The sequence below is a fragment of the Streptomyces sp. Root1304 genome (genome assembly GCF_001426405.1).
In the GTDB taxonomy this organism is placed as follows: domain Bacteria; phylum Actinomycetota; class Actinomycetes; order Streptomycetales; family Streptomycetaceae; genus Streptomyces.
This window is the reverse complement of sequence record NZ_LMEP01000022.1, coordinates 568,376-625,560: the sequence shown is the minus strand read 5'-3', so window position 1 is coordinate 625,560 and position 57,185 is coordinate 568,376. Positions and strand designations below refer to the sequence as shown.

The 57,185-nt window shown below is 72.5% G+C and carries 46 protein-coding genes and 1 pseudogene (2 of these 47 running past the window's edge); 28 read left to right on the top strand and 19 right to left on the bottom strand.

Annotated features, from left to right (window positions below):
- The 3 genes and pseudogenes from ASD33_RS36970 to ASD33_RS35850 form a co-directional block, all read left to right on the top strand.
- Window positions 1-281, top strand: partial view of an ATP-binding protein gene (locus ASD33_RS36970; RefSeq protein ID WP_347232300.1) — the 3' portion only. The gene continues 235 nt to the left of window position 1, outside the view; 281 of the gene's 516 nt are visible here — the last part of the coding sequence; the start codon falls outside the window, past its left edge; the stop codon is at window positions 279-281.
- A pseudogene (locus tag ASD33_RS34410) lies at window positions 191-837 on the top strand (dihydropyrimidinase); the annotation flags it as partial. The gene ASD33_RS36970 and the pseudogene ASD33_RS34410, both read left to right, overlap by 91 nt.
- Window positions 835-1,452, top strand: a complete 618-nt coding sequence (locus tag ASD33_RS35850) for a response regulator transcription factor (protein ID WP_056563267.1) — start codon at window positions 835-837, stop codon at window positions 1,450-1,452. The pseudogene ASD33_RS34410 and the gene ASD33_RS35850, both read left to right, overlap by 3 nt.
- Before the next feature lie 202 nt (window positions 1,453-1,654).
- Here ASD33_RS35850 and ASD33_RS22200 read toward each other — a convergent pair whose 3' ends face one another.
- Window positions 1,655-2,089 (bottom strand): hypothetical protein, encoded by a 435-nt coding sequence (locus ASD33_RS22200; RefSeq protein WP_056563031.1) that lies wholly within the window; start codon window positions 2,087-2,089, stop codon window positions 1,655-1,657.
- Between the two features lie 239 nt (window positions 2,090-2,328).
- Window positions 2,329-3,258: a LysR substrate-binding domain-containing protein gene (locus ASD33_RS22195; RefSeq protein ID WP_079044929.1), complete on the bottom strand. Its 930-nt coding sequence runs from the start codon at window positions 3,256-3,258 to the stop codon at window positions 2,329-2,331.
- Window positions 3,259-3,337: 79 nt separating this feature from the next.
- Here ASD33_RS22195 and ASD33_RS22190 point away from each other — a divergent pair, with 79 nt between their 5' ends.
- The 5 genes from ASD33_RS22190 to ASD33_RS22175 all read left to right on the top strand — a co-directional run bounded on the left by ASD33_RS22190 (window position 3,338) and on the right by ASD33_RS22175 (window position 6,344).
- Window positions 3,338-4,075, top strand: coding sequence for a hypothetical protein (locus ASD33_RS22190; RefSeq protein ID WP_056563025.1), 738 nt, complete (start codon window positions 3,338-3,340; stop codon window positions 4,073-4,075).
- Window positions 4,076-4,126: 51 nt separating this feature from the next.
- Window positions 4,127-4,729, top strand: coding sequence for a gamma carbonic anhydrase family protein (locus tag ASD33_RS22185; protein ID WP_056563024.1), 603 nt, complete (start codon window positions 4,127-4,129; stop codon window positions 4,727-4,729).
- A gap of 91 nt (window positions 4,730-4,820) precedes the next feature.
- Window positions 4,821-4,988: a hypothetical protein gene (locus ASD33_RS35545; protein WP_157870068.1), complete on the top strand. Its 168-nt coding sequence runs from the start codon at window positions 4,821-4,823 to the stop codon at window positions 4,986-4,988.
- A gap of 89 nt (window positions 4,989-5,077) precedes the next feature.
- Window positions 5,078-5,566, top strand: a complete 489-nt coding sequence (locus ASD33_RS35120; protein ID WP_242427154.1) for a hypothetical protein — start codon at window positions 5,078-5,080, stop codon at window positions 5,564-5,566.
- Window positions 5,567-5,648: 82 nt separating this feature from the next.
- Window positions 5,649-6,344 (top strand): DUF6766 family protein, encoded by a 696-nt coding sequence (locus tag ASD33_RS22175; protein ID WP_056563021.1) that lies wholly within the window; start codon window positions 5,649-5,651, stop codon window positions 6,342-6,344.
- A 16-nt stretch (window positions 6,345-6,360) separates the two neighbouring features.
- On the opposite strand, the gene ASD33_RS22170 is transcribed toward ASD33_RS22175, so the two are convergent.
- Window positions 6,361-8,709 (bottom strand): nitrate reductase, encoded by a 2,349-nt coding sequence (locus ASD33_RS22170; RefSeq protein ID WP_056563018.1) that lies wholly within the window; start codon window positions 8,707-8,709, stop codon window positions 6,361-6,363.
- Between the two features lie 157 nt (window positions 8,710-8,866).
- Between ASD33_RS22170 and ASD33_RS22165 the strand changes: the two genes are divergently transcribed.
- Window positions 8,867-9,412, top strand: a complete 546-nt coding sequence (locus ASD33_RS22165; RefSeq protein WP_056563016.1) for an isochorismatase family cysteine hydrolase — start codon at window positions 8,867-8,869, stop codon at window positions 9,410-9,412.
- Between the two features lie 142 nt (window positions 9,413-9,554).
- Entirely contained in the window at window positions 9,555-11,984 is a 2,430-nt protein-coding gene (locus ASD33_RS22160; RefSeq protein WP_056563014.1) for a SpoIIE family protein phosphatase, read from the top strand.
- Between the two features lie 94 nt (window positions 11,985-12,078).
- Here ASD33_RS22160 and ASD33_RS22155 read toward each other — a convergent pair whose 3' ends face one another.
- The 5 genes from ASD33_RS22155 to ASD33_RS22135 all read right to left on the bottom strand — a co-directional run bounded on the left by ASD33_RS22155 (window position 12,079) and on the right by ASD33_RS22135 (window position 15,834).
- Window positions 12,079-12,342 carry a metal-sensitive transcriptional regulator gene (locus ASD33_RS22155; protein ID WP_056563011.1) on the bottom strand — a complete coding sequence of 88 codons (264 nt, stop codon included), beginning with the start codon at window positions 12,340-12,342 and terminating at the stop codon, window positions 12,079-12,081.
- The gene (locus tag ASD33_RS22150; RefSeq protein WP_056563008.1) at window positions 12,333-13,217 is read right to left on the bottom strand and encodes a sulfite exporter TauE/SafE family protein; all 885 of its coding nucleotides are present in this window, start codon (window positions 13,215-13,217) and stop codon (window positions 12,333-12,335) included. The genes ASD33_RS22155 and ASD33_RS22150 overlap by 10 nt, the downstream gene beginning before the upstream one ends.
- On the bottom strand, window positions 13,214-13,795 hold the full coding sequence (locus ASD33_RS22145; protein WP_056563004.1) for a rhodanese-like domain-containing protein: 582 nt from the start codon (window positions 13,793-13,795) through the stop codon (window positions 13,214-13,216). The genes ASD33_RS22150 and ASD33_RS22145 overlap by 4 nt, the downstream gene beginning before the upstream one ends.
- A 240-nt stretch (window positions 13,796-14,035) precedes the next feature.
- Window positions 14,036-15,424: an MBL fold metallo-hydrolase gene (locus tag ASD33_RS22140; RefSeq protein ID WP_056563261.1), complete on the bottom strand. Its 1,389-nt coding sequence runs from the start codon at window positions 15,422-15,424 to the stop codon at window positions 14,036-14,038.
- Between the two features lie 86 nt (window positions 15,425-15,510).
- Complete coding sequence (locus tag ASD33_RS22135; RefSeq protein ID WP_056563002.1) at window positions 15,511-15,834, bottom strand: rhodanese-like domain-containing protein; 324 nt, start codon at window positions 15,832-15,834, stop codon at window positions 15,511-15,513.
- A gap of 189 nt (window positions 15,835-16,023) precedes the next feature.
- On the opposite strand from ASD33_RS22135, the gene ASD33_RS22130 reads away from it, so the two are divergent.
- A complete protein-coding gene (locus ASD33_RS22130) occupies window positions 16,024-17,295 on the top strand; it encodes an MFS transporter (RefSeq protein WP_056563258.1) in 1,272 nt (423 codons plus the stop codon).
- A gap of 86 nt (window positions 17,296-17,381) precedes the next feature.
- Here ASD33_RS22130 and ASD33_RS22125 read toward each other — a convergent pair whose 3' ends face one another.
- Window positions 17,382-25,538, bottom strand: coding sequence for a SpvB/TcaC N-terminal domain-containing protein (locus tag ASD33_RS22125; RefSeq protein WP_242427153.1), 8,157 nt, complete (start codon window positions 25,536-25,538; stop codon window positions 17,382-17,384).
- A gap of 274 nt (window positions 25,539-25,812) precedes the next feature.
- Entirely contained in the window at window positions 25,813-26,673 is an 861-nt protein-coding gene (locus ASD33_RS22120) for a haloalkane dehalogenase (RefSeq protein ID WP_056562999.1), read from the bottom strand.
- 122 nt (window positions 26,674-26,795) lie between these two features.
- Between ASD33_RS22120 and ASD33_RS22115 the strand changes: the two genes are divergently transcribed.
- On the top strand, window positions 26,796-27,398 hold the full coding sequence (locus ASD33_RS22115; protein ID WP_056562995.1) for a hypothetical protein: 603 nt from the start codon (window positions 26,796-26,798) through the stop codon (window positions 27,396-27,398).
- A 38-nt stretch (window positions 27,399-27,436) separates the two neighbouring features.
- On the opposite strand, the gene ASD33_RS22110 is transcribed toward ASD33_RS22115, so the two are convergent.
- Together ASD33_RS22110 and ASD33_RS22105 are read right to left on the bottom strand one after the other, a co-directional pair.
- The gene (locus ASD33_RS22110) at window positions 27,437-28,441 is read right to left on the bottom strand and encodes a hypothetical protein (protein ID WP_056562992.1); all 1,005 of its coding nucleotides are present in this window, start codon (window positions 28,439-28,441) and stop codon (window positions 27,437-27,439) included.
- A gap of 8 nt (window positions 28,442-28,449) precedes the next feature.
- The gene (locus ASD33_RS22105; RefSeq protein ID WP_056562989.1) at window positions 28,450-33,273 is read right to left on the bottom strand and encodes a DUF6531 domain-containing protein; all 4,824 of its coding nucleotides are present in this window, start codon (window positions 33,271-33,273) and stop codon (window positions 28,450-28,452) included.
- Between the two features lie 285 nt (window positions 33,274-33,558).
- Here ASD33_RS22105 and ASD33_RS22100 point away from each other — a divergent pair, with 285 nt between their 5' ends.
- Window positions 33,559-35,097 carry an NCS1 family nucleobase:cation symporter-1 gene (locus tag ASD33_RS22100; RefSeq protein WP_056562986.1) on the top strand — a complete coding sequence of 513 codons (1,539 nt, stop codon included), beginning with the start codon at window positions 33,559-33,561 and terminating at the stop codon, window positions 35,095-35,097.
- Here ASD33_RS22100 and ASD33_RS22095 read toward each other — a convergent pair.
- The 3 genes from ASD33_RS22095 to ASD33_RS22085 all read right to left on the bottom strand — a co-directional run bounded on the left by ASD33_RS22095 (window position 35,054) and on the right by ASD33_RS22085 (window position 38,133).
- Window positions 35,054-35,842: a serine protease gene (locus tag ASD33_RS22095; RefSeq protein WP_056562983.1), complete on the bottom strand. Its 789-nt coding sequence runs from the start codon at window positions 35,840-35,842 to the stop codon at window positions 35,054-35,056. The genes ASD33_RS22100 and ASD33_RS22095 overlap by 44 nt on opposite strands.
- A gap of 180 nt (window positions 35,843-36,022) precedes the next feature.
- Window positions 36,023-36,907 carry a hypothetical protein gene (locus ASD33_RS22090; protein ID WP_056562980.1) on the bottom strand — a complete coding sequence of 295 codons (885 nt, stop codon included), beginning with the start codon at window positions 36,905-36,907 and terminating at the stop codon, window positions 36,023-36,025.
- Window positions 36,908-37,050: 143 nt separating this feature from the next.
- On the bottom strand, window positions 37,051-38,133 hold the full coding sequence (locus tag ASD33_RS22085; protein ID WP_056563254.1) for a biotin/lipoate A/B protein ligase family protein: 1,083 nt from the start codon (window positions 38,131-38,133) through the stop codon (window positions 37,051-37,053).
- Between the two features lie 96 nt (window positions 38,134-38,229).
- Here ASD33_RS22085 and ASD33_RS22080 point away from each other — a divergent pair, with 96 nt between their 5' ends.
- The 8 genes from ASD33_RS22080 (at window position 38,230) to ASD33_RS22045 (ending at window position 45,270) form a co-directional block, all read left to right on the top strand.
- The gene (locus ASD33_RS22080; RefSeq protein WP_056562977.1) at window positions 38,230-39,090 is read left to right on the top strand and encodes an inositol monophosphatase family protein; all 861 of its coding nucleotides are present in this window, start codon (window positions 38,230-38,232) and stop codon (window positions 39,088-39,090) included.
- A gap of 97 nt (window positions 39,091-39,187) precedes the next feature.
- Window positions 39,188-40,600, top strand: a complete 1,413-nt coding sequence (locus ASD33_RS22075; RefSeq protein ID WP_056563250.1) for an NAD(P)/FAD-dependent oxidoreductase — start codon at window positions 39,188-39,190, stop codon at window positions 40,598-40,600.
- A 9-nt stretch (window positions 40,601-40,609) separates the two neighbouring features.
- Window positions 40,610-41,230 (top strand): L-threonylcarbamoyladenylate synthase, encoded by a 621-nt coding sequence (locus ASD33_RS22070; protein WP_056562974.1) that lies wholly within the window; start codon window positions 40,610-40,612, stop codon window positions 41,228-41,230.
- Between the two features lie 103 nt (window positions 41,231-41,333).
- Window positions 41,334-42,056 (top strand): DUF4232 domain-containing protein, encoded by a 723-nt coding sequence (locus ASD33_RS22065; protein WP_157870067.1) that lies wholly within the window; start codon window positions 41,334-41,336, stop codon window positions 42,054-42,056.
- A gap of 114 nt (window positions 42,057-42,170) precedes the next feature.
- Window positions 42,171-42,968, top strand: a complete 798-nt coding sequence (locus ASD33_RS22060; RefSeq protein ID WP_056563246.1) for a metallophosphoesterase — start codon at window positions 42,171-42,173, stop codon at window positions 42,966-42,968.
- A gap of 76 nt (window positions 42,969-43,044) precedes the next feature.
- A complete protein-coding gene (locus tag ASD33_RS22055) occupies window positions 43,045-44,535 on the top strand; it encodes a DNA-3-methyladenine glycosylase 2 (RefSeq protein WP_056562969.1) in 1,491 nt (496 codons plus the stop codon).
- Window positions 44,536-44,541: 6 nt separating this feature from the next.
- Window positions 44,542-45,045: a methylated-DNA--[protein]-cysteine S-methyltransferase gene (locus tag ASD33_RS22050; protein ID WP_056562965.1), complete on the top strand. Its 504-nt coding sequence runs from the start codon at window positions 44,542-44,544 to the stop codon at window positions 45,043-45,045.
- Between the two features lie 21 nt (window positions 45,046-45,066).
- Window positions 45,067-45,270, top strand: a complete 204-nt coding sequence (locus ASD33_RS22045; protein ID WP_056562962.1) for a type II toxin-antitoxin system VapB family antitoxin — start codon at window positions 45,067-45,069, stop codon at window positions 45,268-45,270.
- Window positions 45,271-45,303: 33 nt separating this feature from the next.
- Here ASD33_RS22045 and ASD33_RS22040 read toward each other — a convergent pair whose 3' ends face one another.
- Window positions 45,304-46,371 (bottom strand): ADP-ribosylglycohydrolase family protein, encoded by a 1,068-nt coding sequence (locus ASD33_RS22040; protein ID WP_056562958.1) that lies wholly within the window; start codon window positions 46,369-46,371, stop codon window positions 45,304-45,306.
- Window positions 46,372-46,429: 58 nt separating this feature from the next.
- Window positions 46,430-48,121 carry a BCCT family transporter gene (locus ASD33_RS22035; RefSeq protein ID WP_056562955.1) on the bottom strand — a complete coding sequence of 564 codons (1,692 nt, stop codon included), beginning with the start codon at window positions 48,119-48,121 and terminating at the stop codon, window positions 46,430-46,432.
- 112 nt (window positions 48,122-48,233) lie between these two features.
- Here ASD33_RS22035 and ASD33_RS22030 point away from each other — a divergent pair, with 112 nt between their 5' ends.
- Entirely contained in the window at window positions 48,234-49,385 is a 1,152-nt protein-coding gene (locus ASD33_RS22030) for a glycerate kinase (protein WP_056562953.1), read from the top strand.
- A gap of 177 nt (window positions 49,386-49,562) precedes the next feature.
- On the opposite strand, the gene ASD33_RS22025 is transcribed toward ASD33_RS22030, so the two are convergent.
- Window positions 49,563-50,762, bottom strand: a complete 1,200-nt coding sequence (locus tag ASD33_RS22025) for a helix-turn-helix domain-containing protein (protein ID WP_056562949.1) — start codon at window positions 50,760-50,762, stop codon at window positions 49,563-49,565.
- Between the two features lie 195 nt (window positions 50,763-50,957).
- On the opposite strand from ASD33_RS22025, the gene ASD33_RS22020 reads away from it, so the two are divergent.
- The 5 genes from ASD33_RS22020 to ASD33_RS22000 all read left to right on the top strand — a co-directional run bounded on the left by ASD33_RS22020 (window position 50,958) and on the right by ASD33_RS22000 (window position 56,007).
- Window positions 50,958-51,776 (top strand): ABC transporter ATP-binding protein, encoded by an 819-nt coding sequence (locus tag ASD33_RS22020; RefSeq protein WP_056562946.1) that lies wholly within the window; start codon window positions 50,958-50,960, stop codon window positions 51,774-51,776.
- A 137-nt stretch (window positions 51,777-51,913) separates the two neighbouring features.
- Window positions 51,914-52,684: an ABC transporter ATP-binding protein gene (locus ASD33_RS22015; RefSeq protein ID WP_056563241.1), complete on the top strand. Its 771-nt coding sequence runs from the start codon at window positions 51,914-51,916 to the stop codon at window positions 52,682-52,684.
- Window positions 52,681-53,571, top strand: coding sequence for a branched-chain amino acid ABC transporter permease (locus ASD33_RS22010; protein ID WP_056562943.1), 891 nt, complete (start codon window positions 52,681-52,683; stop codon window positions 53,569-53,571). Before ASD33_RS22015 ends, ASD33_RS22010 begins: the two co-directional genes overlap by 4 nt.
- 19 nt (window positions 53,572-53,590) lie before the next feature.
- Window positions 53,591-54,745, top strand: a complete 1,155-nt coding sequence (locus tag ASD33_RS22005; protein WP_079044944.1) for a branched-chain amino acid ABC transporter permease — start codon at window positions 53,591-53,593, stop codon at window positions 54,743-54,745.
- Window positions 54,742-56,007, top strand: a complete 1,266-nt coding sequence (locus ASD33_RS22000; RefSeq protein WP_056562940.1) for an ABC transporter substrate-binding protein — start codon at window positions 54,742-54,744, stop codon at window positions 56,005-56,007. The genes ASD33_RS22005 and ASD33_RS22000 overlap by 4 nt, the downstream gene beginning before the upstream one ends.
- Here ASD33_RS22000 and ASD33_RS21995 read toward each other — a convergent pair.
- Entirely contained in the window at window positions 55,995-56,864 is an 870-nt protein-coding gene (locus ASD33_RS21995; protein ID WP_056562936.1) for an NAD(P)-dependent oxidoreductase, read from the bottom strand. The two genes, ASD33_RS22000 and ASD33_RS21995, sit on opposite strands and share 13 nt — an antisense overlap.
- Before the next feature lie 58 nt (window positions 56,865-56,922).
- Here ASD33_RS21995 and ASD33_RS36965 point away from each other — a divergent pair, with 58 nt between their 5' ends.
- Window positions 56,923-57,185 carry the start of a GNAT family N-acetyltransferase gene (locus ASD33_RS36965; protein ID WP_079044924.1) on the top strand. Its footprint extends 736 nt past the window's final position, so 263 of the gene's 999 nt are visible here — the first part of the coding sequence; its start codon is at window positions 56,923-56,925; the stop codon falls past the right edge of the window.

Below are 57,185 nucleotides of genomic sequence, written 5' to 3'. Positions count from 1 at the left end.
CCCACGTCCACGGCGGGGAGGCGACGGCGGCACCCTGCGAGGGTGGCGGACCGACGGTGACGGTCACTCTTCCCGTCCACCGCGGGCCGATCGCCGGTTCGGGCAGGCAGATGTCCCACCTTGCGCGCTTGGATGCCGCACCCCCTTCCTCGGACGGTTACGCGACGTCCAGGGGGTTTTCAGGGAAACCAAGCTCTTCATGGCCTACCCGGGCGTCTTCTACAGCGACGACGGTCGCATCCTGCGGGCGATGCAGCGCTCCGCCGAGAACGGCGGGCTGATCATGATGCACGCCGAGAACGGCATCGCCATTGACGTCCTCGTCGAACAGGCCCTCGCCCGGGGCGAGACGGATCCCCGCTACCACGGGGAGGTCCGCAAGGCCCTCCTGGAGGCGGAGGCCACCCACCGCGCCATCCAGCTCGCCCGGGTGGCGGGGGCTCCCCGGTACGTCGTGCACGTCTCGGCCGAGGAGGCGGTCGCCGAGATCGCCGCCGCCCGGGACAAGGGCCTCCCGGTCTTCGGCGAGACCTGTCCGCAGTACCTCTTCCTGTCGACGGACAACCTCGCGGAGCCGGGTTTCGAGGGGGCGAAGTACGTGTGCTCCACCCGTTGCGTCCGCGCGAGCCCCCGGCGGCACTGTGGCGCGGCCTGCGGACCAATGACCTCCAGGTGGTGTCGACGGACCACGACCTCGGCCGAGGCGACTTCTCGAAGATCCCCAACGGTCTGCCGGGGGTGGAGAACCGCATGGACCTCCTCCACCAGGCCGTCGTGGACGGGCACATCTCGTGCCGTCGGTGGATCGAGATCGCCTGCGCGTCCCCGGCCCGGATGCGCACCGGTCTGTCGATGATCCTTGACGCGCAGCCCGAGATCGAGGTCGCCGGCCAGGCCGCCGACGGCCACGCCGCCGTCGAGCTGGCGCATCGGCTCCGCCCCGACGTGTGCCTGGTCGACATCCAGATGCCCGGGCTCGACGGCATCGAGGTGACCAGGCACACGTCGGGGCGGGGCGTCCCGGACCCGATCGCGGTAGTGGTGATCACGACATTCGACCTCGACGAGTACGTCCACGGCGCGCTCCGGGCCGGCGCCCGGGGCTTTCTGCTCAAGGACGCCGGGCCGGCGCTGCTCGTCCAGGCCGTCCATGCCGCCGCCGTCGGCGATGCCCTGATCGCGCCGAACATCACCCGGCTGCTGCTGGCCACCCTCGCCGCCAGGGAACCGTCGAGCCGACGGACCCAACCGATCGAGCCGCTCACCGAACGCGAGGAGGAGGTGCTGACGCTGGTCGCCCGTGGCCGCACCAACGCCGAGATCGCCGCCGAGCTGTTCATCGGCTTGACGACCGCCAAGACCCACGTCGCCAGCCTGCTGACCAAGATCGGCGCCCGAAACAGGGTGGAGATCGCGATGTGGGCGTACGACACCGGCCGGGTGGGGGCCTGAACCGGGCCGACCTCGGTGAGGACTTCTCCGGCCCGGCGCGTACACGCACTCTGAGTTTGCGGCCCCCGGGGCGGTCCGTGTCCGGAGGTTCCGGTGCCGTTCCGGGGGCGGGGTGTTGTCGCAGGGGCTCAGAGTGCGTGGGTCACCGGGGTGGCGGCGAGTCGCTCTTGGTGCGCGCTCGGGAGCCGGGTGGAGCCTCTGGTCAGCAGGACACCACGGCCGAGACCGTCGCGGTCGACGGGGGCCAGCCCCACTGGTTCACGGAGAAGTTGCCGTTGACCGTCGAACCGCACGGCGCGGTGGTGACGATGCTGCCGACCGAGGTCGTGCCTGCCTGTACGAGCACGGTCGGGTTGATGGGCGCGATCGGGGCGCTGCCGACGACGGTGCCGGAGACCGTGAAGCCGACCTGCTGGGGCTGCCACCCGGAGTTGGTCGTGGCTGCGACCCCGTAGAAGCGGACCTGGTTGCCGGTCACCTCGACACAGGCTCTGGTCAGGAGGATCCCGGGCGCACCGGGGGTGCCGCAGGTGACGACGGCGCCGACCGGACCGGTCGGCGCGGCGACGGCTTCCTGGCCGGTGGCCAGGGTGGCCAGGGTCGCGGCGGCGACTGCGGCAGTGGCAAGACTCTTCATGGGGTCCCTCCCTCTTCCATTGCCCTCATCCGAGAGCAATGTGAAATGTCACATACCTTGCGGTGGATCATGGCAGTGCATCGAGGTGGGCCGCGCCGGATTCCGGAGGGAAAGGTGTTCTTCTGCTGGTTCCGGCCATCGAATGGCCTGAATGCCGTGTCAGCGGCCGCGCGAGAAGCTTCCGTACTCGCACCGACCGGAGTGCCGGGCCCTGGTCGCCCGCTGCTCTCGTCCTGACTTCAGGCCGGCGGGAGGTGCGTGGTGCGGTCCTGTCGTGCTGCTGTGCGGAGCGCCGCGACGACGGCCGCGGTCGTCGGGTTGGTCGTTTCGGTGTGGCGGGTCGCGGCGAACAGGAGGCGCTGGATCGGGTGGTCCTCGATGGGGGCCGTGCGGATGCCTGGTGTGGCCGGGTCGATGGCCGTCCGGGGGACGAGCGCGGTGGCGAGGCCGGACCGGGCGAGGGTGATCTGGGCGGCTGTGTCAGCGGTGACGTAGCGCGTCGCGGGGGTGAAGCCTGCCTGCCGGCAGGCGTGCAGGATGGCCTGTCCGCAGTCCGTGGTCGCCGGTGGGACGACGAGGTTGTGGGTGGCCAGTTCGCGCAGGCCGACGGGCCGTCCGTCGGATCCGCCGGCGGCTCCGTCGTCGGCGGTGACGACGAGCAGCGGGTCGTCGAGCAGCGGCGAGACCGCGATGCCCTTGGGTGTGGTCTCCGGCAGGTGGCGATAGTGCTGCCCCAGCACCACGTCGACGGTGCCGAGCGTGAGTTCGCGCAGTTGCGCCTGGTCGGTGACGAGACAGGTCACGGCGAGCTGCGGATGGTCCACGCCCAGCGCGGTGAGCGCAGGGGCCACGATCCTGGCGACGGTCGACGGCAGCGCGGCGAGCGTGGCGGCGGCGCCGACCGTGCCCTTGACCGCCGCGACGGCGCACTCGGCTTCCTCCATGGCGGCGAGGATCCGGTCGGCGTGTTCGAGGAGGACGCGCCCCGCCTCCGTGAGCGCGACGGTTCGCCCGTCGGGACGCAGGAGATCAACCCCGACGTCGCTTCTCAGCGCGGCGAGCTGCTGGGACACGGCACCGGCGGAGAGCGCCAGGGACTGGGCGGCCGCGGTGATGGAGCCACGGGCGGCGACGGTCTTGAGCATGTGCAGACGGCGGATATCCAGCATGACCCGATAGATTACCTAAAGGGTTCCCCTAGAAAACATCCCCTTGACCTGCCGAGTCGAGGTGAGCGACCTTCAGCGCATGGAAATCTTCGACTGCATCGCCGCCGTGGCCAGGCCGGTCCACGACTTCGGCGACGAGTTCATGTCCGACGAGGCCACCGCCGCCATCGGCCTACGCGCCGGGTTCGCCCCGGGGCGCGGCTTCTACTGCCGCGGCCGGTTCGGGGTGCTCGGCGAGGCGCCCGCCTCGGTGGTCCAGGCGGTACAGGGCTTCCTCGGCCCCGACCTCGTCGCCACCGGCTGGCGGGCCGGCCGGCCCGTGATGCCGGCGCAGGTGGCCGCCGCCTGCTACGCGGAGGCCGTCCGGACATGGGGGCGCGCACACGTCCCCGCCGACGCCGACGTGGAGCACTTCAACCACCTGGCACAACAGCTGATCGACGCCGCCGACGCCGACGCGCTGCCCCTGTTCGCAGGCTGGCGCGCCCAGGCCGTGCCCGGCGACGACCCGGTCGGGGCGGCGATGCAGCGCATCCACGTCCTGCGGGAACACCGCGGCGCCTGCCATCTCGCGGCGGTACGCCTGGCCGGGCTGAGCGCCCGGGAGGCGATGGTCGTCAACCTCGGCGTCGAGCAGGCGACCCACTACGGCTGGCGCGAGCCGGGTCAGGCCGCCGCGGCGCTGATCCCCCGATGGCAGCGCGCCGAGCAACTCACCGACGAGCTGCAGGCGCCGCTCTACGCCTCGCTGACCGCCCGGCAGCGTGCCGAGTTCGCCCAGCTGGTCGACGCGTTGACCAGCACCCAGACCCCGTGAACGTACGTCGTGGACACCGGCAGGCATACGAAAGGGCGGCTGGTCGCGGCCATGCTTCTCACTCATGACGGCCGTGCGCCCTCCGTCCACCCCACGGCCTATGTCGCTCCGAACGCCACGCTGTGCGGGGACGTGCGCGTGGGGGCAGGGTGCCGGGTGCTGTTCGGTGCGGTGCTCACCGCCGAGGGCGGGCCGGTGGAGCTGGGCGAAGGCGGCATCGTGATGGAGAACGCGGTCCTGCGCGGCACCCGACGGGACCCGCTGGTCCTGGGACGGCAGGTCCTGGTGGGCCCCACCTCCTACCTGACCGGCTGCCGGGTCGAGGACGAGGTCTTCCTGGCCACCGGCAGCCGCGTCTTCAACGGAGCACGGATCGGGACCCGTTCCGAGGTGCGGATCAACGGCATCGTGCATCTGCGCACGGTGCTGCCCGCCGACTCGATGGTGCCGATCGGCTGGGTCGCCGTCGGCGACCCGGCGCGCATCCTTCCACCGGAGGACCACAACGGGATCTGGGACGTGCAGCGGGAGCTCGACTTCCCCGGCTACGTCTTCGGCCTGGACCGGCCCGGCGAAGGCCAGAGTCTGATGCCGGCCATCTCCGAACGCTTCGGCCACAGCCTCGGCCGCCACAGCGACGACCAACAGATCTGAGACCCGCTTGGAGCGAGCGGGCCCAGGGCGGGACGAGGAAGTGCCACGCTCGTGAGACTGCGCGGCCTCCCGGGCCATGCCGACCGGGCCTGTGATCGCACGTCTCCTGCGGCTGCCCGATGACGCGGACGCGGAGCTCGTACGGCGCTCCGGCGCTGATCGCTTCTGCCCGCTCGGCGAGGTCGGCTTCCGTGAATCCGAGGAGCGCGCGGTCGACGGCGTCGGCCTCCGGCGGGTCCTGGAGCCTCCGGGCGGGTGACGTTTCCGTCGGCGGCGGTGTGTGTGAGGGGTGGGGTCGGAAGCGGCGTGCGAGGGTGCTGCCAGCCCCGCCCGTCAGGAGTCCGCCCGGTGCCCGAACGCAGACAGCTCAAGGGGCGCACCCGCACCGCCCGTTCCGCCGGCAGTTCCCGGCGCCGAGGCGAAGCGACCCGGTCGCACCCCTGGGGCGGCGTGCTCTCGGTGGCTGCGGTGATGCTCGCGGTGGCGGGGTGCGGCGCCCCGGCGGCACGGCAGGACGCCGCGGCGGCGGCGGGATCGGCCTTCGAAGCCGCGGTGAGGGCAGGAGACCACGTCCGGGCCTGCGAGCTGTTGGCCCCGCAGACTCGTCGGCAGCTGGAGCAGAACGAACAGAAGGCCTGCGCGAGCGCGTTCACCTCGCAGGAGTTGCCCACGGCGCGCGGCATCCGCAACGTCGAGGTGTACGGGCGCCAGGCGATGGTGCGGATGGCGGGCGACACCCTGTTCCTGTCGCTGTTCACCGCCGGCTGGAAGGTGGTGGCCGCCGGCTGCGTACCGCGGCCCGACCAGCCCTACGACTGTCTGCTCAAGGGGGCGTGAGGGTGCGGACCCTGTTCGTCATCTGTCTGCTGGTCATCCTCGGCGGCCTCGGGTACTTCATCACGATCGGGGTGCTGCAGCGATGACCGACAGCCCTGAACCGCGCCGGGGATTCTGGCGGGAGAACAGCCTGACCCTCGCCTTCGGCATCGCCTTCCTGGTGGTGCTCGCAGGCCAGGCCGTCGCCGGGCACGCCGAGTTCAACGAAGAGATGACGGTGGACGGCCTGCAGCCGCTCAGCCTGGCCGCATACCTCACCTCCTCGGACTTCGCCGTCGACGTCACCGAGAACTGGCAGTCGGAGTTCCTGCAGTTCTTCCTCTACGTCTTCGGCACCGTCCACCTGGTCCAGCGCGGTTCCCCCGAGTCCAAGAAGCTCCACGAGGCCGGCCCGGAGAGCGAGCGGGAGCAGCGCATGGGCGAACACGCCCGCCCCGACTCGCCCCGGTGGGCAGGGACGAAGGACTGGCGACAGAAGTTCTACGCCCGCTCCCTCGGCGCCGTGATGGGCGCGTTGTTCCTGCTGTCCTGGCTGGCGCAGTCCATCACCGGCACCGCCGCCTACAACGATCAGCAGCTGCGCCGGCTCGAAGACCCGGTCAGCTGGGCCGGCTACATCGGCACGCCCGACTTCTGGAACAGGTCCCTGCAGAACTGGCAGTCGGAACTCCTCGCCGTCGCCGCCATGGTCGTCCTGTCCATCTACCTCCGCCAGCGAGGCTCCCCCGAGTCCAAGCCCGTCGGCGCCGCCCACACCGCCACGGGCGTGGAAGGCTGACCGTCCGTGCCGCCGCTCACCTTGCGGGGCGGGCCCGGGTGACGCGGGCCGCGCCGGTCTTGAAGAGCGGCTGCTTGGAGGCCGGGTCCCAGGTGGTGGGCGTGAGTTCGTTGGCCGCCCGGTGGTGGCCGGTCCCGTCCGGGGCGTCCCAGTAGCCGTAGTGGAACGGCAGGAAGACCACGCCTTCGCGTATCCCGGTGAGACGGACCCGGGCCCGGACCGTGCCGCGGCGGGTGGACACCTCGGCGAGGTCGCCTTCGGCGATGCCGGCCGCCGCCGCGTCGGCTCCGGACATCTCGATCCACATGTCCGGTGCGGCGGCGTGCAGCCGGGGAACGCGGCCGGTGCGCGTGCGGGTGTGGAACTGGTACAGGGTGCGCCCGGTGATCAGCCACAACGGGTGCGCTGCGTCGGGTTGTTCGGGTGGCGGGACGTAGGGGGCGGTACGCAGGACCGCCTTGCCGTCGGGGTTCAGGGACCGGTACGCGTCGGCGTCGTACGCAGTGCCCGTGAGGAGGTCGCGGCCGTAGGTCTCGCAGTCCTCGGGCGAGCTGCGGAAGTCACCGTCGGTGTAGAGGCGTTCGGTTCCTTCGGGGTGTTCGGCGGTGCAGGGCCACTGGACGCCTCCGCGTTCGCGCAGCAGGGCGTAGCTCAGCCCGCTGTAGTCGCAGGGGCGGCCGCGGCTGCACTCCTTCCACGCTTCGAAGACCTCCTCCGGGCGGCGCCAGGGCAGGAGCGGCGCGTCGGAGGCGTCCCGCAGGTCCATCCGGCGGGCGAAGTCCAGGAAGATGTCGAGGTCGGGGCGGGCTTCACCGGGCGGGTCGACGGCCTTGAGGGAGAGATGGACGGTGCGGTCGGCGTTGGTGAAGGTGCCGGTCTTCACGCCCCAGCCCGCGGCGGGCAGCACGACGTCGGCGTACGCGGTCGTCTCCGTCGGGAAGAGGTCCTGGACGACGAGGAACAGCCGCTCCTGGCCGAGCACGGCGCGGATGCGCGCCAATTCCGGGAGGGAGACGGCCGGGTTGGTTCCGGAGATCCACAGCATGCGCAGGGAGCCTTCCTCGGCGAGGCGGATCAGCCGCATGGCGTGGGTGGGCGGCCCGTCGTGAGGGATCCGGTCCGGCGGGACGTTCCAGATCTTCGCGAGCTCCTCGACGTGCCGGGGGTTGGCCCAGTTGCGGAATCCGGGAAGGTCTCCGTCGGCTCCGCACTCGCGGGTGTTCTGGGCGGTGGGCTGGCCGTTCATCTGCAGGACGCCGCAGCCGGGCCGTCCGAGCATGCCGCGGACCAGGTGCAGGTTGTTGACCTGGACGGCGGCGGCGGTGGCCTGGTGGGACTGGTAGAAGCCCTGCAGCACGGTGGACAGCAGCCGGTCGGCCTGGCCGAGCAGCAGGGCCGCGCTGCGGATCTGCTCGGCGGGCACGCCGGTGGCCGCGGCGGCGGCCTCGGCCGGGAAGAGGGCCACCCCCTGGGCGAGACGGTCGAAGCCGACGACGTGCGCCTCGATGTACGCCGGGTCCGTCCAGCCCCCCTCGATCACCTCGTGCAGCAGCCCGTTCATGAGCGCGAGGTTCGTCCCCGGCCTCGGCTGGAGGTGCACGGTCGCCGCTTCGGACACCGGCCCGGGGCGGGGGTCCACGCACAGCAGGACGGGCGGTTCGGGCCCGGCGAGCCGGTCCAGGATCCGGCTCCACAGCACGCTCTGCGTCTCGGCCACGTTGTGCCCGAACAGCGCGATGGTGTCGGCATGGTCGATGTCGGTGTACGAGCCGGGCTGGCCGTCGCAGCCGAACGACTCCTTGAGCGCCTCGCCGGCGGTGGCGGTGCACAGTCTGGTGTTGCCGTCGAGGTGCCTGGTCCCCAGACCGCCGCGGGCGAGGACCGCCAGGGCGTAGTACTCCTCCAGGAACAGCTGGCCGCTGGTGTAGAAGCCGATCGAGGAGGGGCCGGGGCCATCGAGGAGTGCGCGGGCGCGGTCGACGATCCGGGCCATCGCGGTGTCCCAGTCGGTCGCGCGCTGGACGCCGTCCTCCCGGACCAGCGGGCGGGTCAGGCGGTCCGGCGACCCGATGGCCTGCCATCCGTAGAGGTCCTTGGGATCGAGGCGACCGTGGTTGACGCGGTCGCGGGCGACGCCCCGGACGCCGACGAGGCGGCCGTCGCGGACGGCCAGCTCCATCGCGTCGCCGTTGGAGTGGAGGTTCGAGGCCGTCGCGACCCACCGGTCGACCCGGGTACCGCCTTCGGCGTCAGCCGTGAGGTACGTGTCGACGCGCTCGGGCCAGGTGTCCCCGCGCCCGTACGGGGTCCTACGGCCCCAGGGATCGTTGATCCGGTCGGGGGAATGCCCGGATTCTGTACCCATGCGTGGCTCCTGCCCCAGGGGCGCGGCACCATGCGCGGGGGCAGGAGCCCGGAGGGGCGGCCGGCGGCCGGGGGCGGTCGCCGTCCTGCGCGCGGAACGGCCGTGACCGGGCGAGACTGGGACGCACGGCAGGGGGCGAGAGAAGGCGGCGGACTTCATGCCCCGGACGGCGCTCATCGTGATCGACATGCTCAACGCCTACGAGCACGAGGACGCCGAGACATTGGTGCCGTCCGTCCGTGAGGCGCTGCCCGGGATCACCACGCTGCTCCGGCGTGCCCGTGCCTGCGAGTCGCCCGTCGTCTACGTGAACGACAACTTCGGAGAGTGGCGGTCCCACCATGGGGAGATCCTGCAAGCCGCCCTCTCGGGGCGCCACAGGGACCTGGTGGAACCGGTCGCTCCCGACGGGAACTCGCTCTTCGTGGTCAAGGCCCGGCACTCGATCTTCTTCGAAACCCCGCTGGCGTACCTGCTGGATCAGCTGGGGATCGAGCGCCTGGTGCTGTGCGGTCAAGTGACCGAGCAGTGCGTGCTGTACTCGGCCCTGGACGCCCACATCCGGCACTTCGAGGTCGTGGTGGCGACCGACGCAGTGGCCCACATCGACGCCGAGCTGGCTGAGGCGGCGTTGCGGATGATGAGCCGCAACATGTCCGCGACGATCCATGAGGTGGACGCCATCGTCTTCGACGCCCGGTAGGCGGGTGCGGGGTGCGGGGTGCGGGGTGCGGGGTGCGGGACCGGCCCCGGCCGTCGGCCCGGCCCGCTGCCGCGTCGCCGTGGCCAGGTGATCGCCGAGGGTGAGCGGGCCCCACCCAGCCGAGCCGTGACATGCTCGATTCATGGAGGGCGATTTCGTACTTCCCGGCGACGGTCCGAGCGCGGCACCCGAGGTGCTGGCGTTGGCGAAGATCGTGTCCAGGCTGCGTGCCGAGGTCGTGGACCTGGAGAAGCTGTCCTCCGTGACGGCCGTCGTGGAAAGAGCCAGGGGCGTGGTGATGGCCCGGGAGGACGTGACGCCGGACGCCGCCCACCAGCTGTTGCTCGACCGGGCCGCGGAGCGCGGACGCACCCTCCTGGAGGAATGCTGGATCACCCTGGGCCGGACGGGCGCGCGCCCGGTGACGCCACCGTCGCGGACCGTCCCCCGTACGGCTCCGGCAGGGGCGCGCGAGCCGGCCCCGGGGCTTGGCGACGCACGCCGCCGCGCCGCCACCGACGGTGCCCGGCCGGCGGAGCACCACGCGCTGCTCGCGGCCCTGGCGCGAGACCTGGCCGACGCCCGGACCCCGGGCGAGATCGCGCAACGGCTCCGGGCCGTCCTCTCGGACGCCGAGGACATCGAGGGCGTCATGGTCTACACCGTGGCCACTGCCGGGAGCCTGAAACTGATCGGGCACGCCGGCATCGGTGACGCCATGGCCGAGCAGTGGAACCACATCCCTCCGCTGAGCGGTATCGCGGCGATGGAGGCCATCGCGACCCGGCGGGCGGTGTGGCTGGAGGATCTGGAGTCCGACGCCACCCGCTACCTGCTGATCGGCGACCCGCCCGAGCGGTGGCCCTCGCGCGCCTGGATCCCCGTACCCGGCAACGGAGCGGTCAAGGCGGTCGTCGGACTGCTCCGCAACCGCCCGGGGGCCTTCGGTACCGGTACCCGGGCCCTGCTCAGGCGAGCGGTCAGGCTCTGCGGGGGCCCCCTGCAAGCAGACCGGGGCCCTCGGGACGACGAACCGTTCCCCGCGGACGTCGCGGCGGTCCAGACGATCTTCGACGCCCTGTCCGGCCCGGCGGTCCTGCTGACCCCGCTGCGTTCGCGGACGGGCGAGGTGGAGGACTTCCGGATCGACGCGGCCGCGCCGCAGTCGCTGGATCTGGCCGGTCGCCGCGGCAAGCAGCTGGTCGGCCGACGGGTGCTGGAGACCTACCCCACGATCGCCGGCACCGCGCTCTGGGCCGGCTACCTCGACACGCTGACCACGGGGGAGGTCTACGAGGGCGAACCGTTCGTCCATGAGGAAGTGACCGCCGGTGTTCCGCAGCGGTCGGTGTACTCGGTCCGGGCGTCCGGACTCGGCGGGCGCCTGGTCGTGTCCTGGATCCGCCACGACACGACGGAACGGGAGGCCCGCCGACTGGACGACCTGCAGCGGCTGGGCAACCTGGGCTGGGCGAACTGGAACCTCATGACGGACACGATCACCTGGTCCGACCAGGTGTACACGATCTTCGACCGGGACCCCGCTCAGGGGCCCGTGCGCCTGGAGGAACTGCCTCGGCACCTCCTGGCGGAGGACCTCCCACAGCTGGGGGAGGCGGTCCAGCGGCTCCTGGGCGGCGGTGTGGCCATCGACCAGTACTTCCGTATCGCCACGCGGCACGGCGTGAGACACCTGCGGATCGTCGCGGAGGCACAACGGGACGCGGACGGAACCCCGCTGGAGGTGCACGGCTTCTTCCAGGACCTGACCGCGCAGCGAGCCGCCGAACTGGCCCTGCGGGAGAGCGAACGTGCCAACCTCGTCCAACGAGGGGTACTGAAAGCGGAGCGCGCCCTCGGTGCCCGGCTGCAGGACACCCTGCTGCCGATTCCGGAGCAGTCGATCGAACTGGCCGGACTGCGCGTCGATGTGGCCTACGTTCCCGTCGACAGTGGACTGAACGTCGGAGGCGACTGGTACTCCGCCATCGAACTCCCCGACAAGAGCGCGTTGTTCGTCGTCGGAGACGTCGCCGGCCACGGTCTGGCGGCGGTGGGCACCATGGCGATGCTGCGCTTCACGGCCAAGGGCATGACGGTCACGGGCTCACCCCTGCCGGACGTGCTCGGCCGTCTCAACACCCTTCTGCTCCACACGGCTTCGGGCACCGCCAGTTCCACCGCCACCGTGGTCATGGCGCGCTATCAGCCCTGGGACCACCGTCTGACCTGGGTTCGGGCGGGCCACCTCCCGCCGTTGCTGATCCGTGACGGTGCGGCGACCTTCGTACCGCAGCCCGAGGGCGTCCTCCTCGGCGCGGCGTTCGAGTGCACGTACGGTCAGGACGTGATCGACCTGCTGCCCGGTGACCGACTGCTCTTCTACACGGACGGCCTGGTCGAGGAGCCCGGCGAGGACATCGAGGCCGGGCTCGCCCACCTCGCCACCACCGCCGGCCGGCTCGCGCGGCACGATCGCACCGGCACACTCGCCAAGGCCCTGGCCGACCTGCGGCCCGGTAACCGTGACGACATCTGCGTCGTGGAGATCCACGTCCCCGACGCACCGTGATCCATGCCGGCGGGTTCCCACGTCGTGGGCGAACGGGCACGCCGCCGGCCGTGCCCCTGAGCGGATGCCGCAGCCGGCGAACCGTCGTCGGCCCTCAGGCGAGGGCGAGGAAGAGTTTCTCCAGCTCGTCCTGCGTCATGGGCGGGTTCTCGGCACCGTCGGCGAGGCACTGGCGCATCCCGCTCGCCACGATCTTGAATCCGGCCCGGTCCAGGGCCTTGGAGACGGCTGCGAGCTGGGTGACGACCTGCTCGCACTCCCCGCCGGACTCGACCATCGCGATCACGGCGGCCAGCTGTCCCTGCGCCCGCTTGAGACGGTTCAGGACCGGCTTCATCGCTTCTTCGTTCACCTGCACCGGAACTCTCCTCCTCGATCCCCACCGGATACCCCCTGAGAGCGCTTCCGCAGCCGGGCGGCGAGCGCGATGATCGCCCCGGCGCCGAGGACGGCCCAGGTGGCGGGGGCGGTCCAGACGGCGGGGTCGAGCTGCTGGGCGAGGACGAAGACGCCCATGACGACGACGAACCAGCCGAACGCCTTGCGCAGCGCGTCCTGCGGGATGCGTCCGGCGAGACGGGCGCCGACGAGGCTGCCGGCCACCGCCGCCACGGTCACGATCAGGGCGATGTTCCAGTCGATGGTGACGCCGGAGAGGTGTCCGGCGAGTCCGGCGAAGGACTTCATCGCGATGACCAGGAGCGAGGTGCCGACCGCGATGCCCATCGGCAGTCCGCCGAGGATCGCGAGGGCGGGCACGACGAGGAACCCGCCGCCGGAGCCGACCAGGCCGGTCACGGCGCCGACGACCAGGCCCTCGACCGCGATGTGCTTGAGCGGCAGGTCGCTGTGCGCGGGCCGGGCCTTCTTCGCCCCGTCACGCGGCTTGCGGAGCATCGCGAAGGCTGTGGCGAGCATCATCAGCGCGAACGAGACCAGCAGGACGGTGCCGGGGACGTACTCGGCCAGTCGTCCGCCGCCGTAGGCGCCGGCCATGCTGAAGGCGCCGAAGAGCAGCCCGGTCCTCCACCGCACCCGGTGGGCCCGCGCGTGGGGGACGAGGGCGGCGAGACTGGTGACGCCGACGACGAACAGCGAGGTGGCGATGGCCTCCTTGGTGTCCTGTCCGGCGAGGTAGACCAGGATCGGGACGGTGAGGATGGAGCCGCCGCCGCCGAGGACGCCGAGGCTGACGCCGATGAGGAGGGAGGCCGCCACGACGAGGGCGGTCATGACCCGCTCCGCAGCTCCGAGACGACGGTGCGGATGTCGATGCGCGGGCCCCGGTTGTAGGGAAGCTTGGAGAGCAGCACGCCCATGGCGCAGGAGTTGCTGAGGGCGGCGTAGGTCAGACCGGCACCGACCGCCGTACCGACCAGGTGCATGCCCGGGACCAGGACGCCGACCAGGCCGGTGGCCAGGACGACCGAGCCGGCGACCAGGCGGACCTGGCGCTCCATGTCCCACCGCTCGGGGCCGCGCTTCACGGGCGCGCCCGTCGCCTCCCAGGCGTTCATGCCGCCCTCCAGGACGCGCAGGTTCGGCAGACCGGCCTCGGTCAGGGCCTGCTCGGCCTCCTTCGCCCGCTGCCCGGAACGGCAGATGAGGACGACGTCCTCATCGAGGTGGGAGCGCAGCTCCGCGCGGTGTTCGCGCAGGGTGCTCAGCGGCACGTTGTACGAGCCGGGGATGTGGGCGGTACGGAACTCGGCGGGCGTACGCACGTCGAGCAGGCGTGGCGCACGGCCTTCCTCTCCGAGGCGGCGCAGGACGGCGGGGGTGACGGACTGGACGGTGCGCTTGGCGCTCATGCGTGACTCCGAGGAAAATATACCCAGGGGGGTATATGGAAGGGTGTGAGGGGCCCCTGCGGCAGGCCCCGGACCGTGGTCTGCCCGGGGTGCGTACGGGGCCGTCGCGGGCGGGGCGGTGCGGGCCCGGCCCGCGACGGGGCGGCGGAGCGGGGGCAGTGCGGCCCCGGCTCCGCCGTGGGCCGGCGGTGCGCGGCGGGAGGATCCCGTACCGGCGACCGACCGGCGGTTCGCGGGTGGTCAGGCCTTGGAGGGTTCCGAGGCGAGGGCCCAGGCGGCCCAGCCGCCGAGGATGTCGGAGACGTCCTCGACGCCGCGGTGGCGCAGGAGGCTGGCGGCGATGGAGGAGCGGTGGCCGCCCGCGCAGTGCAGGACCAGCGGCCGTCCGGCGGGGAGTTCACCGGCCCGGGCGGGCAGTTCGCTCAGCGGGATGTGCAGGGCCTCGGGGATGAAGCCGTTGGCCTCGCGCTCGCCGCAGGTGCGCACGTCCACCACGAGCGGCGGGTTCTCCCCGGCCAGGGCGGCCTTCAGCTGCGCGGCGGTGAGGCGGCTGGCCGGGGTGACCTCGTCGGCCAGCACGCGAAGTGCGTCCTCGGGGTTGCGGACGTAGCCCACGACACGGTCGAAGCCGATCCGGGCCAGGCGGGTGACGACCTCCTCCTCCCGGTTCTGCGCGGCCATGACCACCAGTTCGTCGGCCGGGTCCAGGACCGTTCCCGCCTGCTCGGCGAACCGGCCGTCGGCCGGCACGTTCACCGCGCCGGACAGGTGCCCGGCCGCGAACTCCTGGGGGTCGCGGGCGTCGACGACGACCGCTCCGCCGGCGCGCAGTCCGGTGAACTCGGTGAGCGTCAGCGGCCGGGCCGCGACGGTCGCGTCGTACAGGGTGCGGTCCTTGCGGTTGAGGTCGGCGTCGTAGGCGAAGTACCCCGGAGCGGTGGACTGCCCCGCCGCGACCAGGGCCACGAACTCCTCCCGGCTCATCGGGGCGCAGGCGTAGTTGGTCGCCCGCTGCTCGCCGATCGTGGAGGACTTCTCCGTGGACAGGTTCTTGCCGCAGGCCGAGCCGGCGCCGTGCGCGGGGAAGACGCGGACCTCGTCCGGCAGGCCCATCAGCTTGTTCTGGACGCTGTCGTGGAGCATGGCGCCCAGTTCCTCGGCGGTCACACCGACGGAGGCCAGCAGGTCGGGGCGGCCGACGTCACCGATGAAGAGGGCGTCGCCGGTCAGTACGCCGTACGGGACGGCGTCGTCGGCGTGCTCGTACACGAGGACGCTGATCGACTCCGGGGTGTGCCCGGGGGTCTCCATGATCTGCAGAGTGACGTCACCGAGCGAGATCCGCTCGCCCTCGGCGAGGTGCCGGATCGGGTACTCCGTCTCGGCGCGCGAGCCGTAACCGATCCAGGCGCCCGTCTCGGCCGCCATCTCCAGGTGTCCGGCGACGAAGTCCGCGTGGAAGTGGGTGTTGATCACGCCGACGACGGTGAGGCCCCGGGCGCGGGCGTCGGCGAGGTACTCGGAGACGTCCCGGCGCGGGTCGACGACGACCGCCCGGCCGGTGTTCTCGTCGGCGATCATGTACGACGCCTGGGACAGGCAGTCGAGGTAGTACTGGGCGAAGAACACGGCGAACCTTTCGACGGAGAAAGCGGGCGCGGAGCGGGAGCCCCGCGAGACGGGAAGCAGTGCGGTGACGGCGGCCGGCCGGCCGTTCAGGCGGCCCGGACGCCCGAGCCGCGTACGACCGGGCGGCCGGTGCGGGCCCACCCGGAGGTGCCGCCCGCGACCGAGACCGCGTGGAAACCCACGGCCTCCAGGTGCTCGGCGGCCCAGGCGCTGCGGTTGCCGCTCGCGCAGATGACGTAGACGGGCCGGTCGGCGGGCAGCGCGGCGAGGTGGCTTCCCAGTTCGGAGAGGGGCGCGGTGCGGACGCCCGGCACGTGGCCCGCCGCGTATTCGTCCGGCTCCCGGACATCGATGGTGAAGGCGCCCCGAGCCAGCTCGGCGGCGAAGACGTCCAGATCCACTTCTCGCATGGAAGGCCAACCTTTCGAATACCCCCCGGGGTACTTACGTCATCGACTCTAGGCAGGGCCGCGAAGGGAAGTCAAATACCCCCCTGGGTATCCCATGTCACAGGGGAAACCCTTCGCGAGGAACAGGAATCCTATACCCCTAGGGGTATGGTGATCTGCGGATACGGGAACGGACGGAACGGTGACAAGATGACGCGAACGAACACGAGGCCGCGGCCCGCGCCCGCCCCCGTGCGGTTGGGGCTCCGGGAGAACCGGGCGCAGTTCGCGCTGCTCGTCCTCGTCACGGCGGCGGTCGGGGCGCTCGTCGGTCTGGAGCGGACGACGGTCCCTCTGATCGGCACCGAGGTGTTCGGGCTCGCCGGGAACCTGGCCGTGTTCTCGTTCATCGTCGCCTTCGGCCTCGCCAAGGCGCTCACGAACCTGGCCGCCGGCGTGCTCACCGCCCGCTTCCGGCGCAGACAGCTCCTGCTCGCGGGCTGGCTGATCGGCGCACCCGTGCCGTTCGTCCTCGCCTGGGCGCCGTCGTGGTGGTGGATCGTGGCCGCGAACGTCCTGCTCGGCGTCAACCAGGGGCTGACCTGGTCGATGACCGTCAACATGAAGATCGACCTCGTGGGGCCCGCCCGCCGGGGGCTCGCCACCGGCCTCAACGAGGCCGCCGGCTACGTCTCGGTCGGCGCCACCGCCCTGCTCACCGGCTATCTCGCCACCCACTACGGGCTGCGCCCCGCCCCCGAGCTCATCGGGGTGGTCTTCCTCGCCGCAGGTCTCGGACTGTCGCTCCTGGCCAAGGACACCGCCGCCCACCTGGCCCTCGAACTCTCCCGGCACCCGGCGCACCCCGGCGGCGAGAACGACAGGCCGTCCTTCAAGGAGACCTTCGCCCGTACGTCATGGCGCGACCGGTCCCTGCGCGGGGCCAGTCAGGCGGGCCTGGTCAACAACCTCAACGACGGCCTGACCTGGGGCGTCTTTCCGCTCCTCTTCGCCGACCACGGCCTCGGCATCGCCGCGATCGGCCTGATCAAGGGGCTCTACCCGCTCCTGTGGGGCATCGGCCAGATCCCGGCGGGGCATCTCGCCGACCGGGTCGGCCGCAAGCCGCTCGTCGTGACGGGCATGCTGGTCCAGGCGGCGGCGCTCCTCCTCGCGCTCGTCCTCCTCGACCGCCCCTTCCTCGCCGGAGTCCTCTCCGCCGTCGGCCTGGGCCTCGGCACCGCACTGGTCTACCCGGCGCTCATCGCCGCCGTCTCCGACCACGCCCACCCCTCCTGGCGGGCCCACGCCCTCGGCGCGTACCGCTTCTGGCGCGACATCGGCTACGCCGCCGGCGCCCTGACGGCGGGCCTCCTCGCCGACGCGCTGGGCCTGAACGCCACGGTCCTCGCCGCCGCCGTCCTCACCGCGGCCTCGGGCCTCCTGGCCGCCCGCTGGATGACCGGCCGTCCCGGGCGCTGAGCGACTCATGCGGAGCGGCGCCGGAGAGCCGGAGGGGCGGCCGGGAATCCCGGCCGCCCCTCCGTTCGCCTCGCGCCCGCCTCCGGCTACTTCGGCTTGTCCCGGATCATCCCGGCGTTCTTCAGGGCCTCGTACTTGCTCATGATCTCCGCGTGGAGGTCCTCGGGGGTCAGACCCCTGTCGCCGAACTTCTGGTACAGGCCGACACCGAACGCGATGGCGGCCATGTCGGCCTTGTAGAGCGTCTGGTTCTCCTTCAGGTCGACCAGGCCCGCGCCGGTCTGCAGCAGCCCGTGACTGAACCCGGCCGCCGTGCCCACGAAGCCGTAGTGGACGTTGGACCAGAAGTCGTCCCGGATCTGGCCGTCGGTACCGGGGATGTCGGTCCAGCCCCACACCTGGCCGGTCATCCCCTGGATCTCGTCCTTGTGGTCCCACGGGCCGCCGGTCTTGACGAGTTCCTTCCATGCCAGCAGCGCCGCCGCCTTGTCGGCGTAGCGATTCGGCTGGTACCACTTCGTGTCCGTGTTGTTGGTGTTGATGGCGTTCATCTTCTGCACCGGGCCGGAGCGGGAGTTGATCGACATCTCTCGGGCCATGAAGACGGTGAGCTGGTTGTAGGCCGCTTCGGGCGCCCGTCCCGTCGGGTCGACCAGCTTGACGGGGTTGTGGTGCGCGTACGTGTACGCGGCGAGGTTGCGGGGTTCGGCGATCCCGCCCGCGAGTTCGGTGTCGAGGTACTCCGGCAGGGCAGGGTCCGCGCTCGCCCACAGCTGGGTGCGCGGGTTGTAGTAGCGGGCGCCGTGGTAGTTGAGACCCGTCTCGCCGTCGAGTTCCTTGCCTGTGAACCGGTACGGCGTGTCCGTCTCCCCGGCCCGTTCCTCCACCCAGGTCTCCCCGGACGCGAAGTACTCCAGGTGCTCGGTCACCGCCCCCGTGCCGTCCGTGACGTACCCGGACGAGCCGAGGTGGTCGGTGTGGAAGAACGACTGGGCGTTCTCGACCCCGTCCGCCACGGTCTTGGTGGTCAGGCGGGTGTCGCCGATGAAGACGTGCTTGTAGCCGGTGCCGTCCCGCTCGCTGTAGTTCCGGTTGGGGTACAGCGAGAGGCTCTCGCCCTTCTTGACCACCCGCTCACCCGTCGCGTCGTACACATAGGACACGGTGGCGTCCGCGCAGCCCGCGGGGCCCTGTTCGACCGTCGAGGCGGTGGTGTCCTGGTTGCAGGCGAGGCGGTTCTCCTCGTCCCACACGTACTGCCGGCGCTTGCCCGCCGCGGCGGTGTTCACCGTGGCGGTGAGGTTGCCGTCGGCGTCGTAGGCGTTCGTGACCGGGCCGACCCGGCTCGGCGCGTGCGGCTTGTCACCGCCGTAGGCGTAGGCGTAGTCGTACGTGGTCCTGTCCTGCACCTCGGGCGGGTTCGACGGGTCGTCGACCGGCTCGATCGGGCCGGGGGAGCCGGTGCCGACCGGGAAGGCGGGGACGCCGCCGGTGATCTCGTGGCGCTGGGACTTGCCCGTGATGTTGTTCACGGAGTCGTATCCCAGGGTCAGGTCGTACGTGTTGACCTGATTGTTCTTGTCCGTGTACTGCCCGGACGCCGACGTCAGCCGGTTCAGGTCGTCGTAGCCGTACGTCTGGGAGCTCGGACCGCCGATCTCCGCGTTCCGCGGCGCGGAGTTCGCCAGCGACGTGACGTTGCCCGCGGCGTCGTAGGTGTAGCCCACGTCCTGGAACGTCGACGCGTCGGGCGCGGCGGACTTCAGCGTCGCCATCCTGCGGTCCTCGGCGTCGTAGGTGTAGGTCGTGCGCACCCCGTTGCCGGTCTCCTGGAGGGTCTTCTGGCCGAACTTGTCGTAGTCCAGCCGCTCCAGGTAGGTGTAGTCGGTGCCGCCCTTGGCGCCGGTCGCCCGCGCGACCTGGCCACCGGAGTCGTAGGCGTAGGTGAGCACCTCGCCGTCGGGGTAGGTCAGCTGGAGCACACGGTTGAAGCTGTCGTAGCGCCACGCGGTCGTGTACGTGCGGGGCGCGCCGGCGACGGCGCTGATCACGCGCGTCTCCCGGGTCAGCTCGCCCAGCGGCCCGTAGCCGCGGGTGGTCGTCCCGGCCGCGTCCCGGACCTCGGTGATCCGCGACGCGGCGTTCTCCGCCGCGCCGGGGGCGCCGTAGGAGTACGTGACGTCGTTGGCCGGGAACCTCGGGTACCGGACGGCCTTCAGCCGGGAGTAGTCGTACTCGTACTCGATGGTCCCGCCCGTGGCCCGCAGGTTCGCGGTGGTCTTCGACGTGATGTTGCCGGCGAGGTCGTAGCGCGTCTCGGTCCGGCCCGCGTCCGGGCTGTCGAACACCGTGCGCCGCCCGAGGCCGTCGTAGGACGCGCGGGTGACGTTGTTCTTGTCGTCGGTGACCGTCGTGATCCGGCCGAGCGGGTCGTTCGTGTAGCTGGTCCAGACGGCCGTCCGGCCGGCGAACTCCTTCACCGCCTCGGTCGTGCCGCGGACGCCGGTGTAGACGCGGCGCTGTTTGCCGTTGGCGTTGGTCGCCGTCTTCTCGAATCGTGTCGCACCCGCCCGGTCGGGCCCGAATCCGTACGCGTCGGCCGTGCTGGTCCCGTCGGGCCGCAGCGTCCTGACCGACCGGTCCAGGACGTCGAACGACTCCTTCGTCGGGGCCACCGGGTCGAACGCGGTGTTGAACGTCGTGTTCGCCTCGCCCTTGGGCTCGGTCACCGGGTAGTACTTCTCCGTCGTGCGGCCGAGGAAGTCGAACGTCAGCCGCCCGGACACCGTCATCACCGGCGACGCGTCGACCGACGCGTCCTTCTTGGTCTGCAGCACCCGCTTCAGACCGTCGACGAACGTGACGGTGTCGATGGTGTCCGCCCGCGGGCCGCCGGCGTCCCGGTCGAGGTGCTTCGTCGTGGCGTACGGGACCGGCGCCTCGGGGTGGTAGTCGAGGTCGACCGTGACCCGGTCGCCGCCCGCCTCGTACGGGCCGGTGACCGTGTCCAGCCGGCCGACGCTGTCGTACGACATGGTCAGCGGCCGGCCGTTCTGGTCGGTGCTCCGCTCCGGCAGGCCGTACTTCAGGTTGTGCGTCGTGGTCGACCGGTACCCGAAGCTGTCCACCACGGACTCGATGTGCACGCCGACGACGGTGTCGTAGCCGTACTCCAGCTTGTACCGCTGGCCGGACCCGTTCGGCGGACGCGTCACCGACCGCAGGGTCCCGTCCGGGTGGTACTCCAGGTCCGTGACCGCGATGTCGGTGGGCGTCGCGTACTCCCGGATCTGCCGCAGCGCCCCGGTCGCGCAGTCCACGGTGGCCTCACGGTGCCGCAGCCCGGTGTCCGTCGCGGTCGCGCGCTCGGACACGGACCTGGCCAGGCCGACCAGGTGGCGGTCCCGGCACGCCGGGTCCGACGCGGTGTACGCGAAGTCGGTCCGGACGTCGTCCCCGACGCCGTCGTCCCCGGAGTCGAAGGATTCCGTCAGGTTGCCGTAGTCGTCGTAGGTCAGCTCGGTGTGCGTGGTCTTCGCGGGGTCCGGCGCGCCCTCGTAGAACTTCCTGTCCACCCGGACCGGCTGGGGGAACACCGACGCGGTGGTGCTCGCCGGATCGGCCGTCGTACCGGTGGCGATGTCGTGGAGCCGGTAGGTGTGGACGGTCTCGGTGAACGGGCGGCCCGCGCCGTCGGTGGTGAGCGTGCGGGCGAGCAGGCCCCGGGTGTACGGGCTGTCGGTCCTGTACTCGTCGGCCACCGACCGGTAGACGGCCTGGTCCGCACCGGGATCGCGGACCTCCGAGACGACCTTGCCGAAGCCGCGGAACTCGCGCTCCAGCCGGTCGTACGCGCCGTTCTCGTACCGGTAGGTCGTGAGCTGCTCGTCGGCCCCGTCGCCGGTCCGGCCGTCGAACACGGTGGTGCGGGACAGGACCCAGCGGCTCTCGGGCATGGCCGGGGTGTTGCCGGTGCGGGTGTAGTCCAGGTCGATCCGGGCGCCCATCGGGCGCGACACCGAGCGCAGGAGGTTGGTGCGCCCGGTCTTGTTGGCGGCGACCAGCATCTCGTTGTCGCGGGTCGACCTGATGTGGTCGGCGAGTCCGTCGCCGTCGACGTCGCGCAGGATGGTCTCGGCCCGGCTGATGCCGGTGGAGGCGCTGGCGCCGGGGTTGAAGACGAAGATGCCGACGGGGGTGGGCAGGCCGACGGTGAAGTAGACGCCCGCGCCGAGACTGGCGTTCTTGTCGACGGCGATCTCGGGGAAGCTGCCGCGGAAGGGGGTGGGCGCGGTGAAGCCGGTGCCGGTGTTGACAGCGACCTTGATCGAGTTGGGCCCGTCGGTGAACACCCGGTCGGTGAGGCCGTCGCCGTTGACGTCCAGCATGCTCGCGTTGGTGAACGAGGTCCCCAGCTCGGCGGAGACGCCGCCCGCGAAGCCGTAGCGGTCGACGTTGAACCCGAGGTTGACGCCGACGTTGCGGGTGGACGCGTCGTTGATCGGTCCGGCTGCCCAGGGTTCGCGGGCGGCGAAGGAGTAGCCGAGGTTCAACTGGGCGTCGCCGTTGTCGAACACCTTGTCGGGCAGCCCGTCCCCGTTGATGTCGAGCAGTTCGACGCGGGTGTCGGACTCGCCGCCGCCGAGGCTGCCGCCGATGCCCAGCGACGGCTGGACCGAGCCGGTGGTGGCGGTGTTGGCGCTGGTGCCCGCGTCGGGCGCGGCCATGCCCAGGGCGCTGGCGATGGTGGCGGTCTCGCCGCCCGCGGAGAGCGACACGTTGCCGGAGACGTTGTCCGCCTCGCGGACGTTGCCGCCGAGGGTGCCGCGCGTGGCGCCGAGCGCGCCGGTCATGTCGGAGAACTGGATCTCCTTGGCGCCGACGACGTCGGGATAGCCGTCGCCGTTGAGGTCGAGGTAGTCCACCGAACCCGCGGTGAGCCCGCCGACCACCGTGCCGCCGAACGGGCCCGCCGCGAGGGTGGCCGACACCTGGCCGGTGACACCGCGGCGCATCACCGCCCGGTCGCCCGCCACATCGGCGTCTGTGACGATGTCGATGGTGTCCGCGCCGAGGCGGGAACTCGTCGCCATCGCGGCGGTGACCCAGGAGGACTCGTCCTGGGCGGCCCAGCCGCCCTTGGCGGGAACGGGGGCGAACACCGCGAGGCGCGGCATGGTGAGCCGGGGGTTCGCGGCGAAGGGCGCGACGTCCGCTTCCTTGGGTTCCTTGGGAAGCGCGTCCTTGAAGCTCTGGTCCAGCGTGAGTTCGGCCTGCTTGAGCGGTTGGGTGGCGCGGTCGCGGTTGCCCTGGTAGCCGATGACACCCCAGCCGCGGTAGGGCTGGGCGAAGGCGCCCTGCCCGACGGAACCGTGCATGGCGCTGGGTGCCGGGGTGAAGGTCGGCCAGGCCGAGGTCACGTCGTAGGTGACCGACGCGGACTGCCCGGTGAGCATGCTGAGGAGTCCGGGCTCCGCCGTGGAGTAGTCGATGTATAGCTCGTCCCCGGCGGTGACCGGCACGGTCAGGTCGAGGTTCTGGCCACCGAAGTAGGTGTCCTTGGCCTGGAAGATCCGTTTGCCCACCAGCTGCCCGCCGCGCTTCTTCACCGTGAACGCGATCTTGGCGTCACCGAGGAGCCCGAAGTTGAGGGAGATCTTCGGCCGCACCTTCAACTGGCCGGTCCTGGTGGCCTTGTAGGACTGCTGCGGTGCGGTGAGGGTGTCGGCCGGGTACATGGTCATGTCGTACGGCGGGGTGATCACCAGCGTGGGCTCGCCGGCGGCGTCGACCACCGACTCGACCCCCTGGGCGGCCGTGTAGTGCGCCTTCGGCGCCCAGCTCACCGCCGAGGGGTCGATCGGGGAGTCGGTCTTCAGCTTCCACGACATCTTCTCGAACGTGCTGACCGGAATGCTCAGGTCGATCGAGGTGGTGCCGGTCGACGCGGCGGGCAGGACCTTGCGGAACACCTCCGTGCCGGGGTGGACGCCGTTGCCCTTCTCGATCACGACGGTCACGTCGTCCGAGGTCGCCTCGGTCTTGACCACGTCACCGGTCAGCCGCAGCGTGCCGTTCACCGGCACGGTCACCAAGGACGGCCTGCCGCCGAAGGTGAAGTCGGCAGACGCGCGGAACACGGTGTCCGCCAAGCCGTTCGCGTCCGTGCCGGCCGGCAGGTCGGTGTAGGTGATCTCCGGGTCCCAGGCGACGGTGTCGTACTTGCCGTCCAGGATGGACTGGGTGCGGAAGTAGAGCGCGTCGCCCTTCTTCACCGGAACCGACGCCACATTGCCCGGGGTGAACTCGGTGTGGTCGTCCGGGCCGATCCGCTGCGCCCAGAGTTCGGTGTCCTTGTGCTGGATGGTGACCCGCACGCCGTCGGCCTTGGTGTAGGCCGCCCGCGCCGGGGAGGGGTCCTGGGCCAGCTGTACGCGGCCGGCCACGCGGACGTTGCCGTCGAACGGCGCGACCCAGCGGCGCACCGTGTCGAGCAGCGGTGAGTTGTCGACCTGCCGGTTGAACTGCGTTGTCTGGTCACCGACGATCTCGCCGGTCACCGCGCCGCCCCCGATCGGCACCGGGGTGCGGGTGGAGTCCGCACTGTAGGCGGGCTGACCGTTCGCGTCCAGGTAGCCGAACAGCACGCCGCCGTTGTTCACCAGGTCGGTCATGCCGTCGCCGTTGACGTCGCTGAAGAACCGGTCCGAGGTGGTCGTGGTGCCCACGAAGTCCAGCTGGGCCGAGGTGGTGAGGACGTACGACTCGATGCCGATGGTGCCGGACAGTGTGCGCTCGGTCGAGATCCCGGGGAGGCCGGTGAGCTTGACCGGCGTGTCGCCGAACTTCGGCTCACCCCCGGGCCCGGCCAGGTTGGGCCGGTAGAACACGTCGTTGTTCTTGCGGAACACCTTGTCCGGCAGGTTGTCGCCGTTCACATCGGTCAGCGTCGACAGGCCGTCGGACTGGCCCGCGCTGAACCCGACCTTCAGCCCGACGGAACCCTCCTTGGTCGGCAGCCCCTGCACGTTGTAGCCCGCGAACAGGTGCGCGCCGAAGCCGGCCGACGTGTTCGCGGAGATCGCGCTGGCCTCGCCCTCGCGGATGTTCACCCCGAGGTCGTCGTCCGGAACCGACCAACCCGCGGCGGTGGCGAAGACGTTGTAGTTGCCGGACTGGTCGCGCACGTCGTCGAAGTAGTCGAACGTGTGGGTGTTGAACAGCTCGTTGGTCTCGCTGAACTGGGACACCGAGGTGAGCAGCGTCTTGGCGAACGCGCCGGTCCGGTAGTTCAGTTCGTAGGCGCGGATCAGCTGGTCGTCCAGCTTGACCTCGACGCGCCGCAGCAGGTCGGCGGTGACCTTCTTGAACCCGTACCTGGCGTCGATCCGCACGTCCGCCCGGCGGGGCTCGCCGCGCTCGCGGTCCCGGACGAACGTCACCGAGTACCTGCCGTCGGTGTCGCCGCGGCCGGTGTAGGTGATCTTCTGCGGGTAGAGGTCGCTGTTCGGCACCGTGGACCCCGCCGTGCCGCCGTCGGTCACCTTGGCGTACCGGTAGCGCAGGACGTTGTCGTTGCCGTCGCGGACCTCCCGCGCCGCCCAGGTCGCGAGGCGACCCGCGCCGTCGGCGAGCGTGGTGTCGGCGGTGCCGCCGAAGAGCGTGCGGACACCCTGCTTGTCGGTCACCTCCCACCAGTAGTTCGTGGGGCTGTCGCCGTGGCGCACGATCCGGTCGAACCGGCCCTCGACCCGGGAGTGGAACACCTTCTCCGCGGTGCGTGCCTGCAGCTTGCTCCGGTGCGTCACCGGCGTCAGCTGGGCGCCGTTGAGCAGGTAGGTCTCGGTCTCCAGTCCGGCGTCGTAGCGCGGCACCCCCCAGCGGGTGTCGACCGTGACCACCGGGGTGCTGACGTCCCACCCGACGCCGAGCCAGCCGTTCGTCCCGGAGGAGTTGTAGGTGACGGCCAGCTTCGGCTCCAGGCCGGCGCGGCCCTTCGGCACCTCCAGCGGGTACGACAACCGCGCGTCACCGCTGTTGTTCGCCGAGGGCGCTTCGATCAGGTTCACCCCCGAGCCGGGATCGGCCGCCTTGATGTCCTTGATCCGGTTCGGGTCGAACGAGGTGCCCTCCGGATGCTCGGGGGCCTGCACCGCCGAGTCGGCACCCGACTGCGGTCCCGCGGTCGTGGCCCACTCCGGCGGCATCACCCCCAGCGCCGGTAACGTGATGACCAGGGTCACCAGCAAGCTCCTGGCACGCGCACGGGCAGACGCGAGGACGATCATGCCCCCGACCCCCTCTGGAGACTGAACTCGACCTGAAACACGGCACTTTCCGTGGAATCGCGGCCGGTAGACCCACCCCTGGCGACCGCGCATTGAACGTACACGTTCAAAAAGATCGCGGGCAAGGTGATCGGACTCACGCCCTGCGGGCGGTTCGATCGTCCTCGCGTCCCGCGAGAGCGGTCGGCCGAGGGCGTGAGGTGGTGCCCCGGGGCGTGAGGGTGGTGGCTCAGGGGAATCGTGCGGTGATCGCCTCCGCGATCCGATCCGGTGCGTCCTCCTGGACGAAGTGGCCCGCCCGGCGGAGTTCGACGACGTTCAGTTCGGTGAAGGAGGAGCGGATCCGCGGGATGCACGCCTTCGGCCGGAACACCATGTCCCGCATGCCCCAGACCGCCAGGGCCGGTTTGTCGCCGAGGCGGGCGGGGACCTCGCGGGCGAGTTCCTCCAGCAGGGGGCGTGCGGCGCGGATCTCCCCGGGTGTGACCGCGAGGCCGCGTCGGGCTTCCTTCGTGGGCTGCACGCCGCGGTAGTGGTCGGCCTCGGCCGCGGTCAGGGCGGGACCGGTGGAGCCGAGCAGGAACCGCTCCACGAGGAGGTTCTGTTCGAGGATGCGCCGTTGCATGGGGCGGGTGCTCATGATCGCGCTGAACGCCCGGTTCGCCAGCGGTTCGATCGGCCAGAACGCCGTGTTGCCCAGCACGATGCCCCGGACGCGGTCCGCCCGCGCGGTCGCCGCACCGAGGCCGATCGGGCCGCCCCAGTCCTGTCCCATCAGGACGAACCCGTCGAGGCGCAGATGGTCCATCAGTTCACCCATGACCGCCGTGTGTTCCGCGACCGTGTAGCCGAAGCCGGCCGGACGCTCGGACAGGCCGAAGCCGAGGTGGTCGACGGCGATGCAGCGGTACCGGTCGCGCAGGCCCCTCACGAGGTGGCGGTAGAGGAAGCTCCAGGTGGGGGAGCCGTGGCAGAAGACGATCGGCGGTCCCGACCCCTCGTCGATGTAGTGGACCCGGCCCGCGGACGAGTCGAACCACCGTGAGGCGAAGGGGTACAGGCCCGGATCGGGAACGAAGTCGATCATCATGCGGTGCTCTCCTTCGGGTCCGTGCGGCGCGCCCACCGGCCCGGCCCGACGGTGCCACTACAGGTGTAGAGCCTCGATGGGCCGAGACTCTACACCTGTAGCATCGAGAGGTGTCTCCGAATGTGCTGAGTGGCAGTGAGCGGCGGGAGGCGATTGCCGACAGCGGGATTCGTGTCATCGCCCGCGACGGTGTTCGCGCCCTGACCCATCGGGCCGTCGACCGCGAGGCGGGGATCCCGCAGGGGTCGACGTCGTATCACGCGAAGACACGGCTCGCGCTCGTGGAGCTCATCGTCGACGCGCTCGCCGCCCGTTCGAAGGCCGACGCCGAGGAACTCGCCGCCTCCCTGGGCGCGGCGGCGAAGGACGGGAAGCGGCTCGCCGTCGACGAGCTCGCCACGATGATCGCGGGGCTCGTCGAGACGCTCGCGCTCCGGCGCCACGACATGAGGGCCCGGTACGCCCTCATCCTCGAACTCGATGACGCGCCACACCTTCGGGCGAAGCTGACGTCGGCGTCCGAGGTCCACGCCGTCACCCGGCGGGTGACGGCCTCGGCCCTCATCCGGGCGGGACTCCCCTCCTCGGACGCGCACGTCGAGGAGTTGATCGCCCTCACGGACTCGCTGGTGTTCTACCGGACCGCCATCGACGAGACCGCCTCGCTCCGGACGATCCTGGCCGCCTACCTCCACGGCACCGTGCGGGCCCAGCCCGATCACTGACCCCTACGGGGAGGAGTGCAGGCACGACCGCGTCGCGGTCAGACGGTCCGCCAGCGCTGGATCGTGTCCTCGGCGAAGGTGAGCCAGGTGCCGTCGCCCAGGGGCAGGGTCCGGGACGTCACCGCCGCGCCCGGGGGATACGTGATCTCCGCGCGGGGGCGCAGATCGGTGGCGTCCAGGAGGAGATGGCGGCACTCCTCCTCCCAGGGATCCTCGCCTGCCGCCGTCAGGACCCGTTCCCCGTCGAGGAAGCCCGGTCGCCCCATGAAGACGAGATCGTCCGCGAGGACCTCGGCCGCCTTCGCCACCGTGCGGGGACGGTCGGGTGCGTCGTAGCGGGTGAGCTGTTCCCCGGCGACGGCGAGCGTCAGGAAGGCGCCGGAGGGGAGGGTGTCGCCGGTGAACGGCTCGTCGAAGCCGCCGACCCGGGTGAGGGCCAGGCGCTCCCGCCCGGCGGCGACCAGCAGGGAGTACGCCTCCTCCTGCCCCTGCGCCGCGTTGAGGAGGACCTCCCGGGCGGCGGCCGGACCGAGGGGCTGCTGGAACTCGTACGTCCCCCAGCGCGTCGGGAGTTCCGTCGACGCCAGGACCGCGCCGGTGACGAGGTCCAGGTTCAGGAGCACCTCGGTCGGGTCGGTGTCGAGGGCCGGCCGGACGACCGCGAGCAGTGCCGTGCCGGACGGGTCCGGGGCGCAGGCGCCGTGCGTGCCGCTCGGCCACGCGGGGTGCGGGAACGTCCACCGCACGCTTCCGTCCGCCTCGTGGAGGGCGACGGAGCCGCCGCCGCTCACCGCGAGACCGCCGCCGGGCACCGGGCTGACGTACACGCGCTCCGTGCCGGGCAGCGGCCAGTCGTACCGGGCCTCGAAGACCCTGCCCGGATCCCCGGAGACCCGGCCGGCCCCGACCCGCTCACCGTCGCGCGCCACGACCCAGTGGGACCCGTCCCTGACGAGCAGCGAGTCGAGCCGGCCGAGCGCCGAGCCGAGGCCCGGCAGCTCCTCGGTGGCGGTGAGCTCGGCTCGGACGGCTTCGTACTCCATGGTGGTTCCTACTTCTTCCTGAGGTAGTTGTCGGGCCAGTAGAACTTTAGATAGGTGCCGTTGGGCTCGTAGAGCGCCACGATCCGCCCGCCGCCCGCGGCCGCCCGGATGATCGGCGGGCAGACGTCCGGACAGACGGGCCGGGAGGCGGCGCCGTGCGTCGGCAGCCAGCTCTCCCCGCCGTTGGCGTCGTTCCTCCTGTTGAGGAAGTGGAGGATGTTCTGTTCGGCGTGTCCGCCCCGCTCGCCCGGCGGGGGTTTGGGCAGGTACTCGTCCGACGGGATCGGGATGAGGCCCATCTCCTCCGCCAGCTTCATCTGGGCCTTGGTCAGCGGCACCCTGCTCGTTCCCGCCACGAACGTGCGGGGCCCCTTCGGTGTGATCGCGTGGATGACCGCGACGGTCTGGTAGCGCCGTTTGTCCTCCGGGAAGACGTGCGCGATCTTCGTCGCCATGTCCTGGAGGGCCTGGAGGCAGGGTGCGAGACCCAGCGGGTCGGCCTCCGTGAGCGGGTCGGCGATGTAGCCCGCGGGGTTCGGCGCGGGATCGAGACCCAGGGGGTCCGGGGTGAGGTAGCGGCCGGCCTCCGGGTCGTAGTGCCGGAAGTAGTTGTAGTGGAGACCGGTCTCCGGGTCCGCGTACTGGCCGGGGAAGCGGAGTGGCGTATAGGCGTCGGCGTCCTGGTTCCAGCTGGTGACGCCCCAGTGGGTGGCACGGCTGCGCCAGGCGATGCGGCCGGTCTCGTCGACGAGTTCGGTGGGCGTGCCGATGAGGTCGGTCACGACGGCGAAGAAACGGGAGTCGAACTCGGCCTGATCGACGGCGGATTGCCCGGCGTCGGCGTCGGCCTCGGCACCGTCCCCGGCTCCGGCGTCGGCTTCGGCTCCGCCCCCGGCCTCGCCCCCCACCGTCCCCCGGTGCTCCAGCTGCGCCAGCGGCCGGTGCCCGTCGTGCTCCCAGGTCAGGGTGGTGGCGCCGACGCTGTCCGTCTGTTCCGCCAGGCGCGCGTCGTCCCAGGTGAACACCGTCCGCTCGACGACCGTGCCGTCCGGACCGTGCCGCCGCTTCGCCGTCCGGCGGCCGAACGCGTCGTACAGGTACGTCCACAGCACGCCGTCGGGCGTCGTGCAGGACACGAGCCGGTCCTCGGCGTCCCAGGTGTAGCGCCACACCTCCGGCTTGCGGGAGAGCCGCTTCCTGCGCCGCTCGACGACCCGGCCCGCCGCGTCGTGGACGTAGCTCGTCGACCCGGCGGAGCGGAGCGCGGTCCCCTCGAAACCGCGCGGGCCCCGGGACTCGGGATGCGGGGCCCGGTCCGGCCACCGGGCGTCGGTCTGGTTGCCCTCGATGTCGTACGCGTACGTCTCGGTCCAGCCGGGGGCCTCGATCCGCGAGGCGCGGCCCGCCGCGTCGCGTGCGAAGGTGCGGGTCTGCCCCGTGAGGAGGTCCGTGACGGAGCGCACCCGGTCGTCGGGCCGGTAGTCGTACGCGCGGGAGCGCAGCACACGGCCCGGCACGGCCAGCGTCTGCTCCCTGATCCTGCCCGCGCCGTCCCACTCGGTGGAGAGGGCCAGCGGAGCGTCGAGCGGTCCGAGGGAGCGGTGCACCTCCCGGCCGAGGGGATCGTGGGTGAAGCGCAGGGTGTGGCCGCCGAGGTCGAGCGCGGAGCGGTTCCCGTCCGCGTCGTACGTCAGCGTGGTGGTCACCCCGCTCGGGGTGACCCGGCCGGTGCGCCGCCCGAGCGCGTCGTGGCGGAAGCGCGTGGTGCGGCCGTCGACGGTCTCGGCGGTGACCCGGCCCCGGTCGTCCCGTTCGACGGTGAGAGTCGAGTGCGGTGACGCGGCCGAGGTCAGCCGCCCCATGACGTCGTACGTGAGGCGGGTGACGGTGCCGTCCGCCTCCTTGGCGACCAGCATGCCGTCGTCGTCGAAGCGGTGGGTGACGGTCTGTCCGAGGGCGTTGGTCCGTGCGCTCCAGCGGCCCGCCGCGTCGTACGCGTACGCGATCGTCCGGCCGTCGAAGTCGGACTCCGAGACGACACGGCCGACCGAGTCGTAGGCGTAACTCCAGCTGCGCCCGGCCGCGTTGAGGACCCGGGTGAGCCGCAGTTCGGTGTCGTAGCCGAACTCGTGGCGGGCGCCGTCCGGCGTGGTCCTGGCCGAGGGGAGGTCGAAGTGCGTGTACTCGTGGAGGGTGCGGGCCCCGGAGGCGTCGACCTCGGCGAGGCAGTTGCCCTCGCCGTCGTACTCCCAGGTGTGGGTGCTGCCGTCGGGGGCGGTCCGCCGCGCCGGCAGGCCCTCGACGGTCCATTCGAGGGTGGTGACGGCCCCGCCGGCGTCGGCGGTGACGGGGCGGCCGAACGCGTCCCGGGTGAAGGTGACGGTGTTCCCCGCCTGGTCGGCCTGCAGGAGCGGCAGCCCCGCGCGGTCCGGTACGAACGTCTCCGTGCGGCCGTCGACGTCGGTGACGGAGAGCAGGGCGCCGTGCCCGTCGTAGGTGAAGCGGACCTCCGCGCCGTCCGGGCCCACCAGCGACAGCTGGTTGCCGCGCTCGTCGTACGTCCTCGTCCAACGCGCCCCGTTCGGCGCGGTGGTGGCGACCGGCATGCCGTGCGCGTCGTACTCGGCCGTGGTCACCGCGCCGCCCGGGGTCGTCACGGCCGTGAGGTGCCCGTGCTCGTCCCAGGTCCAGGTCGCCGTCCTGCCGTGGGTGTCCGTGCGGCTCAGGAGCCGGTCGTACCGGTCCCAGTCCTGGCTGACGGTGTTGCCCAGCGGGTCGGTCTCGGCGACTGTCTGCAGCCGCTCGTTGAGCCGGTAGACCGTGGTGGCGCCCGTGGAGTCGGTGTAGCGGGTGGTCCGTCGCGCGGTGTCGTAGGCGAAGGCGGAGGAGAGGTGGCCGTCGGGGCCGACGGTCTCGACGACCCGGCCCTCCCCGTCGTACACGTAGCGGAACGTCGAGCCGTTGCGGTCGATCCACGAAGTCACGCGGTCGGCGTGGTCGTACGTGAAACGCAGCGGCAGCCCCGAGGAGTTGACGACCGAGCCGAGGTTCCCTGACGTCTCGTACCCGTAGGTCATGACGTCCACCGGCCCCCGCGGGGTGTTCACCGCCAGGGCGACGACCCGGTCGTTCTCGGTGGTGAGCCGGACCAGATAGCCGCCGCTGTGCGAGACGGCGGTGGGGGAGCCGTCCGAACGGCGGGCGAACGTCACGGAGTTGTCGTTGCGGTCGGTGATCCCGGTCAGCCAGTACGCCGTCGACGTCCGGAACGGGCTGCCCGTGAACGAGCGGGTGAGTCCGGTGCCGGGCTCCGTGACCGTGTACGTGGTCAGATCCTCGTACGTGCCTCCGTGCGCCAGCGGGACCCGCGGGCCCTCGACCGGCAGGACGGGCTCGCCGTCCGGCTGCGGGAGGCGCGGATAGACCAGCAGGGAGCCGTCCTCGCGCGCCCAGACGGCGCCGCCGCCCACCGGGTCGGGCTCGATGCGCTCGTCGAGGGTGGAGGCCCAACTCCGCCCGAACCACTGCCCGTAGCGGTAGTCGGAGAGGTGGGTGCGCTCCAGGGCGAGGGGCAGGGTGCCCGGCAGCGACAGGTCCGTCTGCGGCAGCGTCATGACACCGGTCGCCACGTCGACCGGGTCGTTCTTGCAGGTCTTCTTGTCCAGCGGGACGCTGTTGCGGCGGGGGTCGTCCTTGGCGTCCCGCAGCGGTTCGGGGCGGGAGCGGAGCGGGCCGTCGGAGCGCGTGGGGCCGCGGCCGTCCTTGCCGGGGCCGTTCCCCTTCCGCTGGTCGTCGCCGTCGCCCTTCCGCTGTCGGGCGAAGCGGTCGCGGAGGTCGTCGTCGGTGTTCTTGTGGTCGACGGAGATCTGCTTGACGACCTTGGGCAGCGTCTTGCCGACGTGGTCGCCCATGTTCTTGGCGGCCTTCGTGAGCGCGGCGAGGGCCTTGTCGGCGACCGGGTCGATGGCATCGGCGATGGAGTCCCGGCCCCGGGTGCGGCCGTGCGCGGTCTTCGCCTTCGTGAGCTTGCCCGCCGTCTTGCCATGGATGCCCACGCTGACGGAGTTGAGCTGGGTGGAGGCGTGATCGTGTTCCTGGTGCTCGATGTGCAGGTTCTTCAGGCCGCTGCCCTTCGAACCGCCGCCCCCGCCACCGGCCGAGGCCAGATTCAGGGACTCCTTGCCGGACTCCACCCCGCCCTTGAAGCCCTCGGTGCCCGCCTCCTTCGTCCGGTCGAGGTCCACCCCGTCCTGGAGGCCGATCGCCACGGCCCCCAGCTGTACGACGAGGTCGGCCGCCATGCCCTCCAGGGCCGCCACGGCCGGCTCGGTCAGCGCGGCCACGACGTAGCCGACGGCCTCCTCCACGCACTCCTTGATCAGCCGCTTGATCACCTCCTGCGTGGCCCGCATGGCGCCCGCGCCGATCAGCGCGGACAGACCGCCCGTCACCGGGATGAGGGAGATGGCGATGCCCGCCTCGGAGGCGAGGTAGCCGAGCTGGACGAGCGCGGCCAGCTTCATGGCCTCGATCGCGGCGGCCGCCGTGTCCAGGGCGGTCGCGACCGTGCGGGCCGCACCGGCGATGTCCTTGATGTGCTTGGTCTTGATCTTCGCCCAGTGCTCGTCGAGGGCGTCCATCGCCTCGCCCTGACCCGAGGAGAGCAGCCGCTCGAAGTGGTTGTTCGCGAGCTGCCCGTCGTCCTCCAGGTCCTCGGCGAACTCTCTGAGGGCGTCCGCCATGTCCCGGTAGGCGTCCTCGTCGACGTTCGGCCACGCGACCCCGATCAGATCCAGGAGCGTGTCGGCCCAGCCGGGCACCGTGACTGCCATCTCGTGATCCCCCGTCCATGCGGACATTCCGCTGTCGTTCGATCGTTCGACCGAACTGTCCTACCACAGCGGCTTCTTGAGTCTCCATCAGCTAGGACGGAGGCGCGGGCACGCATGGTTCCGGATCGCCGCCGCGCGGGTAGAGACATCCCCTGGAACGTGTCCGAAAACCAGCGCTGCCCGGCCGGCCGGGCGGACTTCCGGACACGATCCCCGGCCACTCCGTCCCACCGACCCTGATCGGGCCTCGTTCCGTCCTCCCCGCCGAACGAAGGGTTCCTCCGCATGACGGCGACCGTCCCCCCGGGAAGACCCACCGCCCCCGCCCCCTCCGACGCCCCGGTCGAACTCGCCCCCGGCGCCGCCCCCACCGACCCCCGCTTCGTCAACGACGACCTGCTCCCCGTCCCTGTCGCCCGGCGCCGCTGGACCACCTACAACTTCGCCGCCCTCTGGGTCGGCATGGCGCACAACATCCCGTCCTGGATGCTCGCCTCCGGTCTCGTCGCCCTCGGCATGGACTGGAAGCAGGCCGTCCTCACCATCGCCCTCGCCAATGTCGTCGTCCTGCTGCCGATGCTGCTCACCGGGCACGCCGGACCCAAGTACGGCATCCCGTTCCCCGTCCTCGCCCGCGCCTCCTTCGGCCTGCGCGGGGCGAACCTGCCCGCCCTCGTCCGCGCCGGGGTCGCCTGCGCCTGGTTCGGCATCCAGACCTGGATCGGCGGCCAGGGCATCTTCGTCCTGCTCGACAAGGTCTTCGGCGGTGGCTGGGCGGAGGCCTCCCGGATCGGCGGGCAGCCGTGGACGCTCTGGCTCTGCTTCGTCCTCTTCTGGGCCCTCGAACTCGCCATCATCCACCGGGGGATGGAGACCCTGCGCCGCTTCGAGAACTGGGCCGCGCCCTTCGTCGTCCTCGGCGCGCTCGCCCTCCTCGTATGGATCACCGCCAAGGCCGGCGGCCTCGGGCCGCTGCTCGACCAGCCGTCGAAACTCGGCTGGGGCGCCGACTTCTGGCCGGTCTTCTTCCCCGCCCTCATGGGCATGATCGCCTTCTGGGCGACGCTCAGCCTCAACATCCCCGACTTCACCCGCTTCGGCGCCGGCCAGCGCGCCCAGGTGTGGGGCCAGACCCTCGGCCTCCCCACCACCATGACCCTGTTCGCGCTGCTCTCGGTGCTCGTCACCTCCGGCTCGCAGGCCGTGTACGGGGCTCCCGTCTGGGACCCGGTGGCGCTCGCCGCCCGGACCGACAACGTCTTCGGGCTGCTCTTCGCCCTGGTGACCGTCCTGGTCGCGACCCTCTCGGTAAACCTCGCGGCGAACGTCGTCTCCCCGGCGTACGACCTCGCCAACCTCGCCCCGAAGCTGATCGGATTCCGTACCGGCGCGCTGATCACCGGCGTCGTCGGCGTGCTGATCATGCCGTGGAAGCTGACCGCCACCCCCGAGCTGTACATCTTCACCTGGCTCGGCCTCGTCGGCGGGCTCCTCGGCACGGTCGCCGGCATCCTCATCGCCGACTACTGGCTCGTCCGCCGGACCGTCCTCGACCTCGACGGCCTCTACCGGGCCGACGGCCCCTACTGGTACCGGGGCGGCTGGAACCCGGTGGCCGTGCTCGCCTTCGTGGTCGGCGGCGTCCTCGCGGTCGGCGGCTCGCACTCGGCGCCCGGCACCGGGCCCTTCCCCGAGGACGGCCTCATCCCCTTCCTCGAACCCCTCGCCGACTACGGCTGGGCCGTGGGGCTCGCCGCCTCGCTGCTCCTCTACACCGCGCTCATGAGGCGCGGGGGAGCCCGGTCGTCCGCTCGATCCAGCTGACGTAGGACCGGACACGGGTGTTCACGGCGGGGGTGGCGGTCGCGCACTCCTTGCCGTAGGACACCAGACCGACGACGTACGGCCGCCCCCCGACCGCGCGGACCAGGGGGCCGCCGGAGTCGTACTGACAGGTGTCGCGCCCGGGGGAGTACGTACAGATCTGCGTGGGGGCGACCTGCGCCATCCCCCGGCTCGCGCACTCCCGGTTGCTCATCGTCCCGAGCGCCACGGTCCGCAGCACGTCGGAGGTGCGGCCGCCGAAGGAGGTGGTGCCCCAGCCGGGGGCCTCGACCTGGGTGCGGTCGAAGGTGCCCGGGGCGTACGCGGCGGGCAGCGCGACCGGGCGCACGTCACGGTTGAGCGCGACCGGTTCGGACAGCCGGACCAGGGCGATGTCGTCGCGCTGGGTCTCCGGGTCGTACCCCGGGTGCGTGACGAACCGGTCCGGGGTCACCAGGACCGCGTGCGGGCTGTCGTCCCCGGTGGTCAGGTCGTGGTCGCCGAGGAGCACGCCCACCCGCGTGGTGTCGCTGTACGACCCCGTCAGACAGTGGGCGGCGGTCAGCACCCAGCGGTCGCCGATCAGTGCGCCCCCGCACATCACCCGTCGCTCCAGGACGTCCACGAGCCCCGCCATGAAGGGGTACTGGTGGGGCCGCGCCTCCTGACCCCCGACGACGGCCTGGGCCGGCGGCGCCACCCCGAGGGGGCACACCGCCAGTACGGCGCCCGCGACCGTCGCCATGAGCTTCCTCGCCCGTCCCACCTGATCTCCGTACCGTCGACTTCGTGATTCCCGGGCCGGGAGAGTGCGGAGACGTTTCAGCAGGTCCCTCGCACGCCGTTCCGGCCCGCGAGGGCTCAACGACGGGAGACGGATACGGTCACCCGATCAGGGGGCCGGACCTACGAGGGGGTGACGCGATCAGGCCTCGGCGTCGGGGGCCCAGCCGGGTACGTGCGCGGCCGCGGCCGCGTCCCAGGCGGGGGCGCCGCCCGGGAACGGCCAGGCCCGGGTGAGATCGGGGGAGTGGACGACGGCCCGGAGCTCGGAGGCCAGCCTCCGGCTCTCGTTCGCGATCCGCAGCGCGGCGAGCGGGCCGTCGAGCGCGGCGACCCGCTTCTCGTACTCGATCACCGGGCGCTCGGCGAAGAGCGCCACCCACGCGGCGTCGACGGCCCGTGAGAGGACCAGCACCTCCGGCCTGCCGCCCTCCGCGAGCGCCGCCGTCAGCCGGTCGTGACCGTCGAGCACCACGGGGGAGTTGAGACCGCTGATCCACCAGAGGAACACCGGCGGGAGCACGCCCTCCCGGTACTGACGGCGGTACGCCTTCACCCGGGGCGCCTCCGGGTGCGACAGCGCCCGCAGCGGCAGCAGATCGCGCGCGTCCTCCACCGGGTCGCCGTAGCCGAACCAGGTCAGATGGCCCCGGTCGGGGTCATGGGCCAGGAGCTTGGGCCAGTTGCCGTCCATGAACCACCGGTGGGCGTCCGGGGCGAGCAGCCACCCGCCCGTGTGGAGCGGTCCGTCGGCCGCCGTCCGGAGCTCCACCTCCGCGTACGCGGCCCAGCGCTCCGACCACTCCGCCGACCCCGGCGCCGCGAACTCCGCGACGGCACGCGCCCGTTCGGCCCGGAGCGGGGGCAGTGGGGAGGCGTACCGGCCCGTGCGCGCGTAGTGCAGCCCGCGGTGCGTGACCCGCTGCCGGGCGAAGAGCACGGGAACCGCGCCCTGCAGCAGCACGAGCCGGCGCCCGTCGGCGCTCTCCATCCGCAGACCGGGCTTCACCGGCGCCTCGACACGCATACGGCCACCCTACGCAGCACGGACGCGGGGTTCGGGGGCGGCGGTTTCGGCACCCGGATTCGGTATCCGGCTTCGGCATCCGTCGTACGACGACCCCGGCACCCGCATGCTCCTGGCGCCCCCACCCCCCGGCCTCCGCCCGCCTACGGCACCCGCCCCGTCCACTCCGTCGTGCCGAACTTCGACTCCGCCAGTACCTTCGCCCGCGTCAGTTCGTCCTCCGTGACATGGCCCTCCGACAGGCCGTACCGGCCCCGGAACGAGGCGATCATCCGGTCGATGACCGCCTCGCGCGGCAGGCCGGTCTGGCGGCGCAGCGGGTCCACGCGCTTCTTCGCGCTCTTCGTGCCCTTGTCGGAGAGCTTCTCGCGGCCGATGCGGAGCACCTCCGTCATCTTGTCCGCGTCGATGTCGTACGCCATCGTCACGTGGTGCAGGACCGCGCCCTGCCCCGTCACCATCCGCTTCTGCGCCGCGCCCGCGATCTTGCCCGCCTCCGTGGCGATGTCGTTGAGCGGCTGGTACCAGGCCCTTACGCCCATGTCACCGAGCGCGCCGAGCACCCAGTCGTCGAGGTAGGCGTAACTGTCGGTGAACGAGAGCCCCTGCACCAGGGCGTCGGGCACGGACAGCGAGTACGTGATCGTGTTGCCCGGTTCGATGAACATCGCCCCGCCGCCGCTGATCCGGCGCACCACCTGGATGCCGTGCCGCTCGGCGGCCTCCGGGTCGACCTCGTTGCGCAGGGACTGGAAGCTGCCGATGACCACGGCGGGGGCGCCCCACTCCCAGACCCGCAGGGTCGGCGGCCGGGTGCCGGCGGCCACCTCGGCCGTGATGACCTCGTCGAGCGCCATGTGCAGGGCGGGGGACTGCGGCGGCTCGTGGATCAGCTGCCAGTCGTAGTCGGTCCAGTCGGTGGCGTGGGCCAGGGCGCGGCGGACCGCGACCCCGACGCCCTCCGCGGTCAGCCCGAACATCTGCGTGCCCGGCGGCAGCGCCGCGTCGATCCGGGCCGCGAGCCCGGTCGCGTCGGTGTCGACCGGTGCGCCCTCCAGGGCGCGGTCGATCGACAGGATCGCCTCGTCGGGTTCGAGGAAGAAGTCCCCGGCGACCCGGACGTTCCGCAGGACGCCGTCCTCGGCGTCGAGGTCGACGACCACCAGCTTTCCGCCGGGGACCTTGTACTCGCCGTGGTACGCGCCGTGCACGGACCCTCCCTGCATGTAAGGGGTGAACTCGGCCAAAGGGTACTCCTCGGGGAAACGGCGGATGACGAGTGCGCCTGTCCGGCCGTCAGTCCCGCGTGCTTAGCTGGACGCATGATCGATGACTTCCTTGAGCACGTCCTCGGCGGCCGTACGACCGAGGTGGAGGAGGCGGTCCGCAAGGCGGCCGCCGCCGAGATCATGCCGCGCTTCCGGCAGCTCGCCGCGGAGGAGATAGTCGAGAAGGACGGGCCGCACGACCTGGTCACCGTCGCCGACCGGGCTGCCGAGGCCCATCTCACCGCCTCCCTGACCGCGCTGCTGCCCGGTTCCGTGGTCGTCGGCGAGGAAGCCGTCCATGCCGACCCCGCTCTCTACGAGGCGCTGCGCGGCGACGCCCCCGTGTGGATCGTGGACCCCGTCGACGGCACCCGCCAGTTCGTCCACGGCGACCCCGGCTTCTGCACCCTCGTCGCGCTCGCCCGGCACGGCGAACTCCTCGCCTCCTGGACCTTCGCGCCCGCCCTCGACGAGTTCGCCGTGGCCGTACGCGGCCGGGGCGCCACCCTCAACGGGCAGCCGCTGCACGCCGGTTCGCCCGCGCCCGGCGCCGTCCTGGAGGTCGCCACCTCGCACCCCGACTACACCACCCCGGACCAGAAGCGCGCCCTGCTCGGCCTGGTCACCGAGGGCGTCGCGCCCCGGCCCTGCGGCTCCGCCGGCCTCGAGTACCTGGCCGTCGCCCGGGGCGCGATCGACGCCACCGCCTTCTCCTGGGAGTACGCCTGGGACCACGCGGCCGGACTCCTCCTCGTCGCCGAGGCCGGCGGCGCGCAGACGACGGTCGCCGGTGAGCCGTTCCGCATCACCGGCGGGAACGCGCTGCCGTTCACGGCGGCGAGGGACGCGGCGACCGCCGAACGCGTCCGGACGCTGCTCGTCGGCGATGAGACCCCCGGGGAGGCGAGTTCCTGACGCGGCGACTCCCGGGGGCCCCTGGGGCCCGCGTCACCAGCGGCCTATCCTGGGAGCCCTGGCCATCGGCTGACGAAGGAGTCCGAAGGTGTCGAAGGTGACGTCGATGCTCGATGCCGTCGTCGTGGGGGCCGGGCCGAACGGACTGACCGCCGCCGTCGAACTGGCCCGCAGGGGCTTCTCCGTGGCCGTCTTCGAGGCCAGGTCCACCGTCGGCGGCGGCGCCAGGACCGAGGAACTCACCCTCCCCGGCTTCCGCCACGACCCCTGCTCGGCCGTGCACCCCCTCGGCATCGGGTCGCCCGTCTTCAGGACGATGCCGCTGGAGCGGTACGGACTGGACTGGCTCCACCCCGAACTGCCCATGGCCCACCCCTGGGACGACGGGACCGCGGCCGTCCTCGCCCGCTCCGTCGCCGAGACCGCCGCCTCCTTCGGGCCGCGCGACGCGGGCGCGTACCGCAGACTCGTCGCCCCCTTCCTCGGTCGCTGGGACACCCTCGCCCGGGACTTCATGCAGCTGCCGCTCACCGCGCTGCCCCGCGACCCCGTCACCCTCGCCCGCTTCGGCCTCGCCGGACTGCCGCCGTCCACCTGGCTGACGCGCCGCTTCCGGGACGAGAAGGCCCGCGCGCTGTTCGCCGGACTCGTCGGCCATGTCATCGCCCCGCTCGACGGTTTCGCCACCGGCGCCGTCGGCCTGGTCTTCGCGCTCGCCGCCCACGCCAACGGCTGGCCGATGCCCCGGGGCGGCTCCCAGTCCATCTCCGACGCCCTCACCGCCTACCTCAAGGACCTCGGCGGCGCCGTCCACACCGACTACGAGGTCAAGCGGCTCGACGACCTGCCCCCGGCCCGCGCCTACGTCTTCGACACCTCACCGACCGCCCTCGCGCGGATCGCGGGCTTCGGCGGCCACTACGACCACTACAGGTACGGCGCGAGCGCCTTCAAGATCGACTACGCGCTCGACGGACCCGTACCGTGGACCGCCGAGGAAGCCCGGCGCGCCGGAACCGTCCAGGTCGGCCCCACCGCCGGGGAGATCGGCACCGCCCTGCGCCAGGCCTCCTCCGGCACCGCCCCCGACGCCCCCTTCCTCATCACCGCGCAGCCCAGCCTCGTCGACCCGGGCCGCGCCCCCGAGGGCAAGCACGTGTTCTGGGCGTACGGCCATGTGCCGAACGGCTGGACCGGCGACCTCACCGAGGCGATCGAGCGTCAGATCGAGCGCTTCGCCCCCGGCTTCCGCGACCGCGTCCTGGCCCGCGCCACCGCCGGACCCCCCGAACTCGCCGCCCGCAACGCCAACTACGTCGGCGGCGACATCGCCTGCGGCGCCGCCCGTGGCCTCCAGCTCCTGCTGCGCCCCACCCTCTCGCTCCGGCCCTACGCCACCCCGCACCCGGCGGTCTTCCTCTGCTCCTCCGCGACCCCGCCCGGACCCGGCGTGCACGGCATGTCCGGCCACAACGCGGCGAAGGCGGTCTGGCGCCGACTGCGAAAATAGACTGTCCCCATGGCGAAGTACTTCGACGTGCACCCCGACAACCCCCAGTCGCGCACCATCGCAGCGGTGGCCGACAGCATCCGGAACGGGGCGCTCGTCGCGTACCCGACGGATTCCTGTTACGCGCTCGGCAGCCGCCTCGGCAGCCGGGACGGCATCAGCCGCATCCGGGCGATCCGCGACCTCGACGACCGGCATCACTTCACGCTCATGTGCCAGAACTTCGCCCAGCTGGGCCAGCTCGTGCACATCGACAACGACGTCTTCCGCGCGGTCAAGGCGGCGACCCCCGGCCCCTACACCTTCATCCTGCCCGCGACGAAGGAGGTGCCGCGCCAGCTCCTCCACCCCAAGAAGAAGACGGTCGGCGTCCGCATCCCCGACCACGTCGTCACCCAGGCGCTGCTGGCCGAACTCGGTGAGCCGCTGCTCTCCAGCACCCTCCTGCTGCCCGACGAGAGCGAACCGCTCACCCAGGGCTGGGAGATCAAGGAGCGGCTCGACCACCAGGTCGACGCGGTGGTCGATTCCGGCGACTGCGGAACCGAACCCACCACTGTCGTCGACTTCTCCAGCGGTGATCCCGAGATCCTGCGCCGCGGGGCCGGGGACACCACGCGGTTCGAGTAGTCCGGCGCGCCGGTGCGACCGACCGCGTGACGGCATGTGATCGTATGCCGACAAGTGATCTTGTGCCGTGGGAACGCGGCACAGCAACGGGGGAGTTCCAGCCTTGCGTGGTCTTCGTGTTCCGGTCCTTTCCACCGCCGCGCTCGTGTGCGGCCTCGCCCTGACGGGCTGCTCCGGCGCCTCGTCGGGCGGGTCGGCGAGCGGCGGTTCGGCCGCACCCGGCGCGTCCTCGGCCCCGGCGCCGTCCGCCTCCTCGTCCGCCGCGACCACCGGCGGTACGTCGGGCGGTTCGACCTCGGGCGGTTCCACCGGCGGTACGACGTCCGGCGGGGCGTCCGGTGGTTCCTCCGGTGGTACGGAGAGCCCGGGCGCCGGGACGGGTTCCGGTTCGGGCGCCTCCGGGGCGGCGAAGCGCTGCACCACCGCCGGCCTCGGCTTCGCCGTCGCGCCCGGCAGCGGCGCCCAGGCCGTCGGCGAGCAGGGCGGGGTCGTCATCGCCCTGACCAACAAGAGCGGCGCCACCTGCGTGCTCAACGGCTACCCGGGCGTCGACCTGGTCGGCGACCTCACCTGGTCGCTCACCCGGCAGACCTCCCAGAAGCCCCGGCAGGTCACCCTGGCGCCGGGGGCCGCGACCAGCTTCACCATCACCTACCTGTCCTACGACCCGGAGTCCAACAGCACCGAGTTCAAGCCGAAGAAGATCGTCATCACCCCGCCCGGCGAGACCCACTCGACCACGCTGACCTGGGACTACTCCTCGGTCCTGCTCCAGGACGCGGCCACCCGCCCCGGCACGTACGTCGGCCCGGTGGGCGGCCAGTAGGACCCCGGCGGGGGCCGGGCCACCCGTCGCCGACCGGCCCTTACCGCACGGACCGTGATCACCGTACGGTCGGACGAGCACCCGCTCGCGCGCACCGACGGAGGACCGAGTCACGTGATCGTCATCGCCCATGTCAGCGACATCCATGTCGACGGGGAACCGCGCAGCGTCGACCGGACCCGCGCGGTCCTGCGCCACCTGGAGGAGCTGCCGTACGACCTGGCGGCCGTCCTCGTCACCGGGGACCTCGCCGACCACGGCACCCCGCAGGAGTACGCGGTCGTCCGGGAGCTGCTGCGCTCCCGGCATCCGCTGCTCGCCTGCCCCGGGAACCACGACGAGCGGGCCGCCTTCCGGGCGGCCCTCCTCGCCCCGGCCACCACGGCGGAGGCCGGGGACCCGGCCGGTCCCGCAGCCCCGTCCGACCCCGCCGCCCCCGTCAACCAGGTGCTCCGCGGCGAGGGCTTCGTGATCGCCCTCTGCGACTCCTCGGTCCCAGGCAAGGACGAGGGCTTCCTGGAGGACGCGACGCTCGCGTGGCTGGACGGGGTCCTCGCCGACACCCCGCACGAGGTCCCCGTCCTCGTCGCCTTCCACCACCCGCCCGTCCCCCTGCACACCCCCTACGTGGACGGCATCCGGCAGTTCGGCGAGGAGCGGCTCGCCGCGCTCGCCGACCGCCACCCCCACCTCACCGCCTTCCTCGCGGGCCACGCCCACACGGCCGCCGCCACCACCTTCGCCGGCCGCCCGCTGCTCGTCGCCCCGGGCGTCGTCTCCTCCCTCCGGCTCCCCTGGGAGCACCCGGGCGCGAACCCGCACGTCCACCTGGACCAGCCGCCCGCGCTCGCCTTCCACGTCCTCGGCGAGGACGGCCGGCTCACCACCCACTACCGGACGGTCACCGGCTGACCCGCCCCGGCCGGGGACGGACGTCCATGTCGTTTTCTCGCCAGCCCGAGGGCCGTCCGTCCCCGATCCTTGAACCATGCACACCGACACCGAGCGCTGCGTACGGGCCGTCCAGTCGAAGGACGCCCGCTTCGACGGCGTGTTCTTCACCGCCGTCCGCACCACCCGGATCTACTGCCGACCCAGCTGCCCGGTCGTCCCGCCGAAGCCCGAGAACATGGAGTTCCACCCGAGTGCGGCGTCCTGCCAGCGCGCCGGATTCCGGGCCTGCAAGCGGTGCCGCCCCGACACGAGCCCCGGTTCGCCCGAGTGGAACGTCCGCGCCGACGCCGTCGCCCGCGCCGTACGCCTCATCCAGGACGGGGTCGTGGACCGGGAGGGCGTCCCCGGGCTGGCCCGGCGGCTCGGCTGGTCCACCCGCCAGATCGAACGCCAACTGCTCGCGGAACTCGGCGCCGGCCCCCTCGCCCTGGCCCGCGCGCAGCGTGCCCAGACCGCCCGGGTCCTCATCGAGACGACGCCCATGCCCCTCGGCGAGGTCGCCTTCGCGGCCGGCTTCTCCTCCATCCGCACCTTCAACGACACCGTCCGCGAGGTCTTCGCCCTGACCCCCGGCGAACTCCGCGCCCGCGCCGCCCGCCGGACCACCGGTGCCGCGACCGCCACCACCCCCGGGGTGATCAGCCTGCGGCTGCCGTTCCGCGCCCCGCTCGAACCCTCCAACCTCTTCGGCCACCTCGCCGCGACCGCCGTCCCCGGTGTGGAGGAGTGGCGGGACGGCGCCTACCGGCGGACCCTGAGCCTCCCCTACGGGCACGGCATCGTCGCCCTCGTGCCCCGCGCCGACCACATCGCCTGCCGGCTCTCCCTCACCGACCCGCGCGACCTCACCCAGGCGATCAGCCGCTGCCGCCGCCTCCTCGATCTCGACGCCGACCCCGTGGCCGTCGACGACCGGCTGCGCGCCGACCCGCTGCTCGCGACGATCGTGGACACGGCGCCCGGCCGGCGGGTGCCCGGAACCGTCGACCCCGCCGAGTTCGCCGTACGGGCGGTCCTCGGCCAGCAGGTGTCCACCGCCGCCGCCCGCACCCACGCCGCCCGGCTCGTCACCGCGCACGGCACCCCCGTCGACGACCCCGAGGGCGGCCTCACCCATCTCTTCCCCGGCCCCGAGGCGCTCGCCGCCCTCGACCCCGAGACCCTCGCCCTGCCCCGCAGCCGCCGCACCACCCTCCTCACCCTGGTCCGCGCCCTCGCCGACGGCTCCCTCTCCCTCGGCCCCGCCGAGGACCGCGAGGAGACCCGCGCCCGGCTGCTCGCCCTGCCCGGATTCGGCCCCTGGACCACAGAGATCATCGCCATGCGGGCCCTCGGCGACCCCGACGCCTTCCTCCCCGGCGACCTCGGCGTCCGCCGCGCCGCGGAGGGCCTGGGCCTGCCCGGCACCCCGGCCGCCCTCACCGCCCGCGCCGCGCACTGGCGCCCCTGGCGCGCCTACGCCGTCCAGTACCTGTGGGCGACCGACGACCACCCGATCAACCTGCTGCCCAGCGAAGGACACTGAACCGCCATGCCCCCCACCGTCCGGCACACCGTCGTGGACAGTCCGTACGAACCGCTGACCCTCGTCGCCGTCGACGGCGTCCTCAGCCGGGTCCACATGACCGGTCAGCGGCACCGCCCGCCCGAGGAGACCTTCGGCGAGCCAGACCCGCGCCCCTTCGGGGAGGCGATCCGCCAGCTCGACGCCTACTTCGCCGGCGAACTCACCGTGTTCGACCTGCCGTTGCACCTGATCGGCACCGCATTCCAGCTGCGCGTCTGGGAGCAGCTCCTCCGCATCCCGTACGGGGAGACCCGGACGTACGGCGAACTCGCCGAGGAACTCGGCAACCCCGGCGCCTCCCGGGCCGTGGGCCTCGCCAACGGCAAGAACCCCGTCGGCATCATCGTCCCCTGCCACCGGGTGGTCGGCGCGGGCGGCGGCCTCACCGGCTACGGCGGCGGCCTCGACCGCAAGCAGCGCCTGCTCGCCTTCGAATCGGGTACGAGGGAACCGGACGCCCTGTTCTGAGCCGGGTGCTAGGTTCGCGCCATGGCCAAGGTCAACATCGGTCTCGACGCCGAACTCGTCGTGGAAGTCATGGTTCTGGCCGGCATCGGCAACCCCCAGGACGCCGTCGAGGCGGTCGTCCGCGACTACATCGCCCGGGGGCACCGCACCGAGGCCCGGGCCGTCAGCCGGGACGAGGCGGAGCGCACCGGCGGGGTCCTCCCGCCGGAGCCCCCGCAGGGCTGACGGCGCGGCACGGGGACGGAGCGAGCCGTCCGCTCACTCCGTCCGCTCGACCAACCGCACGGTCCGTTCCGCGAGTTCGCCGATCCGGATGCCGTCGAAGCCGAGGACGGCGCTGCTCACCCGGTCCCGCAGCGGCTCCGACCACCGGGGCGGGATCGCCGCCGCACCGCACATCACCCCCGCCACCGAACCGGCCGTCGCGCCGTTGGAGTCGGTGTCCAGACCGCCCCGCACGGTCAGCGCGATCGTGCGGGTGAAGTCCCCCTCCCCGTACAGGAGTCCGGCGGTCAGCACGGCCGCGTTGGGGACGACGTGGATCCAGCCGAGCCCCGCCGTCCGCTCCGCCTGGGTGGTGAGCGTGGTCGGCCAGTCGAGCCCCGCCTCGTACAGCGCCGCCGTGTCCCGTACGGTCCTGGCGAGCCGGCTGCCCGCCGGGATCCCCTCCAGGGACGTCTCCAGGGCCGACCCGACGTCCGGCGCGGTGAAGGCCGCCGCGATCAGGGCCGCCGCCCACATCGCCCCGTACACCCCGTTCCCGGTGTGCGAGAGGACCGCGTCCCGCCGGGCCAGCGAGGCGGCCCGGCGCGGATCACCCGGACACGTCCAGCCGTACGCGTCCGCGCGGATCAGCGCGCCGATCCACTCCTGGTGCGGATTGTCGTACGTGGCCGTCAGCGGCGGCCGCAGCCCGGCGACGAGGTTCCGGTAGGCGGCCCGCTCGGCCGTGAAGGTCTGGAGGTACGGGAGCCGCAGCAGCCACTCCCGGCCCGCCTGCTCGGCCGTGAAGCCCGAGCCGTACGTCTCCAGGAGGTGCAGCCCCAGGATCGACCAGTCGATGTCGTCGTCCCGGCAGCTGCCGTCGATCCCGCCGCGCACGCACCGCTCCCACTCGGGCCGCAGCTCGAAGCCCTCGGCGCCGGGCGGCGGGGGAGGAAGGTAGTCCGTCAGCGGGAGGGCGTCGGTCAGCCGCAGGTACGCGTCGATGCGCTCCCGGGTCCAGTGCTCGCCCTGCTCCACGGGCTTGCCCAGCATGTTCCCGGCGATCCGGCCCGTCCAGCCGCCCAGGATCCGGTCGGCGAGTTCCGCGTGCGTGAGGCGCATACCTCCGGTGTACCGAAGGGGGGCGTGGAGCGCGCGGCGAGGAGGCGGGGTGTGAGGCTCAGAGCCCGTCCTCCGGCGGCTGGAAGTCCGTGCGGGCCTTCGCCGCCCTGCGGAGCCGCTGGTGGCGGTCGGTGCCCTGCTCGGTCATCGCCTCTCCGACCAGTGTCCGCACCGCGTCGCGCAGGCCGTGCAGCGCGTGGTGCCGGGCCGGGCCCGCGCCCGGGTCCTCCCGCAGTTCCTTCAGGAGGGCGAAGCACAGCAGCAGCATCACGAGGACGAACGGCAGCGCCACGAGGATCGTCGCGGTCTGGAGCGAGTTCAGCCCGCCCACCACCAGCAGCACCGCCGCCACCGCGGCCATCAGGACGCCCCAGGTGACCACGAGCCAGGTCGGCGGGTGCAGCGAGCCGCGGCTCGTCAGCGACCCCATGACCAGCGACGCCGAGTCCGCGCTCGTGACGAAGTACGTCATGACGAGCAGCATCGCGATGACCGAGGTGACCGTGCCGATCGGCAGCGCCTCCAGCATGGCGAACAGCGACGCCTCCGCCCCGTCCTCGACGGCCGTGGCGAGGTCCGCCGCGCCCGTGGACTCCAGCCGGATCGCCGTGCCGCCCATCACGCAGAACCAGATCACCGTCGCCCCGGACGGTACGAGCAGCACGCCCATCAGGAACTCCCGGATGGTCCTGCCGCGCGAGATCCGGGCGATGAAGGTGCCGACGAACGGCGCCCAGGACAGCCACCACGCCCAGTAGAAGATCGTCCACGTGCCCAGCCAGTCACGGTCGGTGAACGCGCCGGTGCGGCTGGCCATCGGGAGCAGCTGGTCCAGGTAGCCGCCGACGGAGGCGGGGATGGTGTCCAGGATGTAGACGGTCGGGCCGAGCAGGAACACGAACAGCATCAGACAGGCCGCGAGGACGATGTTGAGCGTCGAGAGCCACTTCACGCCCTTGTGGAGCCCGGAGAACGCCGAGAGCACGAAGGCCGCCGACAGCGCCACGATGATGATCAGCTGGGTGGCGGTCGAGTTCTCCACGTCCATCGTCAGGTTCAGGCCCTCGGCGACCTGGAGGGCGCCGAGTCCCAGACTCGTCGCCGTGCCGAACACCGTCGCGAAGACCGCGAGCAGGTCGATCGCCTTGCCCGGCCAGGAATCCGCCCGCCGCGCCCCCATCAACGGGACGAACGCGGAGCTCAGGCGGTTGCCGCGGCCCTTGCGGAAGCCCGCGTACGCGAGCGCGAGCCCGGCGATGCCGTAGATCGCCCACGGGGTCAGTGTCCAGTGGAAGAACGAGTACTCCATCGCCGTGAGCGCGGCGGCGCCGGTGCCCGCCGGAGCGCCGCTGGCCGGGGGAGGGCTCAGATAGTGCTGGAGCGGCTCCCCGACTCCGTAGAACATCAGACCGATGCCCATGCCGGCGCTGAACATCATCGCGATCCACGCCAGATTGGTGAACTCGGGCTCCGAGTCGTCCGGGCCCAGCCTGATCCGGCCGAACCGGCTCAGGGCGATGGCCACGCACAGCACCAGGAACGCGTCCGCGGCGACCACGAACAGCCACGCGAAATTGGCCAGGACCCACTGCAGGGCCGTGGACGAGGCGCTGTCGAAGGAGTCCTCACCCAGGGCGGCCCAGGCGACGACGGCGACGACGGCCGCTACGCCGATCCCGATGACCTTGCCGTCGGGCGTGTGCTGGTCGGGCGGGTCCACCGGTGCCCGTTCCATCGGTTCCGTACTCATGTGACCCCACTATGGTGCGAAATATCGGCCGATCCGGGGGTGGCACGCCGTCCGGCGGTACGGATAGGGTCGGCCTCGGCGCGACTGCACGTTCGAAAGCAAGGGATGCAAGGTGACGGACGGAGCAGCAACTCAGGTCGCTCACGTGCTGGTGGCGGCCGACAAGTTCAAGGGCTCGCTCACGGCCGTGCAGGTCGCGGAGCGGGTCACAGCAGGACTGCGACGGGTCGTCCCGGAGCTGACGGTGGAGACCCTGCCCGTCGCGGACGGCGGCGACGGCACCGTCGCGGCGGCCGTCGCGGCCGGTTTCGAACGGCACGAGGTGCGGGTGACGGGGCCGGTCGGCGAACCGGTCACCGCGGCGTTCGCGCTGCGCGGCACCACCGCCGTCGTCGAGATGGCGGAGGCCTCGGGCCTCCAGCTCCTCCCGGCGGGTGTGTTCGCGCCGCTCACCGCCACCACGTACGGCTCCGGCGAGCTGCTCCGCGCGGCCCTGGACGCCGGTGCGACCACCCTCGTCTTCGGCGTCGGCGGCAGCGCCACCACCGACGGCGGCGCCGGCATGCTCGCCGCGCTCGGAGCCCGGCTCCTCGACGCGGACGGTGAGCCCGTGGGCCCCGGCGGCGCGGCCCTCGCGGGTCTCGCCACCGCCGACCTCAGCGGCCTCGACCCCCGCTTCGAGACGGTCGACCTGATCCTCGCCAGCGACGTCGACAACCCGCTCACCGGCCCCAAGGGCGCCCCCGCCGTCTACGGACCGCAGAAGGGCGCCACCCCGGACGACGTCCGCACCCTGGACGCGGCCCTCGCGCACTTCGCCACCGTCCTGGAGAAGGCGGTCGGCCCCAGGGCGGCCGAGGCGGCGCTCGCCCCGGGCGCGGGCGGCGCGGGCGGCATCGGCTACGGCGCGCTCATCCTCGGCGCGAGCTTCCGGCCCGGCATCGAACTGATGCTGGACGTCCTCGGCTTCGCCCCCGCCCTGGAGCGCGCGACCCTCGTCATCACCGGCGAGGGCTCGCTCGACGAGCAGACCCTCCACGGCAAGGCCCCGGCGGGCGTCGCCGCGGCGGCCCGCGCCGCCGGCAAGGAGGTCGTGGCGGTCTGCGGCCGCCTGGCCCTCCCGCCGGAGGCCCTGGGCACGGCCGGCATCCGCCGCGCGTACGCCCTCTCGGCCCTGGAACCCGACCCGGCCACCTCGATGGCAAACGCGGGCCCGCTCCTGGAGGACGTCGCGGCGAACATCGCACGGGACTTCCTGGCGTAGGGCCCGCGGCGCGGAAGGACCGGGGGCGGGCGCTCCGAAACGGGAGAGGCCCCGGCCCCCGGGCCTTCAGACCTCCGGTCTCCGGCCCCCGGGCCTCTCACCCCAGCCCCCAGCAGGGTTTCGGGAAGGGGCGGGGCCGGGGAGTCGAACCGCCCCCACGTGCCCGCCCCCGCCCCCTCACCCCGACGCCGTCAGGCGAAACGCGTCCAGTGCCAGTGTCATCTCCGTCAGGTCCCGCGGCCGGGACAGCGACCGGGACGTCAGTTGTTCCAGGCGCCGCAGCCGGTTGAAGACCGTGTTCCGGTGGCAGTACAGCCGCCCCGCCGCCCGCCCCGCGGAACCCTCGCACTCCAGCCACGCGTCCAGCGTCTCGAGCAGCACCGCCCGGTCCGCCGGGTCCAGTTCCAGCAGGCCCCCCAGCACGTCCGACACCAGCAGGCTCGCCATCTCCGGCTGGCCCACCACCAGCGCGCCCGCCATCCGCCGGTCCAGGCGGACGATCTCCCGGCTGCCCGCCGGACACGTCCGCAGCGCCAGCTCCGCGAGCCGCCGTGCCCGGCCCAGCTCCGTCAGCCCCACCACCACCGGACTGATCCCGCCGGGCCCCGGGCACCGGCCGTCGAGCAGCTCCGACAGCGCGTCAAGACCCGTGCCCCCGGCGAGCGCCACCACCCCCAGCTCACAGTCCGCGCCCATCCGCCACAGGAACCGCACCCCCTCGCCCTGCACCTGCCGGTGGAACGGCTCCCGCTCCTCCCGCCGGTCGTAACGCAGCACCACCACCGCGTACCGCCCCTGCTCCAGCAGATCCAGCCCCGCCGCGGCCCGCGCCACCAGCTCGGGCTGACGCTGCCCCTGGAGCAGCGCGTCCAGGAGCGCCTGCAACTGTTCGTCCGTACGGCGCCGCAGTTCGAGCTCCGCCGACCGGTACGCCTCCGACGCCGTGTCCGCCTGCGCGTCCACCGCCGACCACACCGTCGTCGCCGACTGCATCAGCGCCGCCAACTGCGCCGCATCGGTCCCCGCGTCCTCGATCAGCGCGTCCCACACCAGGTGCCCGGCATGCCGGTACGCGTGCACGACCAGTTCGAGCGGCATGCCCTGCGCGGCCCGCCGCCGGCCCATCTCGTCCGCGTGCTCCAGGTCCCGCCGGGGCGAGTTCCGGGGCGCCGAGATCATCTCGATCCCGATCCGCATCGCGTCCCTGGCCTCCTGCCAGTGCTGGTCGTACGGGATGATCCGCCCGTACGCGGGCTCGTACGCGTGCAGTTCCCGCAGATGCTCGTCCACCAGCTCCGGCACCCGCTCCAGCAGCGCCGTGCACGCCAGCGCGAGCACCTTCCAGTCGTCCCCGGTCCGCCTTCTGCGCCGTCCCATGCCGGGAGGATCCACCGCCCCGGCCCGCCCGCACAGCCCTGACGCGCAGCGTTGTGCGCATGCACAGCCCTCCGGCGCGCCCGCTGGTCACCGGCAGCGATTCGGCCGCGGGCCGTGGACGCGCGGTCCGGCGCGGTGCTGGGGTGAGCGCCACTGAACGGCCGGGCGGCAACGGCGGCCGGGGAAAGGGGAACCATGGGAGGTACCGCACCCGCCCTCCAGGTGACGGAACTGACGGTCGGATACGGACCGGTACGCGCGCTGCGGCGGGTGTCGCTGACCGTACCGGCCGGCGCCGTCGTCACCGTCCTGGGAGCCAACGGAGCCGGCAAGTCCACGCTGCTGCGCGCCGTCTCGCGGACCCTGCGCTTCCACGGCGGCGCCGTGGTCGCGGGCACGGTGAGCCGGGACGGCCGGCCGCTCGACGGGCTGCCGCCCGACCGGGTCGTCGCCGCAGGCGTCTCACAGGTGCCCGAAGGCCGGCAGGTCTTCGCCCGGATGACGGTCGAGGACAACCTGCGCGCCGGCGCCCTCGGCCGGCGCGGCGGGCGTACGGCGAAGGCCGGCGCGCTCCGCCGGGTCCACGAACTCTTCCCCGTCCTCGCGGACCGCGCCCGCCAGCCCGCCGGTCTGCTCTCCGGCGGCGAACAGCAGATGCTCGCCGTAGGCCGCGCCCTGATGGCCGCGCCAGGCCTGCTCCTCCTGGACGAACCGTCCCTGGGCCTCGCACCGCTGATGGCGGCCCGGATCGCGGACGCGATCCGCGAGATCAACGCCCAGGGCACGGCGGTGCTCCTCGTCGAACAGAACGCGGCGCTCGCCCTGCGCCTCGCCACCCGCGCGTACGTCCTGGAGGTCGGCGAGGTCACCCTCTCCGGACCCGCCGCCGAGCTCGCCGCGTCGGACGAGGTGCGCCGCCGCTATCTCGGCGTGGTCGACGAGACCGCCGCCGCCGACGCGGCACGGGCCCGCACCACGCACCCGGCCCTGTCCCGCTGGGAGGACCCCCGATGACGACACCACCGAACCCGCGGACACCGCCGGACCGGCCGACACCGCCGGACCGGCCGACACCACCGAATCCGCCCGGCCCGCAGTCCGGCACCGGGACCCCGTCCCTCCCCGGGACCTCTTCCCTCCCCGCCCCCGACATCCCCGCCCTGGAAGTCCGCGGTCTCACCATCCGCTTCGCCGGCCTCACCGCCCTCGACGATGTCGGCTTCACCGTCCGCCCCGGCACCGTGCACGCCCTCATCGGACCCAACGGCGCCGGAAAGTCCACCTGCTTCAACGTCCTCTCCGGCGTCTACCGCGCCACCGAGGGCTCCGTCCGGCTCGGCCCGCACGAGCTGACGGCCCTGCCCCCGCACCGGATCGCCGCCCTCGGCGTCGGCCGGATCTTCCAGAACCTGGCCCTGCCGCCCCGCGCCACCGTCGAGGACAGCCTGATGCTCGGCCGCCACCGCCTCACCCGTACCGGCTTCGTCGCCGCCGGGCTCCGTCTCCCCTCCGCCGCCCGCGAGGAGGCGCGCCACCGCGCCAGGGTCCGGGAGATCGCCGCCTTCGTCGGTCTGGAGCGGCAGCTCGACCGGCCCGCGGGCTCCCTTCCGTACGGGCAGCAGAAGCTCGCCGAACTGGCGCGGGCCCTCTGCACGGAGCCGAGGCTCCTGCTGCTCGACGAGCCCGTCGCGGGGATGACCGCCGACGAGCGGCGCCGTACCGCCGCGGTCGTCGCGGGCGTCCGCGACAGCCTCGGCATCTCGGTCCTCCTCGTCGAGCACGACATGGGCCTGGTGATGCGGCTCGCCGACTCCGTCACGGTCCTCGACTTCGGCCGCCGGATCGCGGACGGCGCCCCCGCCGACGTCCAGAACGACCCCGCGGTCGTCCGCGCCTACCTCGGAGAGGAGTCCGCCGCGTGAGCACCTTCGCCGAGTTCCTGATCAACGGCGTCTCACTGGGCTCGATCTACGCCCTCATCGCCCTCGGCTTCGTGGTCATCTTCCGCGCCACCGAGGTCGTCAACTTCGCCCACGCCTCGCTCCTCCTGGCCGGCGGCTACGTCACCGCCGTGCTCCACGACGACATCGGCTTCTGGCCCGCCCTGCTCGCGGGCATCGCGGGCGCCGCGCTGGTCGGCGCGGCCGTGGAGTTCCTGGTGATGCGCCGGCACCGGGGCGGCGACCACAGCGTCCTCGCCATCGTCACCATAGGCGTCGACATCCTGCTCGCCACCGAGCTGACCCGCCGGATCGGCACCGACATCCTCGCCCTCGGCGACCCGTGGGGCGACGCCGTCGTCACCTTCGGCCCGGTCACGATCGCGCAGACCAGGATCGCCGCCCTGCTCGCCGCGGCGCTGCTCATCACCGCCTTCCTGCTCGCCTTCCGGTACACCTCCTGGGGCGTCGCCATGCGGGCCGCCGCCGAGAGCCAGGAGACGGCCGCCCTGATGGGCATCCGGCTCGGCCGGGTCTCGCTCGGTGCCTGGGCGGTCGCCGGGGCGCTCGCCGCCGTCGCCGCGCTCTTCCTCACCGTCTTCCCGACCCCCGGCCTGGAGCGGGCCACCTCGCTCGCCGCGCTCAAGGCCTTCCCGGCCGCCATCCTCGGCGGCCTCGACTCCACCACGGGCGCCCTCGTCGGCGGTCTCCTCGTCGGGGTCACCGAGTCCCTGGCCACCGGCTACCAGAGCGATCTGGCGTTCCTCGGCCGGGGGATCGGCGACCTGGCCCCGTACCTCGTCATGGTCGCGGTGCTCCTGATCCGCCCGGCCGGACTCTTCGGCACCAAGGAGCTCGCCCGTGTCTGAGAGCCTCGCCCGGAGCGGCCTGCGGCTCCGTACCCCCGCGGTGTACGGCTGGGCCGCCGCCGGCCTCGTCCTCGTCGTCCTCCCCTTCTACCTGGAACGGTTCTGGCTCCAGGCGGGCCTGTTCGCGATGGCCGCCGCGCTCGGCGCGATCGGCATCAACCTGCTGACCGGTGCCACCGGACAGCTCTCCATGGGCCACGCCTTCTTCATCGCCGTCGGCGCCTACGGCTACTGCGCCTTCGCCGGGGACGGCGCCGACGGGCTCGCCGGACTCGGCCTGCCCGGCTGGCTCGCCGCCGTCCTCGCGGTCGCCCTCGCGGGCCTGGCGGGCGGGGTGTTCAGCCCCATCGCGGGCCGGCTGCGGGGCGCGTACCTCGGCATCGCCACCCTCGCGCTGATCTTCATCGGCCAGCACGTGCTGTTCAACGCCCATGATCTGACGGGCGGTTACAACGGCCGCGCCGTCCCCCCGCTCTCCCTCTTCGGCCTCACCTTCGACGACAGCGAACTCCTCCTCGCCCAGGTGCCGTTCGGGGCGGTGGAGAAACTCTGGTACCTCGGTCTCGTCCTGCTCCTCGGCGGGGTCCTCTTCGCCCGGGGCGTGCTGCGGGGCCGCCCGGGCCGCGCGATGAACGCCATCCGGGACCACCGGATCGCCGCCGGGGTCATGGGCATCCCGGTGGCCCGCTACCGCGCCGCCGTCTTCGTCCTCTCCTCCATGTACGCGGGCCTCGCCGGCGTCCTGCTCGCGCTGGTCTTCCAGCGCACGGTGCCGGAGTACTTCGGCATGGCGCTCTCCCTCGAATACCTGGCCATGATCGTCATCGGCGGTCTCGGCTCGGTCGCGGGCGCGGTGGCCGGAGGCGTCTTCGTCTCCCTCCTGCCGCAGCTCCTCAACCGCTACAGCGACGCCCTCCTGCTGGTCTCCGCCCCGGGCACGGGCGGCGTCGCACCGGGGGAGGCCGCCCGCTATCTGTACGGCGCCGCCGTCGTGGCGGTGGTGCTGTTCCTGCCCGGAGGCCTGGCGCGACTGGCATCCGGAAACCCCAGAAACCCCAGCAAGCCCGGCAAGCCCGGAAGGCCGGGCAGGCCGGGCACATCCACCACGACCGACACCCCGACCCCCGACACCCCCGTCACCCCCACCACCGAACCCTCGGGAGAGGCACGATGACCCACAGACGACAGGCCGTGCGGGGCCTGGCCGCCGCGCTCGCCGCACTGGTCGCCCTCACCGCCGCCGGATGCAGCTCCAAGGCGAAGACCGGCGACGGCAGGGAGACCGGAGCGGGCGGCGTGAGGACCGGCGAGGGCGTCACCGACAAGACGATCTCGCTCGGCGCGCTCACCGACATGACCGGCGTGTACGCCACCCTCGGCAAGAGCGTCACCCAGGCCCAGCAGCTGTACGTGAAGCAGGTCAACGCCGCCGGCGGGATCTGCGGCCGGCAGCTGGAGCTCACCGTCCGCGACCACGGCTACGACCCGCAGAAGGCGCTCGCCGCCTACACCGAACTGGAGCCGAAGGTCGTCGGCTACACCCAGTTCATCGGCTCCCCGTTCGTCGCCGCCGTCAAGCCCCGGGTCGACGGCCAGGACAAGGGCCTGGTCCTCCCACAGGCCTGGTCGGCCTCGCTGCTCGGCTCCCCGTACATCCGCGTCCTCGGCGCCACGTACGACGTCGAGACGATCAACGCCGTCGACTTCCTGCTGAAGGAGAAGGGCCTGAAGGCGGGCGACAAGCTCGGCCACGTCTACTTCGAGGGCGACTACGGCGAGAACGCGCTGAAGGGCTCGAAGTACGCGGCGGAGAAGGCGGGCCTGACCGTCGTCGAGCAGAAGATCAAGCCCACCGACAACGACATGTCGGCGCAGGTCTCGGCGCTCAAGCAGGCCGGGGTCAAGGGCATCGTGATCAGCGCCGGACCGCGCCAGGCGGCCTCCCTCGTCGGCGTGGCCGCCGCGACCGGGCTCAGGGTGCCGATCGTCGGCAACAACTCGGCCTTCGCCCCGCAGCTCCTCGGCACCCAGGCCGGACCCGCCCTGGAGAAGATGTACTGGTTCGCCTCCCCGAGCCTGCCGATCGGCGCGGACACCCCGACCGCGAAGAAGCTCGTGGCCGACTACCGGGCCGCCTACCCGGACGACGCCCTCGACAACGGCATCGTGGCCGGCTGGACGGCCGCGAGCGTCTTCGGCGAGGCCCTGAAGAAGGCCTGCACGGCCAAGGACCTCACCCGCGACGGCGTCGACAAGGCGCTCCTGACGATGACCGCCCATGACGCCGGCTTCGGGATGAGCCACGACCTCGGCGACCCGAAGGCCCCGTCGTCCCGGGAGTCCGTCATCATCCAGCCCGACAAGTCGGTCCCGGGCGGGATGCGCACGGTCAGGCAGCCCTTCGTCTCGGACGCGGCGAAGACCTACACGCCCTGACGGGCCGCACCGCTCGCACCGGTCACGCCCTGGTCCGCGAACCCCGTCCGCCAGGTCGGGCGGGCCGGGGTCCAGCCCAGGGCGCGGGCCCGCGCGTTCACCGCGCCCCGCGCCCACGGCGCCCGGCCCTCGCTCCGCGCGGGGGCCGGCGCCTCCAGGGCCCGCGCCAGGACCGGCACCCAGGCATGGCCGGGGGCGGGTTCGTCGTCCACCACGTTGTACGCGCCCGAGGGCCACACCAGGGCCCGTACGGCCGCGTCGGCGGCGTCGGCGACGTGCACGAAGGAGCTGACCGAGTCGTCCGCCGCCGTGCTGCCCAGGAACCGGGCCTCCGGGTCCCCGGCCAGCGCGCCGGCGACCGCGCCACCCGGCGCGTACCAGGTCCCCGGGCCGTAGAGGATCCCGTACCGCAGGACGACGGCCTCCGGCAGCCGGGCCACCGCGGACTCCAGGGCGCGCACCCCGGCGACGATCCGCGACCGGGGCACCTCCTCGGTGGGGTCGAGCGGTACGGACTCGTCGGCGGGCCCGTCCCCGGGGGCGTACGCCCAGCTGATCGACTGCGCGACGATCCGGCCGACGCCCGCGGCGAGCGCCGCGTCCACCAGGTTCCGGGTGCCCTCGACCCGCACCCGGTTGTTCGCGGCGCCGTCGGCCGCCCCCAGGTCCGTGAGCTGGTGCACCACCGCGTCCGGTGACGCCTCGGCCACCGCCCGGCGCACCGCCCCCGCGTCCAGGACGTCCACGGGGCGCGGTCCGCGCCGGGAGAGGCCCACGACCTCATGACCGGCCGCTTCCAGCAGGGGGACGAGCCGACGGCCCACGGCGCCGGTGGCGCCCGCGACGAGTACACGCATGCCGCCAGCCTAGAAGATCGTCACCTGCCGGAAACACGGCGGTGTGAAGCTCTGTCCCATGACCGCGCGTATCGAGGAGAACCGCTCCCACCCCCGCCTTCCCGACCTGCTCACCGCCTACCACCTGGTCAACCAGGCCGAGAAGGGCACGGCCGTGGCGACGGTCGCCGAGCTCCCGGCCGTCTACCGCGCCGAGACCGAGGACCCGGCCGCCGCGTTCGCCGCCGACACGGTCCTGCTCGCCACCCCGCCCGGCGGCGACGAGCCCGTCGGCTGTGTCGTCCTCAAGGCTCCCCGTGACGGCCGCGCCCCCGAGATCAA

Bases quoted from the DNA above. Each gene is read 5' to 3' on its own strand.
- ASD33_RS35850 (WP_056563267.1), top strand. From the start codon at position 835: ATGCGCACCGGTCTGTCGATGATCCTTGACGCGCAGCCCGAGATCGAG.
- ASD33_RS22200 (WP_056563031.1), bottom strand. From the start codon at position 2,089: ATGAAGAGTCTTGCCACTGCCGCAGTCGCCGCCGCGACCCTGGCCACC.
- ASD33_RS22195 (WP_079044929.1), bottom strand. From the start codon at position 3,258: ATGCTGGATATCCGCCGTCTGCACATGCTCAAGACCGTCGCCGCCCGT.
- ASD33_RS22190 (WP_056563025.1), top strand. From the start codon at position 3,338: ATGGAAATCTTCGACTGCATCGCCGCCGTGGCCAGGCCGGTCCACGAC.
- ASD33_RS22185 (WP_056563024.1), top strand. From the start codon at position 4,127: ATGCTTCTCACTCATGACGGCCGTGCGCCCTCCGTCCACCCCACGGCC.
- ASD33_RS22175 (WP_056563021.1), top strand. From the start codon at position 5,649: ATGACCGACAGCCCTGAACCGCGCCGGGGATTCTGGCGGGAGAACAGC.
- ASD33_RS22170 (WP_056563018.1), bottom strand. From the start codon at position 8,709: ATGGGTACAGAATCCGGGCATTCCCCCGACCGGATCAACGATCCCTGG.
- ASD33_RS22165 (WP_056563016.1), top strand. From the start codon at position 8,867: ATGCCCCGGACGGCGCTCATCGTGATCGACATGCTCAACGCCTACGAG.
- ASD33_RS22160 (WP_056563014.1), top strand. From the start codon at position 9,555: ATGGAGGGCGATTTCGTACTTCCCGGCGACGGTCCGAGCGCGGCACCC.
- ASD33_RS22150 (WP_056563008.1), bottom strand. From the start codon at position 13,217: ATGACCGCCCTCGTCGTGGCGGCCTCCCTCCTCATCGGCGTCAGCCTC.
- ASD33_RS22145 (WP_056563004.1), bottom strand. From the start codon at position 13,795: ATGAGCGCCAAGCGCACCGTCCAGTCCGTCACCCCCGCCGTCCTGCGC.
- ASD33_RS22135 (WP_056563002.1), bottom strand. From the start codon at position 15,834: ATGCGAGAAGTGGATCTGGACGTCTTCGCCGCCGAGCTGGCTCGGGGC.
- ASD33_RS22130 (WP_056563258.1), top strand. From the start codon at position 16,024: ATGACGCGAACGAACACGAGGCCGCGGCCCGCGCCCGCCCCCGTGCGG.
- ASD33_RS22120 (WP_056562999.1), bottom strand. From the start codon at position 26,673: ATGATGATCGACTTCGTTCCCGATCCGGGCCTGTACCCCTTCGCCTCA.
- ASD33_RS22110 (WP_056562992.1), bottom strand. From the start codon at position 28,441: ATGGAGTACGAAGCCGTCCGAGCCGAGCTCACCGCCACCGAGGAGCTG.
- ASD33_RS22105 (WP_056562989.1), bottom strand. From the start codon at position 33,273: ATGGCAGTCACGGTGCCCGGCTGGGCCGACACGCTCCTGGATCTGATC.
- ASD33_RS22100 (WP_056562986.1), top strand. From the start codon at position 33,559: ATGACGGCGACCGTCCCCCCGGGAAGACCCACCGCCCCCGCCCCCTCC.
- ASD33_RS22095 (WP_056562983.1), bottom strand. From the start codon at position 35,842: ATGGCGACGGTCGCGGGCGCCGTACTGGCGGTGTGCCCCCTCGGGGTG.
- ASD33_RS22090 (WP_056562980.1), bottom strand. From the start codon at position 36,907: ATGCGTGTCGAGGCGCCGGTGAAGCCCGGTCTGCGGATGGAGAGCGCC.
- ASD33_RS22085 (WP_056563254.1), bottom strand. From the start codon at position 38,133: ATGCAGGGAGGGTCCGTGCACGGCGCGTACCACGGCGAGTACAAGGTC.
- ASD33_RS22080 (WP_056562977.1), top strand. From the start codon at position 38,230: ATGATCGATGACTTCCTTGAGCACGTCCTCGGCGGCCGTACGACCGAG.
- ASD33_RS22070 (WP_056562974.1), top strand. From the start codon at position 40,610: ATGGCGAAGTACTTCGACGTGCACCCCGACAACCCCCAGTCGCGCACC.
- ASD33_RS22055 (WP_056562969.1), top strand. From the start codon at position 43,045: ATGCACACCGACACCGAGCGCTGCGTACGGGCCGTCCAGTCGAAGGAC.
- ASD33_RS22050 (WP_056562965.1), top strand. From the start codon at position 44,542: ATGCCCCCCACCGTCCGGCACACCGTCGTGGACAGTCCGTACGAACCG.
- ASD33_RS22045 (WP_056562962.1), top strand. From the start codon at position 45,067: ATGGCCAAGGTCAACATCGGTCTCGACGCCGAACTCGTCGTGGAAGTC.
- ASD33_RS22040 (WP_056562958.1), bottom strand. From the start codon at position 46,371: ATGCGCCTCACGCACGCGGAACTCGCCGACCGGATCCTGGGCGGCTGG.
- ASD33_RS22035 (WP_056562955.1), bottom strand. From the start codon at position 48,121: ATGAGTACGGAACCGATGGAACGGGCACCGGTGGACCCGCCCGACCAG.
- ASD33_RS22025 (WP_056562949.1), bottom strand. From the start codon at position 50,762: ATGGGACGGCGCAGAAGGCGGACCGGGGACGACTGGAAGGTGCTCGCG.
- ASD33_RS22020 (WP_056562946.1), top strand. From the start codon at position 50,958: ATGGGAGGTACCGCACCCGCCCTCCAGGTGACGGAACTGACGGTCGGA.
- ASD33_RS22000 (WP_056562940.1), top strand. From the start codon at position 54,742: ATGACCCACAGACGACAGGCCGTGCGGGGCCTGGCCGCCGCGCTCGCC.
- ASD33_RS21995 (WP_056562936.1), bottom strand. From the start codon at position 56,864: ATGCGTGTACTCGTCGCGGGCGCCACCGGCGCCGTGGGCCGTCGGCTC.